Annotated in this window: 39 protein-coding genes and 1 pseudogene; 11 read left to right on the forward strand and 29 right to left on the reverse strand. The window is 74.8% G+C overall.

Going from position 1 to position 48671, the window contains the following annotated elements; all coding sequences use genetic code 11:
• Positions 1-381: 381 nt before the first annotated feature.
• Complete coding sequence (paaK, locus tag ACFW1I_RS19205; protein WP_384671242.1) at positions 382-1671, forward strand: phenylacetate--CoA ligase PaaK; 1290 nt, start codon at positions 382-384, stop codon at positions 1669-1671.
• A 124-nt stretch (positions 1672-1795) separates the two neighbouring features.
• Here the strand turns inward: paaK and ACFW1I_RS19210 are convergent, their stop codons facing one another.
• The gene (locus ACFW1I_RS19210; RefSeq protein WP_384671245.1) at positions 1796-2149 is read right to left on the reverse strand and encodes a winged helix-turn-helix transcriptional regulator; all 354 of its coding nucleotides are present in this window, start codon (positions 2147-2149) and stop codon (positions 1796-1798) included.
• A gap of 86 nt (positions 2150-2235) precedes the next feature.
• Here ACFW1I_RS19210 and ACFW1I_RS19215 point away from each other — a divergent pair, with 86 nt between their 5' ends.
• Entirely contained in the window at positions 2236-3135 is a 900-nt protein-coding gene (locus tag ACFW1I_RS19215) for an NAD(P)-dependent oxidoreductase (RefSeq protein ID WP_384671248.1), read from the forward strand.
• 5 nt (positions 3136-3140) lie between these two features.
• On the opposite strand, the gene ACFW1I_RS19220 is transcribed toward ACFW1I_RS19215, so the two are convergent.
• Complete coding sequence (locus ACFW1I_RS19220) at positions 3141-4643, reverse strand: fatty acyl-CoA synthetase (protein ID WP_384671250.1); 1503 nt, start codon at positions 4641-4643, stop codon at positions 3141-3143.
• Between the two features lie 183 nt (positions 4644-4826).
• Between ACFW1I_RS19220 and ACFW1I_RS19225 the strand changes: the two genes are divergently transcribed.
• Positions 4827-7223, forward strand: a complete 2397-nt coding sequence (locus ACFW1I_RS19225; protein WP_384671326.1) for a penicillin acylase family protein — start codon at positions 4827-4829, stop codon at positions 7221-7223.
• Here ACFW1I_RS19225 and ACFW1I_RS19230 read toward each other — a convergent pair.
• Together ACFW1I_RS19230 and ACFW1I_RS19235 are read right to left on the reverse strand one after the other, a co-directional pair.
• Entirely contained in the window at positions 7213-8313 is a 1101-nt protein-coding gene (locus tag ACFW1I_RS19230; protein ID WP_384671252.1) for a calcium:proton antiporter, read from the reverse strand. The two genes, ACFW1I_RS19225 and ACFW1I_RS19230, sit on opposite strands and share 11 nt — an antisense overlap.
• Positions 8314-8371: 58 nt before the next feature.
• Entirely contained in the window at positions 8372-8776 is a 405-nt protein-coding gene (locus ACFW1I_RS19235) for a MarR family winged helix-turn-helix transcriptional regulator (RefSeq protein ID WP_384671328.1), read from the reverse strand.
• A 150-nt stretch (positions 8777-8926) separates the two neighbouring features.
• On the opposite strand from ACFW1I_RS19235, the gene ACFW1I_RS19240 reads away from it, so the two are divergent.
• Positions 8927-9778, forward strand: a complete 852-nt coding sequence (locus tag ACFW1I_RS19240; protein WP_384671254.1) for a nitroreductase/quinone reductase family protein — start codon at positions 8927-8929, stop codon at positions 9776-9778.
• 36 nt (positions 9779-9814) lie between these two features.
• On the opposite strand, the gene ACFW1I_RS19245 is transcribed toward ACFW1I_RS19240, so the two are convergent.
• The 4 genes from ACFW1I_RS19245 to ACFW1I_RS19260 form a co-directional block, all read right to left on the reverse strand.
• Complete coding sequence (locus ACFW1I_RS19245; RefSeq protein ID WP_384671256.1) at positions 9815-10324, reverse strand: DUF5709 domain-containing protein; 510 nt, start codon at positions 10322-10324, stop codon at positions 9815-9817.
• A gap of 16 nt (positions 10325-10340) precedes the next feature.
• A complete protein-coding gene (locus ACFW1I_RS19250; RefSeq protein ID WP_384671257.1) occupies positions 10341-10604 on the reverse strand; it encodes a DUF6480 family protein in 264 nt (87 codons plus the stop codon).
• Between the two features lie 196 nt (positions 10605-10800).
• Entirely contained in the window at positions 10801-12354 is a 1554-nt protein-coding gene (locus tag ACFW1I_RS19255; protein ID WP_384671260.1) for an acyl-CoA synthetase, read from the reverse strand.
• Entirely contained in the window at positions 12354-13460 is a 1107-nt protein-coding gene (locus ACFW1I_RS19260) for an NAD(P)H-dependent flavin oxidoreductase (RefSeq protein ID WP_384671262.1), read from the reverse strand. Before ACFW1I_RS19260 ends, ACFW1I_RS19255 begins: the two co-directional genes overlap by 1 nt.
• Positions 13461-13710: 250 nt before the next feature.
• Here ACFW1I_RS19260 and ACFW1I_RS19265 point away from each other — a divergent pair, with 250 nt between their 5' ends.
• On the forward strand, positions 13711-15399 hold the full coding sequence (locus ACFW1I_RS19265) for a serine hydrolase (RefSeq protein WP_384671264.1): 1689 nt from the start codon (positions 13711-13713) through the stop codon (positions 15397-15399).
• A 16-nt stretch (positions 15400-15415) separates the two neighbouring features.
• Here the strand turns inward: ACFW1I_RS19265 and ACFW1I_RS19270 are convergent, their stop codons facing one another.
• The 10 genes from ACFW1I_RS19270 to ACFW1I_RS19315 form a co-directional block, all read right to left on the reverse strand.
• Positions 15416-16135: a VOC family protein gene (locus ACFW1I_RS19270; protein ID WP_384671266.1), complete on the reverse strand. Its 720-nt coding sequence runs from the start codon at positions 16133-16135 to the stop codon at positions 15416-15418.
• Between the two features lie 64 nt (positions 16136-16199).
• Positions 16200-17117, reverse strand: a complete 918-nt coding sequence (locus tag ACFW1I_RS19275; protein WP_384671269.1) for a LysR family transcriptional regulator — start codon at positions 17115-17117, stop codon at positions 16200-16202.
• A gap of 176 nt (positions 17118-17293) precedes the next feature.
• Positions 17294-18493: a glycine C-acetyltransferase gene (locus ACFW1I_RS19280; protein ID WP_384671270.1), complete on the reverse strand. Its 1200-nt coding sequence runs from the start codon at positions 18491-18493 to the stop codon at positions 17294-17296.
• A 3-nt stretch (positions 18494-18496) separates the two neighbouring features.
• Positions 18497-19531 (reverse strand): L-threonine 3-dehydrogenase, encoded by a 1035-nt coding sequence (gene tdh / locus ACFW1I_RS19285; RefSeq protein ID WP_384671330.1) that lies wholly within the window; start codon positions 19529-19531, stop codon positions 18497-18499.
• Positions 19532-19693: 162 nt separating this feature from the next.
• Positions 19694-20476, reverse strand: coding sequence for a 4'-phosphopantetheinyl transferase family protein (locus ACFW1I_RS19290; RefSeq protein WP_384671273.1), 783 nt, complete (start codon positions 20474-20476; stop codon positions 19694-19696).
• A 24-nt stretch (positions 20477-20500) separates the two neighbouring features.
• Positions 20501-22786 (reverse strand): tetratricopeptide repeat protein, encoded by a 2286-nt coding sequence (locus ACFW1I_RS19295; protein ID WP_384671276.1) that lies wholly within the window; start codon positions 22784-22786, stop codon positions 20501-20503.
• Positions 22768-23664 (reverse strand): oxygenase MpaB family protein, encoded by an 897-nt coding sequence (locus ACFW1I_RS19300; RefSeq protein WP_384671278.1) that lies wholly within the window; start codon positions 23662-23664, stop codon positions 22768-22770. Before ACFW1I_RS19300 ends, ACFW1I_RS19295 begins: the two co-directional genes overlap by 19 nt.
• Before the next feature lie 46 nt (positions 23665-23710).
• On the reverse strand, positions 23711-24991 hold the full coding sequence (locus ACFW1I_RS19305; RefSeq protein ID WP_384671280.1) for a VWA-like domain-containing protein: 1281 nt from the start codon (positions 24989-24991) through the stop codon (positions 23711-23713).
• A complete protein-coding gene (locus ACFW1I_RS19310; protein WP_384671282.1) occupies positions 24988-26208 on the reverse strand; it encodes an AAA family ATPase in 1221 nt (406 codons plus the stop codon). Before ACFW1I_RS19310 ends, ACFW1I_RS19305 begins: the two co-directional genes overlap by 4 nt.
• A gap of 186 nt (positions 26209-26394) precedes the next feature.
• On the reverse strand, positions 26395-27897 hold the full coding sequence (locus ACFW1I_RS19315) for a hypothetical protein (RefSeq protein WP_384671333.1): 1503 nt from the start codon (positions 27895-27897) through the stop codon (positions 26395-26397).
• 210 nt (positions 27898-28107) lie between these two features.
• On the opposite strand from ACFW1I_RS19315, the gene ACFW1I_RS19320 reads away from it, so the two are divergent.
• The 3 genes from ACFW1I_RS19320 (at position 28108) to ACFW1I_RS19330 (ending at position 30842) form a co-directional block, all read left to right on the forward strand.
• Complete coding sequence (locus ACFW1I_RS19320) at positions 28108-28584, forward strand: GreA/GreB family elongation factor (RefSeq protein ID WP_384671284.1); 477 nt, start codon at positions 28108-28110, stop codon at positions 28582-28584.
• Positions 28581-29420, forward strand: coding sequence for a hypothetical protein (locus tag ACFW1I_RS19325; protein WP_384671335.1), 840 nt, complete (start codon positions 28581-28583; stop codon positions 29418-29420). The genes ACFW1I_RS19320 and ACFW1I_RS19325 overlap by 4 nt, the downstream gene beginning before the upstream one ends.
• 273 nt (positions 29421-29693) lie before the next feature.
• Positions 29694-30842 (forward strand): DNA gyrase subunit B, encoded by a 1149-nt coding sequence (locus ACFW1I_RS19330; RefSeq protein WP_384671287.1) that lies wholly within the window; start codon positions 29694-29696, stop codon positions 30840-30842.
• 4 nt (positions 30843-30846) lie between these two features.
• Here the strand turns inward: ACFW1I_RS19330 and ACFW1I_RS19335 are convergent, their stop codons facing one another.
• From ACFW1I_RS19335 to ACFW1I_RS19350, 4 genes are all read right to left on the reverse strand, one after another.
• Positions 30847-32319 carry a phytoene desaturase family protein gene (locus ACFW1I_RS19335; RefSeq protein WP_384671290.1) on the reverse strand — a complete coding sequence of 491 codons (1473 nt, stop codon included), beginning with the start codon at positions 32317-32319 and terminating at the stop codon, positions 30847-30849.
• A gap of 85 nt (positions 32320-32404) precedes the next feature.
• Positions 32405-33037: a DUF1345 domain-containing protein gene (locus ACFW1I_RS19340; protein WP_384671293.1), complete on the reverse strand. Its 633-nt coding sequence runs from the start codon at positions 33035-33037 to the stop codon at positions 32405-32407.
• Between the two features lie 4 nt (positions 33038-33041).
• Positions 33042-33869, reverse strand: coding sequence for a family 1 encapsulin nanocompartment shell protein (locus ACFW1I_RS19345; protein WP_384671296.1), 828 nt, complete (start codon positions 33867-33869; stop codon positions 33042-33044).
• On the reverse strand, positions 33866-34909 hold the full coding sequence (locus ACFW1I_RS19350; RefSeq protein WP_384671298.1) for a Dyp-type peroxidase: 1044 nt from the start codon (positions 34907-34909) through the stop codon (positions 33866-33868). The genes ACFW1I_RS19345 and ACFW1I_RS19350 overlap by 4 nt, the downstream gene beginning before the upstream one ends.
• 252 nt (positions 34910-35161) lie before the next feature.
• Between ACFW1I_RS19350 and ACFW1I_RS19355 the strand changes: the two genes are divergently transcribed.
• Positions 35162-37480, forward strand: coding sequence for an FdhF/YdeP family oxidoreductase (locus ACFW1I_RS19355; RefSeq protein WP_384671302.1), 2319 nt, complete (start codon positions 35162-35164; stop codon positions 37478-37480).
• 315 nt (positions 37481-37795) lie between these two features.
• On the opposite strand, the gene ACFW1I_RS19360 is transcribed toward ACFW1I_RS19355, so the two are convergent.
• Positions 37796-40309 carry an ATP-dependent Clp protease ATP-binding subunit gene (locus ACFW1I_RS19360; RefSeq protein WP_384671304.1) on the reverse strand — a complete coding sequence of 838 codons (2514 nt, stop codon included), beginning with the start codon at positions 40307-40309 and terminating at the stop codon, positions 37796-37798.
• A 136-nt stretch (positions 40310-40445) separates the two neighbouring features.
• Complete coding sequence (locus tag ACFW1I_RS19365; RefSeq protein ID WP_384671307.1) at positions 40446-41033, reverse strand: thioredoxin domain-containing protein; 588 nt, start codon at positions 41031-41033, stop codon at positions 40446-40448.
• An 86-nt stretch (positions 41034-41119) separates the two neighbouring features.
• Between ACFW1I_RS19365 and ACFW1I_RS19370 the strand changes: the two genes are divergently transcribed.
• Positions 41120-41659: a GNAT family N-acetyltransferase gene (locus ACFW1I_RS19370; RefSeq protein WP_384671310.1), complete on the forward strand. Its 540-nt coding sequence runs from the start codon at positions 41120-41122 to the stop codon at positions 41657-41659.
• Between the two features lie 106 nt (positions 41660-41765).
• Entirely contained in the window at positions 41766-42047 is a 282-nt protein-coding gene (locus ACFW1I_RS19375; RefSeq protein WP_384671312.1) for a pyrimidine/purine nucleoside phosphorylase, read from the forward strand.
• 111 nt (positions 42048-42158) lie between these two features.
• Here the strand turns inward: ACFW1I_RS19375 and ACFW1I_RS19380 are convergent, their stop codons facing one another.
• From ACFW1I_RS19380 to ACFW1I_RS19400, 5 genes and pseudogenes are all read right to left on the reverse strand, one after another.
• Complete coding sequence (locus ACFW1I_RS19380) at positions 42159-44084, reverse strand: ABC transporter permease (RefSeq protein ID WP_384671315.1); 1926 nt, start codon at positions 44082-44084, stop codon at positions 42159-42161.
• Complete coding sequence (gene modA, locus ACFW1I_RS19385; RefSeq protein ID WP_384671317.1) at positions 44081-44875, reverse strand: molybdate ABC transporter substrate-binding protein; 795 nt, start codon at positions 44873-44875, stop codon at positions 44081-44083. The genes ACFW1I_RS19380 and modA overlap by 4 nt, the downstream gene beginning before the upstream one ends.
• A 20-nt stretch (positions 44876-44895) precedes the next feature.
• Positions 44896-45291, reverse strand: a complete 396-nt coding sequence (locus ACFW1I_RS19390; protein ID WP_384671319.1) for a molybdopterin-binding protein — start codon at positions 45289-45291, stop codon at positions 44896-44898.
• Between the two features lie 141 nt (positions 45292-45432).
• A complete protein-coding gene (locus ACFW1I_RS19395) occupies positions 45433-46611 on the reverse strand; it encodes an acyl-CoA dehydrogenase family protein (protein ID WP_384671321.1) in 1179 nt (392 codons plus the stop codon).
• Between the two features lie 153 nt (positions 46612-46764).
• Positions 46765-48671 (reverse strand): annotated as a pseudogene (locus tag ACFW1I_RS19400) (hypothetical protein); the annotation flags it as partial.

Below are 48671 nucleotides of genomic sequence, written 5' to 3' on the forward strand. Positions count from 1 at the left end.
CGGGGGGGGCGCCCCCCGCCCCCCCCCGGGGGGGGGGGGGGGGGCGCGCCCGGGGGGGGGGGGGGCGGGGGGGGGGGGGCGGGGGGCGCCCCCCCCCCCCCGGTGCCGGGCGGCGGGGTGTACGGGGCCGCGGGGGCCCCGGACGGTCGGACGGGTCCCCCGGACCGGCCGCCGGTATGCGTGCGCCGCCGGGAACCCACTCCATGGTGTGACGGCGGCACACCCACCCGCCGGGGTCCGGCCGGCCGGAAAAGGTGGCGCCGGGCCCTTGCCAAGACCCCGTCCGGGAACGTTTTACTGGCCCCCACACGTATCTACCGAATGATCGGTCGTCCGTTTTCCGGAGCCGGCGGCCGGGCGAGTGGCGAGGAGTGGCGGCGCATGAAGGAACTGCTGGACGGCGGCGAACGGCTCGGGCGCGAGGAGCTGGCGGCGCTCCAGCTGGAGCGGCTGCGGAGCACGCTGCGGCACGCGTACGCGCACGTGGAGTTCCACCGGCGCGCCTTCGACGCGGCCGGGGTGCACCCGGACGACTGCCGCTCCCTCGCCGACCTGGCCCGCTTCCCCTTCACCACCAAGGCGGACCTGCGCGACCACTACCCGTTCGGGATGTTCGCCGTCGACCGGTCGCGGATCCGCCGCGTCCACGCCTCCAGCGGCACCACCGGACTGCCGACCGTCGTCGGCTACACGGAGGGCGACCTGGAGGTGTGGGCCGACGTGGTGGCCCGCTCGCTGCGCGCGGCCGGCGCCCGGCCCGGCGACCGGGTGCACGTGGCGTACGGCTACGGCCTGTTCACCGGCGGACTCGGGGCGCACTACGGCGCCGAGCGGCTCGGCTGCACGGTGATCCCGGCCTCCGGCGGGATGACCGCCCGTCAGGTGCGCCTGATCCAGGACTTCGAGCCCGAAATCATCATGGTGACGCCCAGTTACATGCTCACGCTGCTCGACGAGTTCGAGCGGCAGGGCGTGGACCCGCGCTCGACCTCGCTCAAGGTGGGCGTCTTCGGCGCGGAGCCGTGGACGGAGGCGATGCGCGCGGAGATCGAGGAGCGGTTCGCGATCGACGCGGTCGACATCTACGGCCTGTCGGAGGTGATGGGGCCCGGAGTGGCGCAGGAGTGCGTGGAGACCAAGGACGGGCTGCACATCTGGGAGGACCACTTCTATCCGGAGATCGTCGACCCGATCACGGGCGAGGTGCTGCCGGACGGCGAGGAGGGCGAGCTGGTCTTCACCTCGCTGACCAAGGAGGCCATGCCGGTGGTCCGCTACCGCACCCGGGACCTGACGCGGCTGCTCCCCGGCACCGCGCGGCCCGCGTTCCGGCGGATGGAGAAGGTCACGGGCCGCAGCGACGACATGATCATCCTGCGCGGGGTGAATCTCTTCCCCACCCAGATCGAGGAGATCGTGCTGCGGACGCCGGCGGTGGCCCCGCACTTCCAGCTGCGACTGACCCGGGAGGGCCGGCTCGACGCGCTGACGGTCCGGGCGGAGGCGCGGGCCGACGCCACGCCCGGGGACCGCGCGGAGGCGGCGCGGGCGATCGAGCGGGCGGTCAAGGACGGCATCGGCGTCTCGGTCGCGGTCGAGGTGGTGGACCCGGAGACGCTGGAGCGGTCGGTGGGCAAGATCAAGCGGATCGTGGACCTGCGCGAGGAGTAGCGGGGCCTGCCGGACCCGGCCGGCGGAGTACCCACTTTTTTGTGGGTACTTGTCGCCGTCCGCGGCCCGGGAGAGGGTGAGGACGTCGACAGGGACGGCGCCTCACGGATCCGAAGGGAGTGAGTCAGGAGGCGACGGCACGCGCCTCGGCCAGCCGGTCGAGGTGGTCGTGGCCCCAGTCGGAGAGCGGGGCGAGCACGAGCGAGAGCGCGAGACCCCGCTCGGTCAGCGAGTAGACGGTCTTGGGCGGCATCACGTCGTGCGTCTCGCGGTGCACGAGTCCGTCCGCCTCCATCTCGCGCAGGGTCTGGGTCAGCACCTTCTCGCTGATCCCCGGCGCCTTCCGGCGCAGTTCGCCGGGGCGGTGCGGCCCCGATTCGAGCAACCACAGCAGCGTGGTCTTCCACTTGCCGTCGATCACCGAGATCGCGGCGGCCACGCCGCAGATCTCGCCCTCGTCGAGGCGGATGCGCGCCATCGTCGTCCCTTCCCCGTCCGTGTGCGGCCGGTCCGCCGCATCTCCATACCCACCCTAATCCGCATTCTCTGCACAGGAGTTCAGGCATGTCCGTCAACCCGGAGTCCACCCCGTCCCAGCCCGCCGTCACCGTGCTCGGGCTCGGCCCGATGGGCCGCGCGCTGGCCGGCGCGTTCCTCGCCGCCGGGGTCCGCACCACGGTGTGGAACCGTACGCCCGGCCGGGAGGGCGACCTCACCGAGCGGGGCGCCGTCACGGCGGCGAGCGCCGCCGAGGCGGTCGCGGCGAGCCCGCTGACCGTGATCTGCATGGTCAACTACGACGCCACCGACGCGGTGCTGCGTCAGGACGCGGTCCAGACCGCGCTCAAGGGCCGTACGCTCGTCAACCTCTCCGCCGACACCCCCGGGCGGGCCCGGGACACCGGCGGCTGGGCCGGGGAGCACGGCATCCACTACCTCGACGGCGCCATCATGACGCCGGCCGGCACGATCGGCACGCCGCACGCGGTGTTCCTGTTCAGCGGCCCGTCGGAGACGTACGAGGAGCACCGGGCGGTGCTCGACGGGCTCGGCGGCACCCACACCCACCTCGGCGAGGAGGTCTCCCGGGCGGCGGCCTTCGACATCGCGCTGCTCGACATCTTCTGGACGTCGATGGCCGGCTACGTGCACGCGCTGGCGCTCGCGGACGCGGAGGGCATCACCCCGCGTGAACTCGCGCCGTTCGCGGCCGGGATCGCGCAGATCCTGCCGCCGCTGTTCGACGAGTTCGCCGGGGACGTCGAGGACGGCACCTACTCCGGGGCGATCAACCCGCTGACGTCGGGGGTGTCGACGATGGCGCACGTCGTGCACGCCGCGGAGGAGCACGCCATCGACTCGGGCGTGATGCGCGCCGTGGAGGGCCTGGCCCGCCGCACCGTGGCGCTCGGCCACGGCGCGGACGGGTTCTCCCGGATCGCCGAGGTGCTGCGCCGGCGCTGAGCGGGTCAGGCGTCGGCGTACCGGTCCCGCAACTCCCGCTTGAGGATCTTGCCGCTGGCGTTGCGGGGCAGGGCGTCGGCGAAGACGATCCGCTTCGGGGCCTTGAAGGACGACAGGGTCTGCCGGGCGTGGGCAAGGAGTTCGTCCTCGGTGACCTCGCCGCGCGGGACGACGACGGCGGTGACCGCCTCGATCCAGCGGTCGTCGGGCAGGCCGATCACGGCCGTCTCGGCGACCGCCGGGTGGGTGTAGAGGGCGTCCTCGACCTGGCGGGAGGCGACGAGCACGCCGCCGGAGTTGATGACGTCCTTCACCCGGTCGACGATCGTCAGGTATCCGTCGGGGTCGCGGACGGCCAGGTCGCCGGAGCGGAACCAGCCGTCGCGGAAGGCGGCCGCGGTCTCCTCGGGCTTGGCCCAGTACCCCTCGCAGAGCTGCGGGGACCGGTAGACGATCTCGCCGAGGGTGCCGTCGGGGACGTCCTTGCCGTCCTCGTCGACGACCCGGGCCTCGACGTGCCGGACGGGCCGGCCGCAGGAGTCCATGCGGCCCTCGTGCTCGGCGGGGCCGAGGACGGTGGCGAGCGGGCCGATCTCGGACTGGCCGAAGCAGTTGTAGAAGGCGAGGCCGGGCAGGTGGGCGCGCAGCCGCTCCAGGACGGGCACCGGCATGATCGAGGCCCCGTAGTACGCCTTGCGCAGCGCGGACAGGTCCCGCTCCGCGAAGCCGGGGTGGTTGGCGAGGGCGATCCACACGGTCGGCGGCGCGAAGAGACTGTCCGCGCGCCCCTGCTCGACCAGCCCGAACAGGGCCTCCGGGTCGGGCGCTTCGAGGAGGGTGCTCTCCGCGCCGACCGCCAGGTACGGCAGCAGGAAGACGTGCGTCTGGGCCGAGTGGTACAGCGGCAGGGCGTGCACCGGCCGGTCGTCCTCGGCGAGGTCGAGCGCCTCGATCGCGCTCGCGTACTCGTGGACGAGCGCCCGGTGGGTCATCATCGCGCCCTTGGGCAGGGCGGTGGTGCCGGAGGTGTAGAGCAGCTGCACGAGATCGCGGGGATCGCTGTCGGAGTCGTACGGCTCCGAGTCGGCGAGCGCGTCGAGGAGCGAGCCCGGTGCGTCCCGCAGGGCCCGGACCCGTACGCCGGCGGGGATCCGGTCGGCGAGGCCGGGGTCGGTGAGGACGAGGGAACTCCCGGACTGGTCCAGGAGATAGGCGAGGTCGTCGCCGGTCAGGTGGTGGTTCACAGGGACGTGGACGAGGCCCGCGCGGGCGCAGGCCAGGAAGGCGATCAGATACGCGTCGGAGTTGTGCCCGTAGGTGGCGACCCGGGCGCCCGGCACGAGTCCCGGCTCGCGGCGCAGCACGGCCGCGGCGGTGGAGACGGCGGCGTCCAGCTCGGCGTAGGTCCAGGCGCGGTCCGCGTACCGCAGGGCGGTCCGGGCGGGGACGCGCTCGGCGCTCGCGCGCAGCACGCCGTCGACGGTGCGGGTGAGGAGTCCTCGTTCCATGGCTGGATCCTCGGCGCGCCGGTGCGGCGGGTCAAGTACCGGGACCGGACGGCGAGCTGGCCGCATCCCGCCCCGCCTCGGATACCGAACGGCATGTTGACAGAGCGGTCGCGTGCTGAGTGGATGTCCCAACCGGCTCCGCCCGCAGTCCCGTTGGGAGGCACCTTGCACATCCGCACCCTCATCCCCCGCCGTTCCCGGGGACGTCTGGCGCTGGTGGGCGCCGCGCTCGCCGCCCTCACCGCGGGCCTGCTGCCCGGCGCGGCGTCGGCCGACCCGGGCGACCGGGGCCGGGAGCACCGGCCGTCCGACCGGGACCTGAGCGCCGTCATCCGGTACACCGAGTACGGCGTGCCGCACATCCTCGCCGGGAGCTACGCGGATCTGGGCTTCGGCACGGGCTGGGCGCAGGCCGCGGACCAGGTGTGCGTGCTCGCCGACGGCTTCGTGACCGTGAACGGCGAGCGCTCGCGCCACTTCGGGGCCGCCGGCGCCCCGGACGGCTCGCTCTCCTCCGCGACCTCGAACCTCTCCAGCGACCTGTACTTCCGGGGCGTCAAGGAGGCGGGGACGGTCGAGGCGCTGCTGCGCACCCCGGCGCCGGCCGGGCCGAGCGGCGACCTGAAGGAGCTGATGCGGGGCTGGGCCGCCGGATACAACGCCTGGCTGCGGAAGAACCGGATCACCGACCCGACCTGCGCGGGCGCCGGCTGGGTCCGGCCGGTGACGGCGCTGGACGTCGCCCGGCGCGGCTTCGCCGTGTCGGTGCTCGGCGGGCAGGGCCGGGCGGTCGACGGCATCACGGCGGCCCGCCCGCCGGCCGCCGCGTCCCCGGCGAGGGCGGCGGACGGTCCGTCCCCGGAGGCCCTCGCCGAGGCGGCCCGCGCGCTGTTCGCGCCGGAGAACGCCACCATGGGCTCCAACGCCGTCGCCTTCTCGGGCGCGACGACGGCGAACGGGCGGGGGCTGCTGCTCGGCAACCCGCACTACCCGTGGCAGGGCGGCCGCCGGTTCTGGCAGTCGCAGCAGACCATCCCCGGCGAGCTGAACGTCTCCGGCGCCTCGCTGCTCGGCACCACCGTCGTCGGCATCGGCTTCAACGACAAGGTCGCCTGGAGCCACACGGTCGCCACCGGGGTGCCGCTCAACCTGCACCAGCTGACCCTGGTGCCGGGCGACCCGACCGCGTACCTGGTGGACGGGAAGCCGGAGCGGATGACGGCCCGCGAGGTCACGGTGGCGGACCGGGACGGCACCCCGGTGAACCGGACCCAGTGGTGGACGCGGTACGGCCCGGTCACCGGCGGGCTCGGCGCGGGCCTGCCGCTGCCGTGGACGACGACCACCGCCTACGCCCTGAACGACCCCAACGCGGCCAACCTGCGCGGCTCCGACACGGCGCTCGGCCTCGCCAAGGCCCGCTCCACCCGGGACGTCGCCGAGGCGCTGCGCCGCACCCAGGGCCTGCCATGGGTGAACACGATCGCCGCGGACTCGGCCGGCCACACCTTCTTCGGCCAGTCGCAGGTGCTGCCCCGGATCACCGACGAGCTGGCGGAGCGCTGCTCCACCCCGCTCGGCCGGGTCGTCTACCCGGCCTCGGGCGTCGCCGTCCTCGACGGCTCGCGGACGGAGTGCGCGCTCGGCTCGGACCCGGACGCGGTGCAGCCGGGGACCTTCGGCCCGGCGCGGATGCCGGTCCTCACGGACGCGCCGTACGCGGCGAACTCCAACGACAGCGCCTGGCTGGCCAACGCGGACCGGCCGCTGAGCGGGTACGAGCGGGTCTTCGGGACCGTCGGGACGCAGCGCTCGATGCGGACCCGGGGCGGGATCGAGGACGTGTCGGCGATGGCCGCGCGCGGCGGGCTGACGGTCGCGGACCTCCAGCGGCAGCAGTTCGCCAACCGGGTGCCGGCCGCCGGGCTCGCCGCGGCGGACCTGGTCGCGGCCTGCCCGGCGGTGCTGCCGGCGGAGCCCGAGGCGTGCCGGGTGCTCGGCGCGTGGGACGGCACGATGGACTCGGACAGCAGGGGCGCGCTGCTCTTCGACCGGTTCTGGCGGAAGTTCACCGCCTCGGTGCCGGCGGCGCAGCAGTGGAAGGTGCCGTTCTCGGCGGCCGACCCGGTCCGGACACCGCGCGGTCTGGACACCGGCTCGGCCGGCTTCGCGAAGGCGCTGGCGGACGCGGTGGCGGAGCTGCGGGCGGCGGGGATCGCGCTGGACGCGCCGCTGCGGGACCACCAGTTCGTGGTGCGGGGCGGGGAGCGGATCCCGGTGAGCGGGGGGACGGAGTCGCTGGGCGTCTGGAACAAGACGGAGCCGGTATGGAACGCGGCGGGCGGCGGCTACGTCGAGGTCGCGCACGGCACGAGCCATGTGCAGGCGGTCGGCTGGGACGGCGGGCGCTGCCCGGTGGCCCGCACCCTGCTCACGTACTCCCAGTCCTCGAACCCGGTCTCGCCGCACCACAGCGACCAGACGAAGCTGTACGCGGACGAGCGCTGGGTCACCTCCCGGTTCTGCGAGAGGGACATCCTGCGCTCGCCCGCGCTGCGGGTCGTGGTCGTCAGGGGCTGAACGAGAGGAAGACGAAGGCGGCGAAGATCGCGAGATGGACGCCGCCCTGGAGGAGCGTGGCCCGTCCGGGCACCACGGTCAGGGCGCTCACCACGCCGGTGAGGGCGAGCAGGACCATGTGGAGGGGGCCCAGGCCGAGCACCAGGGGCCCGGACAGCCAGATGGAGGCGAGCGCGATCGACGGGATGGTCAGGCCGATGCTGGCGATCGCGGAGCCGTAGGCGAGGTTGAGGCTGGTCTGCACCCGGTTGCGGCGGGCGGCGCGCACGGCGGCGAGCGTCTCGGGCAGCAGGACCATCAGTGCGATGACGACACCGACGACGGCCTTGGGCAGGCCGGCGGACTGGACGCCGTCCTCGATGGTCGGCGAGATCACCTTGGCGTTGCCGACGACGGCGACGAGGGCGACGACCAGCAGGCCGAGGCTGGCGAGGGTGGCGGCCTTGGTCGGCGGGTCGGCGTGGTCGTCCTCCGTGCACTCCTGGCCCTCGGGGGTGACGGGGAGGAAGTAGTCGCGGTGGCGGACGGTCTGGACGGCGACGAAGACGCCGTACAGGGCGAGGGAGGCGACGGCGGCGAAGGCGAGCTGGGCGCCGGAGAACTCGGGTCCGGGCTGGCTGGTGGTGAAGGTGGGCAGCACCAGGGTCATGGTGGCGAGGGTGCAGACGGTGGCGAGCGCGCCGCCGGAGCCCTCGGCGTTGAAGACGGCGACCCGGTTGCGGAGCGCGGCGACCAGGAGCGCGAGGCCGACGATGCCGTTGCAGGTGATCATGACGGCGGCGAAGACGGTGTCCCGCGCGTAGGTCGCGGTCTTCTCGCCGCCTCCCGCCATGAGGCTGACGATCAGTCCGACCTCGATGACGGTGACGGCGACGGCGAGGACGAGCGAGCCGAAGGGCTCGCCGACCCGGTGGGCGATGACCTCGGCGTGGTGGACGGCGGCGAGGACGGCGGCGGCGAGGCAGAGCGCGACGGCCGCCACGGCGAGGGCCGGCAGGTCGCGCCCCCAGGCGAGCACCAGCGCAAGCAGGGCCACCACCGGCCCCCACGTGGTCCACTCCCGGGTCAGCGCCTTGGTGCTCGAACTCATCCGTCCTCTTCCTGCTCGTGGGCCGGGCTCCCGCCGCCGGGGAGCCGGCCCGTTTCCGTCATTGTTCTGCGTCGGCCAGACCGTGCTCGTACGCCGCGAGGGTGTCGATGAACATCCGCCGTTCGGCCGGTCCCAGCGGGGCGAGGGCCGCCCGCCAGGCGCCGGCGCTGCGGCCGAGCCAGCCGTCGATGGCGCTCCTGCGCGCCTCCGCGATCGACACGATCTTGCGTCTGCGGTCGGCGGGGTCCTCGTGCCGCTCCAGGACCCCCTTCTTCGCGAGGTCCCCCACCATCAGGCTGACGGTGGTGGGCGCGACCCCCAGCCGCGCGGCCAGTTCGTTGACGCTCTGGGGGCCGTCGAAGAGGAGGTAGGCGAGCAGGGAGAGGTGACGGGGCGCCAGCGTCAGCGACGCCAGCTCCTCCGGCACCTTGATGCGCTTGACCCGCCCCACCATGCGGGGCATGAGCAGCAGCAGCGTTCGGACGGCGTCGTCGAGGTCCGGTCCGGCCGCGCCACTCCCCTCGCGCTCGGTTGACACCCTGAACCCTCCGATTTAGCTTTGCTTTCAAAGCAAATAGATCTGGCGTGATCGATGCTACCGGAGGGCACAGCCATGTCCGCGTTCAACCGACAGGTCATCGAGGAGTTCCGGGGCAACGGCGGCCGGGTGGGCGGCGTGTTCGAGGGGGCGGACCTCCTCCTGCTGACCACCCGGGGCGCCCGCAGCGGACGGCACCACACGACCCCCGTGGTGTACGTACGGGACGGGGCGCGGCTGCTGGTGTTCGCGTCCAACGGCGGCGCGGACCGCCACCCCGCCTGGTACCACAACGTGCGCGCCACGCCGCGCGTGTCGGTCGAGATCGGCACGCCGGAAGGGACGCTCGACCGCTTCGAGGCGGAGGCGGTGCCGGCCGCGGACGCCGAACGCGACCGGCTCTACGCCGAACAGGCCCGCCGGGACCCTGCGTTCGCCGCCTACCAGGCGGGCACCGGGCGGACGATCCCGGTCGTCGTCCTGCGCCGGGTCTCCGGGCTCACGGACCCCGCCCGGCGGGCCGCGATCGCCGCGCACCTGGTGAGGGTGCACGAGGAGCTGCGGGCCGAACTGGCGGCGCTGCGGAGCGACCCGGCCGCGCCCGGGCGACGCCTGCCCGACGGGCTCGCCCGCCACTGCCTCGCCTTCTGCGGGGCCCTGCGCACCCATCACACGAGCGAGGACGGCGTCTTCGACCTCCTCCAGGAACAGTTCCCCGAACTCGGCGGGGCCCTGGACCGGATGCGGGCGGAGCACCGGAAGGTCGTCGCCGTGCTCACCGAGCTGGAGGCCCTGCTGGCCTCCGGCCGGCCGCCCGAGGTCCTGCGCGCGGAACTCGACCGGCTCGCCGCCGACCTGGAGGAGCACTTCGCCTACGAGGAGGCCCGGTTGCTGCCGGCCCTGACGGGCGGGTCGCCGGGCGCGTGACGGTGGCCGGCTCCCGTCGCGGGGCGGGGCCGCGGGTCAGGTCTCCTCCTGGCCCTCGGCTCCGTCCACCGCCGTGTCCACGTGCATCGCCGCCTCCTCGGCCGGGGCCGTGCCGTCGTCGCGCCCGACGTCCCGGGCGACCGCCCGGTCCATGTGGCCGGGCCGCGCGGCGTACGGGGCCAGCCGGCCCGCCCGGCCGGCCCCGGCCTCCTCGTCGACGGGCTCGCCGGCGCCCTCCGGCAGGTCCCCGATGCCGTCGCCCGTCACGGGCCCCACCTCCGGCTCCTCCCGGCGGAGCCGGTCGTCGAGCGACTCGCCCTCCCGCTGCTCGCGCAGGGTGGTGCCGTGGCCGGTGACGCCCCGGGGGCGTTCGGGCGGGGAGTAGCCGGGGACGCTCATGTCGTCGACGGGGTCGGTCGCGAGCGCGTTGTCCGGATCGAGGGCGCCGGAGGGGCGGTTGCCGACGTCGGAGTGGGTGGGCTGGTAGACGTCGTCGGCGCGGCCTTCGCCGTCGCCGGGCGTGGCCGGCCGGTCGGCGCGGGGCATGGCGGGGCTCCCTTCGTCAGTCGGTCGCCAGCAGGATGGCGTACACGAGGAAGAACAGGGCGACCAGGACGACGACCACCCACAGCGCCACCAGGGGCCCCTTCGTCCAGCCGCGGGTGAGCGGCCGGTACGGCCCGGTCGCCGGGCCCGTGCCGGACTCGGCCTCCGGCGTCTCGCCGGGGCTGACGCCTCCGGCGGCGCCGTCACCGGGGGCGTCGCGGGGGCCGTCCCTGGGGGTCTGCCAGGGGGTGGGGTCGGGGTTGCTCGGGGTGGTGGTCATGGTTTCCGTCTCCCTGGGACGCGGAGGTACGGGGATGGCCGCCCGGGGGCCTCCGTCCCCGGGCGCACCACCGCCGTCGCTCGTCATGTCCCGCGACTTACCGCCACCGGCGCCTCCGAAACGGGTCCCGGGCACCGGTCGCGCTCCGTGCCGTTCCGGCTACGGCCGCCGCGCCTCCGCTCCCCCGGGCGGGTCCTCAGAGCGGGCGCTCGTGCCCCTCCCAGTAGGGGTCGCGCAGCCGCCGCTTGTAGAGCTTGCCGTTGGGGTCGCGGGGCATGACGGCGATGAAGTCGAGGGACTTCGGGCGCTTGAATCCGGCCAGCCGGTCGGCGCAGTGGGCCAGGATCTCCTCGGCGAGGGCCGGCCCGTCCTGGTACCCCTCGGCGGTCTCGACGACCGCCTTCACCTCCTCGCCCCAGTCGGCGTGCGGCACGCCGAAGGCGGCGGCGTCGGCGACGGCGGGGTGGGCCAGGAGCGCGGCCTCGATCTCGGCGGGGTAGATGTTGACGCCGCCGGAGATGATCATGTCGATCTTGCGGTCGCGGAGGAAGAGGTAGCCGTCCTCGTCGAGGTAGCCGAGGTCGCCGACGGTGAAGAAGTCGCCGACGCGGCTCTTCGCCGTCTTGGCCTCGTCCTTGTGGTACTGGAAGCCGCCGGTGTTCATCTTCAGGTAGACCGTGCCGAGTTCGCCGGGCGGCAGCGCGTTTCCGTCGTCGTCGAGGATCGCGAGCTCGCTGATCGGCCACGCCCTGCCGACCGTGCCGGGCCGCTTCAGCCACTCCTCGGCGGTGGCGAACGCGCCGCCGCCCTCGCTGGCCGCGTAGTACTCCTCCACGCACCCGCCCCACCAGGCGATCATCGCCCGCTTGACGTGCTCGGGGCAGGGCGCGGCGCCGTGGATGGCGTGCCGCATCGAGGTCACGTCGTACCGCTCGCGGGTCTCCTCGGGGAGGGCGAGGAGCCGGTGGAACTGGGTGGGGACCATGTGGGTGTGGGTGCAGGCGTACCTGTCGATCAGTCGCAGCATCTCCTCCGGAGCCCACTTGTCCATGAGGACCAGCGGATGCCCGATGTGCAGCGCCGCGGCGGCGAACTGGAGGACGGCCGTGTGGTAGAGCGGCGAACAGACCAGGTGCACGTTGGCGTCGAAGGGCCGGATGCCGAAGATGCCGAGGAAGCCGCCGAGATGGGACTCCTCCGGGAGGCGGCCGGAGAGCGGGCGGCGGATCCCCCGGGGGCGTCCGGTGGTGCCCGAGGTGTAGTTCATGACCCAGCCGAGGGTCCGGTCGGCGGGCGCCGACTCCGGCTGCCCGTCGAGGAGTTCGGCGTACGGGCGGAAGCCGGGCACCGCGCCGACCGCGTACCGCCGGCTCGCCGCGAGGCCTGCCCCGTCGGCGGCCACGGCGGCCGCCTCGGCGAACCGCTCGTGCGCGATCAGCACCTTGGCGCCCGAGTCGGCGACGATCCAGGCGATCTCCGCGCCCACGAAGTGGTGGTTGACCGGGACGAGGTAGAAACCGGCCTGGGTGGCGGCGAGATGGGCGGTGAAGAACTCGACGCCGTTCGGCAGCACGACGGCGAAGGCGTCGCCGCGCTCCAGACCAGCCGCGCGCAGCCCGTGCACCAGCCGGTTGGCGGCGGCGAGCAGCCGGCCGGCCGACCACTCCTCGCCGTCGGGCGCGACCAGCGCCGTGCGGTCCGGGGCGGCGGCGGCCTGGGCCCAGAAGCCGTTCGGGGTCGTGTCGCCCATCACAGGCCCCTTCCGGCGATCCGATGGATCCGGTCGACGGCCTTCTCGAAGCCCCGGGTCAGCTCGTCGACGACCTGCTGGACGCTCCGCTCGGAGTTCATCCGCCCGACGATCTGTCCGACGGGGGTGCCGAGCAGCGGGTCGACCTCGTACTTCTGGATCCGCGACACGGCCTCCGCGACCAGCAGCCCCTGGAGCGGCATGGGCAGCGGGCCGGGTCCGGCCGGGTCCTCCCAGGCGTCGGTCCACTCGGTGCGCAGCTGGCGGGCCGGCTTGCCGGTCAGCGCGCGGGACCGGACGGTGTCGCCGGACCCGGCGGCGAGGAGCTTCGCGGTCAGGGCCCGCGAGTGGAGTTCGGCCTCGGTGGTGGTGAGCCAGATCGAGCCGAGCCACACGCCCTGGGCGCCGAGCGCGAGCCCGGCGGCGATCTGCTCGCCGCTGCCGATGCCGCCGGCGGCGAGCACCGGGAGCGGGGAGACCGCGTCCACGACCTCGGGGGTGAGCACCATGGAGGCGATCTCGCCGGTGTGGCCGCCGGCCTCGTACCCCTGGGCGACGACGATGTCGATGCCGGCCTCGGCGTGGCGGCGGGCGTGCCGGGCGCTGCCGGCGAGCGCGGCGACGAGCACGCCGTGCTCGTGGGCGCGGGCGACGACGTCCGGTGGCGGCGAGCCGAGGGCGTTGGCCAGCAGCTTGATGGGGTAGTCGAAGGCCACGTCGAGCTGACTGCGGGCGACCTCCTCCATCCAGCCGGTGATCCGCCAGCCGGACGCCTCGCCCTCGGCGAGTTCCGGCACGCCGTGCTTGGCGAGGACCGACCGGACGTACTCCCGGTGTCCGGCGGGGATCATGGCCTCGACGTCGGCCTCGGTGACGCCCTCGACCTTCTTGGCGGGCATCACGACGTCGAGCCCGTAGGGCCGTCCGTCGGTGTGTTCCTGCATCCAGTCGAGGTCGCGGGCGAGGTCGTCCGGGGCGGTGTAGCGGACCGCGCCCAGGACGCCGAAGCAGCCGGCCCGGCTGAGGGCGGCGGCGACCGCGGGGAAGGGCGTGAAGCCGAAGATGGCGTGCTCGATCCCCAGTGTGCGACTCAGCTCCGTCTCCATGGGCGGCAGGATGCCGCAGCGGGGCGGTGGAGGGAAGAGGTTTTCTGATGCGTCGTCAGATTCTTTGAGGGCGGGGCGGCGGGGGTTCGGTGCGCGCGGTGAGGGGGCGGATCGGGGAGGGTGGGGGCGTACGGGCCGGAGTCGGGTGTGCGGGTGCGGGCCGGAGTCGGACGGTCGGGTTGGACGTGCGGGTCGGGCGTGCGGGTCGGGTGTACGGGTCGGGTGTGCGTCGGATGTACGGAGGTGGCGGATGGGTGAGGCGGGGCACGGCGGGCCGGGCGGTGGGGTCCTGCGGTGGGGGACGCCGGAGGAGGCCGGGCTGCTGGGGCGGGAACTGGAGGGGATGGTCGAGGACGTACGCGGCTTCCTCGGGCCCTCGCCGGTGCGGCCGTGGTGCGCGGGGGCCGTGCTGCTCGCCGGGCGGGGCCGGACGGTGGCGCTGCACCGGGCGGTCGGCTGGGCGGCGCGCTGGGCCGCGTACGACGAGGAGAGCGACACGGGCGTCGGGCTCCCGCCGGAGGAGCGGGTGCCGATGACCCCGGACACGGTCTTCGACGTGGCGTCGCTCACCAAGCTCTTCACCTCCCTGCTGGCGGTGCGGCAGCTGGAGCGGGGCACGCTGGAGCTCGGGGAGCGGGTCGCCGCGTACCTGCCGGAGTTCGGCCGGGCGGGGAAGGAGGGCATCACGGTCCGGCAGCTGCTCGGCCACACGTCGGGGCTGCGGGCGGAGCTGCCGCTGTACGCGGCGCCGGACCGGGAGGGGCGGCTGCGGATGCTGTGGGAGGAGGCGCCGCTGGACCCGCCGGGCACGGTCTACCGCTACTCGGACCTCAATCTGATCGCGCTGCACCTGCTCCTGGAACGGATCACCGGTCACGGTCTGGAAAGGCTGCTCCACGACGAGATCACCGCTCCGCTCGGGATGCACCGCACGCGTTTCGTCCCCCCGCTCTCGTGGCGGGCGGAGACGGCGGCCACCGAGGACGCCCGCCGACCCTGGGCACGGCTCGACCGGGGCATGGTCCGGGGCGAGGTCCACGACGAGAACGCGTACGCGATGGGCGGCGTGGCGGGCCACGCCGGCGTCTTCTCCCGCGCCCGCGACCTCGCCGTCCTCGCCCGCACGCTCCTCGACGGCGGCGCGTACGGCCCCACCCGGATCCTCTCCCCCGCCTCCGTGGAGCTCCTGCTCACCGACGTCAACCAGGACTTCCCCGGCCACGCGCACGGCCTCGGCTTCGAACTGGACCAACGCTGGTACATGGGGGCCCTGTCCGGTCCCCGCACCGCCGGGCACACCGGCTTCACCGGCACCAGCCTGGTCCTCGCCCCGGATACGGACACCTTCCTGATCCTGCTCGCCAACGCGGTGCACCCGGTCCGCACCTGGCGCTCGGGCTCGGCCCCGCGCGTGGCGGCCGCCGACCGCCTCGCCCGCGCGGTCCCGGTCCGCCCGCCGGCCGGCAGCGGCCCCACGGCCTGGTTCTCCGGCATGAGGGTCCCCGACGGCGCCACGCTCGCCCTCCCGCCGACGGGGCCGGCCGCGGCGCGCCTCACCTGCCTCCTCTGGTGGGACACCGCGCCGGACACCGACCGGCTCACCCTGGAGGCGGCGGTCGGCGGCACGGCGGCGGAGTGGCGGCCGCTCGCCTTCGACACCGCCCCCGTCGAGGGGCCGGCGGACGCACTTCGGCACCCGGACGGCACGGCCACCGGCTGGTCCGGCCGGCGCTGGCACCACCTCGCCGCCGCGCTCCCGCCCGCCCCCGGACTCCGCCTCCGCTTCCGGTACGCCACCTCCTCCCCTGCCGTCGGGCGCGGGGTGTACGTGGCCGGTCTGCGGGTCCTGGACCGCGCGGGCCGTCCGCTCTTCGACGAGGCCCGGCCGGCGGACGGGTCCCGCGTCGAGGCGGTGGGCTGGCACCGCTCGGCGGACTGAGGGGGCGGGGCCGCCGCTACTCCGGCGGTCCGGCGACCCCGACGCACGCCTCGTTGCCCTCGGGGTCGGCGAGGACCACGTTCGACGGCGCGTCGGCGTCGTTCACGATCCGGCCGCCGGCGGCGAGGGCGGCCGCGATCCGGGCCTCCGCCTCGTCGTACGGCACCCAGACGTCGACGTGGATCCGGTTGCGCCCGCCCCGGGGCTCGTCCATGCGCTGGAAGTAGAAGGGGGCGCCGCGGCGCCGCGGGTCGATCAGGTCCTCGTCGCTGCCCGCGCGGTTCTCGTAGCCGAGCAGCGCCCGCCAGAACGGCAGCACGTCCGCCACCACGAGCGCGTCCAGGGTCACCTGGACGGTGCCGACGGCGGACGGGTCGGCGGTCAGGCCACGGGCGCGGGCCAGCTCCGAGATCCGCCGGGCCGGCTCCAGGTGCCGCTCGGTCAGGCCGTAGTAGGCGTCGGTGACGGTGATCAGCCGGACGAGGACCCCGTCGGGCCGGAGATCGACGTCGGGCCCTTCGCCGTCCACGAGGTGCGCCAGTTCCGCCAGTTCCGCGACGAACGCGGCCCCGGCCGCGAAGCTCCCCGTCCGGAAATGGGCACAGGCGCCCTCCCCGACGACCCGCCAGTCCTCCAGGCCGGGGGTCTCGTGGAACCGCCGCGGCCGGATCCGCTCCGCCGTCTCGTCCGGCTGCTCGTACGTCTTCTCGTACGTCTTCTCGTCCGTCTCCGTCATGCGGACAACGTAGCGGACGGGTACGGCAGTTGGCGGAGGGGTGGGCGGCGCCCGCGCCGAGGGGTCAGGGGGCTCCCGGGCCGGGGGCGGCGGCGGTGCGGAGGGCGGCCAGGACGGGGGCGATGAGGGGGTGGTCCTCGGCGCCGCGGCGGACGGCCGCGAAGACGCGGCGGGTGGGCGCGACGCCGTCGACGGCGCGGACCGCGACGTCCGTGAGGTCCATGCCGCGCAGCGCCGAGCGGGGCACGAGGGCCGCTCCGGCGCCGGCGGCGGCGAGCGCGACGACGGCCCTGAAGTCGTCCGAGACGTGCTCGAAGCGGGGCGCGAAGCCGGCGTACTCGCAGGCCAGGACGGTCACGTCGTGGCACGGGTTGCCCGCGGACTGGCCGACCCAGGCGTCCTTGGCCAGGTCGGCGAGGGCGATGCGGTCGCTGCCGCCGAGGGGGTGGCCGGGCGGGAGCACCACGTCGAAGGGTTCCGCGTAGAGCGGCACCCGGGTGAGCCGGTCGTCGTCCTCGCCCGGGGCTCCCCGGTACTCGACGGCCACGGCCACGTCGACCTGCCGGTCCAGCACCATCAGCAGGCTCTCGTCCCCCTCGGCGTCCCGCACCCTGACCCGGATGCCCGGCGCCGTGGCGGCGAGGTCCGCGATGGCGGGGGCCACGACGAGGCCGATGCCGGTGGCGAACGCGGCGACCGTGACGGTGCCCGCCTCGCCGGAGCCGTAGGCGGCGAGCGCCGCCTCCGCCCGCTCCAGCTGGGCCAGGACGGCGTTGGCGTGGCTCAGCAGGATCTCGCCGGCGGGGGTGAGCCTCGCCCCTCGGGCGCTGCGGTCGACGAGCCGGTGGCCGGTCTCCTGCTCCAGCGCGGCGAGCTGCTGGGAGACGGCGGAGGGGGTGAGGTAGAGCGCGGCGGCCGCCGCCGTGACCGTGCGGTGGTCGGCCACCGCGCGGAGGATGTGCAACCGCCGTGCTTCGATCATGCGTCTAGTCTCCCAGGCCGCGGGCGAGGCTCACGCCCACGGCCTGGGGTCTGGATCCGATATCCAATATCAAGGATCTTGGATATCGGATCCGGGATCCGGGATCCAGGAGCCCGGATCCCGGCTCCCGGATCTTGAATGTTGGATCTTGGATCTTGGATCATGGATCCGAGGGCTCAGCCGCGGAGTTCGGCGCGCGCCGCCACGAAGGCGTCCACCGCGCGGTTCACGTCCTCCGTGGAGTGGGCGGCCGAGAGCTGGACGCGGATGCGGGCCTGGCCCTGCGGGACGACCGGGTACGAGAAGCCGATCACGTACACGCCGCGCTCCAGCAGCAGCTCGGCCATCTTCCCGGCCTCCGCCGCATCGCCGATCATGACGGGCGCGATGGCGTGGTCGCCGGGGAGGATGTCGAAGCCCGCCTCGGTCATGCGGCTGCGGAACAGCGCCGTGTTGGCGTTGAGCTTGTCGCGCAGGTCGCCGGCGGACTCCAGGAGGTCGAGGACCTTGAGGGAGGCGGCGGCGATGACCGGGGCGAGGGTGTTGGAGAAGAGGTACGGGCGGGACCGCTGGCGCAGCAGGGCGACGATCTCGGCGCGGGCCGCGACGTAGCCTCCGGAGGCGCCGCCGAGGGCCTTGCCGAGGGTGCCGGTGATGATGTCGACGCGGTCCATGACGCCGTGCAGCTCGGGGGTGCCGCGGCCGCCGGGGCCGACGAAGCCGACGGCGTGCGAGTCGTCGACCATGACCATGGCGTCGTAGCGCTCGGCCAGGTCGCAGATGTCGGCGAGCGGGGCGACGTACCCGTCCATGGAGAAGACGCCGTCGGTGACGATCAGCTTGCGCCGGGCGCCGCCCTCGGTGGCCTCCTTGAGCTGCTGCTCCAGGTCGGCCATGTCGCGGTTGGCGTAGCGGAAGCGGCGGGCCTTGGAGAGGCGGATGCCGTCGATGATGGAGGCGTGGTTGAGGGCGTCGGAGATGACCGCGTCCTCGGCGCCGAGGAGGGTCTCGAAGACGCCGCCGTTGGCGTCGAAGCACGAGGAGTAGAGGATCGTGTCCTCCTGGCCGAGGAAGGCCGAGAGGCGGGCCTCCAGCTCCTTGTGCACCTCCTGCGTGCCGCAGATGAAGCGGACCGAGGCCATGCCGTAGCCCCAGCGGTCGAGGGCCTCGTGGGCCGCGGCGACGACGTCGGGGTGGTCGGCGAGGCCGAGGTAGTTGTTGGCGCAGAAGTTCAGCACCTCGCCGGGGCGGCCTCCGGCCGTGACCTCGACGGTCGCGGACTGGGGGGTGCCGATGACGCGCTCGGGCTTGAAGAGGCCGTCCGCCCGGATCTCGTCGAGGGTGGCGCGGATGTCGTCGCGTACGGAATCGAACATGGGTCAGGCTCCCGCAGTCCAGTCGAGGATGATCTTGCCGCTCTTGCCGGAGGCCGCGTCGTCGAAGGCGGCCTCGTAGTCGGTGTAGTCGTACCGGCCCGTGATGACCGGGGACAGGTCGAGCCCGCCCTCCAGGAGGACCGACATGGCGTACCAGGTCTCGAACATCTCGCGGCCGTAGATGCCCTTGATGGTGATCATCGAGGTGACGATCTTCGCCCAGTCGACGGCGAAGTCCTCGCTCGGCAGGCCGAGCATGGCGATCTTTCCGCCGTGGGTCATGTTGGCGATCATGTCGCGCATGGCGTGCGGGTTGCCCGACATCTCCAGGCCGACGTCGAAGCCCTCCTTCAGCCCGAGGGTGCGCTGGCCGTCGGCGATGGTCTTCTCGGCCACGTTGAGGGCGAGCGAGACGCCGGTCTTGCGGGCCAGGTCGAGGCGCTCCTCGCTGACGTCGGTGATGACGACGTTGCGGGCGCCGGCGTGCTTGGCGACGGCGGCGGCCATGATGCCGATCGGGCCGGCGCCGGTGACGAGGACGTCCTCGCCGACGAGCGGGAAGGAGAGGGCGGTGTGGACGGCGTTGCCGAACGGGTCGAAGATCGCGGCGACGTCGAGGTCGACGGGGACGCGGTGCACCCACACGTTGGAGGCGGGCAGCGCCACGTACTCGGCGAAGGCGCCGTCGCGGCCGACGCCCAGGCCGACGGTGGCGCGGCAGAGGTGGCGGCGGCCGGCGAGACAGTTGCGGCACTTGCCGCAGACGAGGTGGCCCTCGCCGCTGACCAGGTCGCCGACGGAGATGTCGGAGACGTCACGCCCGACGGAGACGACCTCGCCGACGAACTCGTGGCCGATGGTCATCGGGGTGGCGATGGTCTTCTGCGCCCAGCCGTCCCAGGAGCGGATGTGCAGGTCGGTGCCGCAGATGCCGGTCCGCTTGACCTTGATCAGTACGTCCCCGGGGCCGGTCTCCGGCTCGGGCACGTCCGTGAGCCAGAGTCCCGGCTCCGCCTTCAGCTTGACCAATGCCTTCAATGCCACGGCTCCCGACGTGCGTGTCCTGTGATGTACGGGTCAAGGCACGCGCGCGTGCCCAAGATCCTCGGAGACGAATCTTCCGTACCGAGGGCTCCCGGTCCATCGAGGTTTTCTTAAACGCGCTCGCAGTTCAGCTTCACGCCGGGGCGTCGCCGCTGCTCAGGCGGGTCCGTCGGCGCTCGCGGCGGTGACGAAGGAGGCGGGAAGCCAACTCGTACGGACGCGTCCCATGGGGCCCTCGACGGCGACGGCCGCCGCGTGTCCGTCGGCGGTGGGCACGCCCCGCACCGCCCAGCCCTCGGGGAGGGCGGAGGGGTCGCGCTCGCCGAGGTAGTCCTTGTCGAGGGAGCGGGCCACGCCGATGCCGATGCCCTTGAGGTACGCCTCCTTGCGGCACCAGATGCGGGCGAACGCCTCGGGCGCGTGCCCGGCGTCGGCGATCTCGGCCCGCTCCACCGGGTGGAGGGCCGAGGTCACGTCATGGACGGTGGTGGCCATGGGGAAGGTCTCGACGTCGACGCCGACGGCGCGGGCCGCGATGCCGATGAGGACGACGTCGCCGCTGTGCGACAGGGAGAAGTGCGGTGCGCCGGGCGGCCCGTCGACGGCCGGGCGGCCGTGGAGGGCTCCGCAGCCGGGGCAGGGCTCCCTGCGGTACGCGACCTCGGCCGGCGCAACGCCGAGGCGCGGGGCGAGGAGGCGACGCAGGGCGATGTGGCCGATGCCGTAGCGGAGCCGGTCCGCGACCCGGAGGGGCCGGGCGAGCCGGGCGCGCTCCTCCGCGTCGAGTTCGGACGGGTCGAGGTCGTCCTCGGCGAGGTGGTCCACCCGGAGCTGCCACAGGTCGACGTCGGTCCCGGCGGGGCCGGGGTCCCCGTCGACGGCGGGTATGCGGGGTTCGGGGTCTGGGTCGCCGAGGCGGTCGATGATCACATGGGTCATTAAATCAGCGCGGTCCTGGCCGACTCAGGGGGCGCCGGGGGCAGTTGGCCCGGCGGAGCCGCGTCCGTCGGGAGCCGCCGCCGTGCCGCGGCGGACGGCGTCGGCCTCGGTGTGGCGGCCGAGCCGGTCGAGGCAGTGGGTGAGGTCGGCGAGGGCGGCGAGGGTGTCCGGGTGCAGGGGCCCGAGGGTCCGGCCGCGGGCCTCGGCGAGGGACCGCAGCGGGGCGAGGGCCTCCTCCCAGCGGCCGAGCCGGCCGAGGAAGACGGCGGCCTCGCGGCGGCTGCGCAGGGTGTCGGGGTGGTCGGCGCCGAGGACCCGCCGGCGGGCGGCGTGCACGGACTGGGCGGCGTCCAGGGCCTCCTGCCAGCGGCCGAGCCGGGCGAGGTGGACGGCGAGGGCGTGCCGGACGCGCAGGGTCTCCGGGGCGTCGGCGCCCTGGGTGCGGGTCCGGACCGCGACCAGGTCGCGGCAGACGGCGAGGGCGTCGGCGTCCCGGCCGAGCCGGCCCAGACAGGCGCTGGTCTCGTAGCGGGCGGCGAGGGTGTCCGGATGGTCCGGGCCGAGCGAGGCGGCGCGGCCCTCGGCCACCGCGCGGTACTGGTCGAGGGCCTCCTCGGCACGACCCAGGCGGCCCAGGGTGTGGGCGAGTTCGTGGCGCGTGACCAGGGTGTCGGGGTGGTCCGCGCCGAGCAGCCTGGTGCGGGTGTCGGCGACGGCGAGGGCGGTGCGGTACGACTCCTCCAGGCGGCCGAGCCGGGCGAGGGTGTACGCGAGGTTGTGGCGGCAGCGCAGGGTGTCGGGGTGGTCGGCGCCGGCGGTGCGCTCGCGGACCGCGAGGACGTCGGCGTAGACCGTGTGCGCCTCCGCATGCCGGCCGAGCCTGCCGAGGGTGTAGGCCCGCTCCTGGCGGGCGGCCAGGGTGTCGGGGTGGTCGGGGCCCAGGACCCGGGCCCGGGCGTCGGCGACGCGCTCGAACGCCTCCAGGGCCTCGTCCGTGCGGCCGAGGCGGCCCAGCGCGAAGGCGAGTTCGTAGGCGCTCACCAGGGTGTCGGGGTGGTCCGGGCCGAGCACCCGGGTCCGGTCCCCGGCGACGGAGCGGTGCAGCTCCTCCGCCTCGGACCAGCGGCCCAGCCGGCCGAGGCCGAGGCCGGCCCGGTGGCGGGCGGCGAGGACGGCGAGCAGTTCGGGCGTGGCGTCCGTGGTGGGACGCGCGGGGTGGTCGATCCCGGCGGCGCCCGGGCGGGCGGTGGTCCACTCGGTGGTGAGGACGGCGGCGGACGGGTCGTGGCCGGAGACGCGGGGCGCGCCGGGTGCGGCGGGGCGGGGCCCGCCGGTGACGGCCCGGGCCCACGCGGGCGTGCCGCCGGGCTCCGGTACGGGGACGGTGCCGGCGCCGGCTCCGTCGGTGGGGTGCGGCGGCCGGGGCGGCAGCAGCGGTACGAGGGGTCCCCCGCCGCCGACCGTGCGGCCGTCGACGATCCGGCGGCGCAGGTCGGAGGCGTCGCGCGGGCGCTGGTCGGGCACCTTGGCGAGCAGGTCGACGACGAGCCGGTCGAAGTAGTCGGGCAGCTCGGAGCGGAGGGCGCGCGGCGGGCTCGGCACGGTGTCCCGGTGGCCGACGAGCACGGCCCAGGAGTCGTCGAGGTCGAACGGCGGTGCTCCGGTGGCGAGTTCGTACAGCACACAGCCCAGCGAGTACAGGTCGCTGCGGTGGTCGATGTCGCCGCCGCCGATCTGCTCCGGGGACATGTAGTGGGGGGTGCCCATGGCGATGCCGGTGCCGGTGAGGCGGGAGGTGAAGCCCATGTCGGCGCCGAGGCGCGCTATGCCGAAGTCGCAGATCTTCACCGTGCCGTCGCGCAGCCGCATGATGTTGGCGGGCTTGAGGTCGCGGTGCACGATGCCCATGCGGTGGGTGTACTCGAGCGCGTCGGCGACCTGGTCGGCGATGTCGACGACCTCGTGGACCGGCAGCGGGCTGCGCGCGTTGGAGGCGAGGAGCTGGCTGAGGTTCTGGCCCTCCAGGAGCTCCATGACGAGGAAGAGCACGCCCTCGTACTCGCCGAAGTCGTGGACGACGGTGATGCCCCGGTGCTGGAGCGCCGCGGCGACCCGCGCCTCGCGGCGGAACCGCTCGCGCACCACGGTCTGCACGCCCGCGTCCTGGTGCGGGCCCAGCGGTTTGAGGCACTTGACCGCGACGCCGCGGCCCAGTGCCTCGTCGGTGGACCGCCATACCTCGCCCATGCCACCGCGGCCGATGACCTCGTGCAGGCGGTAGCGCCCCTGGATCAGTCTGATGTCCCCCATCGTGTGCCGTCGCCCCCGTCGATTCCGTGCACGCTCTCCGGCCCGTCCAGTATGGCCGGAGCCTCGGACAGTGTGTACGGGTCGGGTCGGGTGTCGGGTCCGAGACGGTCCATGGCGCGCAGGATGTGGCGGGGCGGAAGGCGCCAGCGGAGCTTCGCGGGGACGCGGCGCAGCAGGCCGGCGGTGGAGGTGAGGCGCCGGGTGACGGTGGCGGCGGGCGGCACGGGACGGCCGTAGAGCTCGTGGGCCCAGTCCGGCAGCGTGTCGTACGCCAGCGAGCTGATCCGCCGCCACACCAGCGCCCGCCCCGCGACCAGCGCGGGCGGTACGGGGGGCTTGCGCAGGAAGTCGAGCACGGCGAACGCGTCCTCGCCCGCCGCGAGTTCACCCCGGACCGACGCGAAGTACGCGGCCAGCGCGGCCTCGCCGGCCGGCACGGTCGCCGGGTCGAGGCCCACGAGCCGCGCGGAGGTGCGCTGCTCGTCGACGTACCGGTCGGCCGGTTCCCCGGTCAGCGGCAGCCCGGAGCGGCGGGCGACGGAGACGTACGAGTCGATCTCGGCGCAGTGCACCCAGAGCAGCAGGTCCGGGTCGTCCACCTTGAGGAGCCGGTGGATCCGCCGGACCCGCGCGCCCGCCTCCTCGGCGGCCTCCCGCGTCCCGTAGCTGAGCGTCCCGACGAAGCTCGCCGTCCGCATCAGCCGGCCCCAGGGGTCCTCCCGGAAGCTGCTGTTGATCATGACTCCCCGGACGGCGACGGGGTGCAGGGCCTGGAGGTACAGGGCCCGCACCCCGGCGATCCACATCACCGGATCGCCGTGCAGCTGCCAGGTCACGGAGCGGGGCCCGAAGAGCCCGGGATCGGCGTCCTGCCTCATGGGTTCAGGCTACGCGCGGCGGCGGGCGGACGGACCCCCTCCGTCGTCACCCGATCTCCACCACGCGCGCCCAGCCCGGCGGCCGCCGCAGGCGGTCGTCGTCCTCGTCGTCCTCGTCCGTGCCGGGCGGGCGGGGGAAGAGGCCGACGACGGTGCGGCAGGAGGGGGCGTGCTCGGGCCAGGGGGTCTGGCCGTCGGTGAAGACGACGAGGGCGTCGGGGCGGGGGGTGAGGCGCAGGGCGCGGGCGAAGCCGGCGCGGAGGTCGGTGCCGCCGCCTCCGACGAGAGGGATCTCGGCGTCGGCGCAGAGGCGGCGGGCGGTGTGCGCGGTGGCGTCGCAGGCGACGACGGTGACGAGGTCGCGGCGGCCGCCGAGGGCGTCGGTGAGGGCGGTGACCTCCAGGAGGGCGCTGCCGAGTTCGGTGTCGGAGACGGAGCCGGAGGTGTCGATGACGACGGCGACGTGGGGCGGGGTGCGGCGGAGGCTGGGGAGGACGACGCCGGGGAGGGAGGCGGCCCGGCGCGCGGGGCGGCGGTAGGTGTAGTCGCCGCCGGCGCCGGACGAGGAGACGGCGGCGCGGAGGGCCGCGCCGAGGAGTTCCCGCCAGGGCTGGGGCGGGTGGCAGACCTGTTCGGCCCAGCGCTTCCAGCCTTCGGGGGCGGTGCCGGGGCGGCCCTTGATGCCCTGGGCGACGCGGAAGACGACGGCTTCGCGTTCCTGCGGGGTGAGCCCGTCGGCACCGTCCGGGCCGAGTTCCCACGGGCGTTCGTGGCCGTCGGCGCCGCTGCCGCAGTCGAGCCAGGCCATCTCGGCGGTGCGGGGCGTGATGCGGACCGCGCGGAGGTAGTCCTCCATCAGCAGCCCGGGGGCCAGTTCGAGCATCTCGGGGCGGAGCGCGCCGGCCGGGCGCGGGAGCCCGTCGTCGTGGTCGTCGGCGTGGTCGTCGTAGATGTCGTCGTTGATCTCGAAGTCGCCGGCGATGTTCACCCGGAGCCGTTCGGCCGCGCCGTCGCCTCCGGGGCCGAGGTCGCGGGCGACGCGGTCGCCGCGGCCGTGGTGGTCGCGCAGGAGGTGGGCGACCTCGTGGACCCAGACGGCGGCGAGTTCCCGCATCGGGGTCCGGTCGACGAAGGCCGGGGAGACGTACATCCGCCAGTGGCGGTCGACGCCCATGGTGGGGACGCTCCGGGTGGGCACGACCCGGAGCGCGAAGAGGGCGGTGGCGAGGTAGGGGCGGACCCGGACGGCGTAGAGGCGGGCGGTGTACAGCTTGTCGTGGTCGAGGGCCCGCTCGGCCGGGACCACGCGCGCGGCGGGGGTGTTCATCGGCGTCCCCGGGCCGCCGCGACGGGCCGGGCCGCCCGCTGGGAGAGAGCGACCGCCCCGGCGAGGCGTTCGATGTCGTGGGGCACGTCCCAGTCGTCGCGGCGCAGGGCGGCGAGGGTGGTGGCGGGGACGACGACGAGGTCCGGCGGGCCGGTCTCGGCGGCGCGGGCGAGCAGGGCCCAGGCGGCGTCCCAGCGGTCGCGGGCGGGGCGTTCGCGGACGGCGGCGACGACGCCTTCGAGGGCGGCCTGGCGGCGGTCGCCGCGCTCGGGGAGCACGGCTGCGGCCGGGTCGGCGAGGAGTTCCTCGGGGTCGGGGAGGTCCATCCGGTCGAGCCAGGCGAGGAGTTCGAAGCCCGGTCCGTCGCCGACGGTGCCCCGGACCAGCGAGGAGAGGACCTCGCGGGAGGAGCCGGCGACGGTCGCGAAGGCGATCAGACGCAGGGTCATGTCCCAGCTGCGGGGCGAGGGCCAGGGTCCGCCCCGCCGGGTCTCGTCCCCCGGCAGCCGGTGGACGAGCGTGGGCCGCGCGCCGAGCAGCCCGCACACCGCCCGGCGGGCGCGGTCGACGGCCTCGGGGAGCCGCAGCGGGTCGAGGCGGGGCAGGGTGACCCGGGGCCAGGTGCCGCTGAGGCCCCGGACGACGACGTCGTGCTCGTGGGTCCAGCGCAGGTGGACGAAGCGGTTGGCGAGCGGGGCGCTCAGCTCCCAGCCGTCGGCGGCGGAGGCGCGCGGGTTGGCGGCGGCCACGATCCGTACCCCGGGCGGGAGGGTGAGGGCGCCGACCCGGCGCTCCAGGACGAGCCGGAGGAGGGCGGCCTGGACGGCGGGCGGGGCGGTCGACAGCTCGTCGAGGAAGAGCAGCCCGCGGCCCTCGCGGACGAGCCGGACGGCCCAGTCGGGCGGCGCCATCGCCACCCCGCGGACGGCCGGGTCGTCGCCGAGGACGGGCAGCCCGGAGAAGTCGGTCGGTTCGTGGACGCTGGCGATGACGGTGGTGAGCGGCAGGTCGAGTTCCTCGGCGAGCCGGGTGAGGGCGGCGGTCTTGCCGATGCCGGGCTCGCCCCAGAGGAGGACGGGCAGGTCGGCGGCGACGGCGAGGGTCAGTGCCTCCAGCTGGTCGTCGGCGCGGGGTTCGGTGCGGGTGTCGCCGAGGAGGGCGAGGAGGTCGGCGGCGACGTCGAGCGCGGCGGGGTTCGGGGCGGTCCGGGAAGGCATGGGTGGCATCACCTGGGAAGGGTGCTGGCGTGCCGGAGCACGGAGACGGACGGGAAGAGGCCGGGCGGCCTCACCGGAGGCGGTACGGGGCGCACGCGCATGGCGCACGGGCACGCATGCGGGCACGGGCACGCATGCGGGCACGGGCACGCGTACGGGCACGGGTGCACCCGCGCGCGTGCCGGGTCAGCGGGCGAGGGCGTGGCGCGGGTGGTCGCGGCGGTCGAGCGGGCGGGGCGCGGGGCCGGTGGTCCGCAGGCGGCGGGTGCGCCGGGGGCGGCCGTGGTCCGGGTCGGGGGCGGCGGCGGGCGGGGGTTCGGGGACGGCGCCGGGGCCGGTGGCGCGCAGGCCGGCCCGGTAGAGCCCGTGCAGGACCTTCCGTTCGGCGGCGCGTTCGAGGGCCCGGCGGAGGGGGCCGTCCCGCAGGGTGGCGTCGGGGCCGAGGAGGGTCTCGACGACGGCGAGCGCGCCGGCCGTGTCGCCGTGGGCGAGCCGTTCGCGGACGCCGCTGAGGCCCTCGGGCACGCGGTGGGCCTCGTCGATCGCCCGCAGGCACGGCAGGGGCGTCCCGGAGAGGGCGACGAGCAGTGCCTCGCGGCGGAGTTCGGCCGGGTCGTGGTCGAGCGGCGTGAGGACGCCGTCGACGAGGCCGATGCGGTGCCGGCGGCCCTGGCACTCCACGAACCGCGGCCCGGACTCCGACGGTTCCCGGCCCGTGCCGAGGGCGCCCCGGTGGCCGGGGACCAGCGCCTCGGCGACGAGCGGGTGCAGGTCGTCGGGGGTGACCAGGCCGGCGCGGAGCAGTTCGAGGTCGGGCGGGGTCCAGACCGCCGCGTCGGGGAGCACGGCCGGCCGCCGGTCGCCCCGGTCCCCGCGGACGGCTCCGGGCCGTCCTCGGCCCGTCGGCGCGGGCTCGGTCCGGACTCCCCCGTCCGGCTGCGGCGTGACCAGCAGCCGGTGCCGGGCCGCGAGGCGTACGAGGACGGGTCCTGCGGCCGTCCCGTCGGCGGCGAGCAGCAGCCGGGCCTCGGCCGCCCAGCGGTCCACGGCCCAGCCGGGCCCCGGCGGTGCGTCGGGCGCCGCCGGGAGGGCCGGCCGCCGGTCGGCGCCGGACCGCGCGCGGAGCTCCGCGGCGCGGGTGGCGTCCCACAGGTGCCGGTGCAGGTCGAGCCGGAAGCGGGTGCTGGGGTGCGGGTGGGGATGGGCGGCGGCGGGGTCGTCCGTGCGCCACCGGCGCGGGGGCGTCCCGGCGGGCGGGCCGTCCCAGAGGGCGAGCGAGATCCGCTGTCCGGCGTCGGCCCAGGCGGGCGCGGTGCGGGCCACCAGGTGGACCGGTCGCGCCTCCCGGCCGCCGGGGCCCTGGTGGCCGTCGTAGACGGCCAGGGTGAGGGTGAGCCCGGGGCGGAGCAGGCCGTCCGGGGCGGTCCTCGGCAGGTGCCAGCGGAGCAGGTCGGGGGCGAGTCGTCGGAGGTCGGCACGCACGCGTGCGGCGAGTTCGGTGCCGTGGGTCCGGGCCAGGGTCCGGGGTGTCAGGTCGAGGTCCACGCCGGCGGCGGCGCAGGCGCCGGCCCAGTCGCCGGCCAGTCGGCGGGCGGTGGCGGTCTCGATCATGGTGGGCGGTACGGCGTAGGCACGCACGCGCCGCCAGAGGGAAAGGCGGGTGTCCTCCCGCACGGGTGTCGTCATCAGGACGCACCGTGCGTGGTGAGGGCCCCCCATCGGTGTGAGGAGTGAGTGATCATCGCGTGCACGGTAACGCCCCCGGTCGCGGCGGCGCCACAGGTTTTCCGCCGCCCTCGGCGGCCGCGGAGCCGTTTCGTGCGATTTGACGGGATTTCACAGGGATGTCGGAATGGAAGCGTCGTAATTCGTCCCCGCCACCGCACGACGGGAGCCGTCATGACCGCTGGACCCGAGCCCATGAGCGAGGCCGCCCGCTCGGCGCTGAACCGCGAACTGTCCGCGCTGCGCACCGAACGGGCGAACGTCGCCGCCACGCTCGGCGACGCCGACGAGCCGGGCGACCGGGCCGATCAGGCCGACGAGCTGACCCGGGCCACCGAGGCGGAGCGGCTGGACGCGCGGATCGAGGAGATCGAGGGCCGGCTGCGGGAGGCCTCGGCGGCCGGGCCGCCGTCCACCGGGACGGTCGGCGTCGGCAGCACGGTGAGCGTGCGGTTCGGCGACGGCACCGAGTCGACCGTGCACATCGGCGAGCTCGCGGACGCGGACGACCCGACCCTGGTCACCGCCGCGAGTCCGCTCGGCCGGGCGCTGCTCGGGCACGCGGCCGGGGACAGCGTGGCGTACGCGACCCCGCTGGGCCGGACCACCGCGGTCGTCCTCTCGGTCGGGTCGCCGGGCGGCGGCTCCTGACCGGGGCCGCCGACACCGACACCGGCGCCGACCGGGATCTGGAGGAGGAGCGCCGGGCCGACCGGAAGGGCGGCCCGGGGCACACCGTGCTCCTCGCGCTGGCCCTCGCGGTGCCGGTGGCCAAGGTCGCGTACACGGTGGGCGGCGGGAACGCGGTGCGGGACGTGTTCGTCGGCATGGAGCCGGCGAACTGGCCCGATGTGCTGCTCGGCATGGTGATCACCGATCCGCTGCTCGGTTCGGTCCTCGCCGTGGTGATCTCCCGGGTCGTCTTCGCCGTCTTCGCGGCGCGTGGCGTCGTCCCCTCCGGCCGGGGGCGGGCCGCCCGGCTGCGCCGGGCCGGGATGACCGTCCTGAACCCGCTGGCCGTCGGCGTCATCGACGCCTGCCTGTTCGGGCCCTGGTGGGGACTCGGCACCGCGCTCGCGGCGTACGCGCTCCGCAAGGGCGTGGTGGTGGAGTACCGGACCGGGCGGCGGCGTCCGCACCACGCGCACGGGGACCGCTCGCACGGCGCCTCGCACGACCCCGGCTACCGTCCGCCGCCGTGGCTGCGCCGGGCCGCGGCGGCGGAACAGCTGGTGGCCCTGCTGCTGACCGCCGTCGCGCTGCCCGTGCTGACCTTCGTCTCGGCGCTGAACGGGCAGGCGTGGACCTCGATCGTGGCCTGCCGGGTCACGGACGGCACCCGCACCTCGGACGCGCGGCTGATCGAGCTGAGCCGCAAGGGCGACGGCGTGGTGGGCTGGAACCTCGACGCGGAGGAGATCTCCAACGGCCTCGGCTGTACCGGTACAGAGAGCCGTTACGTACGGGAACCCTGGTGGCGGTCCTGACCACGCGCGCCGGGCGTTCGGCGTGCCCGGCACGCTCTGGAGGAACCCGCCGAAACGGTGGCCCGGGCGTCGCCGCCGAAGGGCCCGTGACGGGCCGCGGCGGGGGCGCGTGCGCAGGCCCGGCCGCCGCCCGGTCAGGGGCGCCGGGCGCTCCGCGGGAGGCCCGGGCGCGGACGCACAGGACCGCGGCACACCTGCTCCGACCTGGTGTTTTCCCTCAAATCCCCTAGCGTGGGCGGTCGTTGTCCGACCACGACAGGGAGGGGCTGCGCCATGGGCGAGCAGGGACCGTACGACGCCGCGCACATCACGGTGCTCGAAGGTCTTGAAGCCGTACGGAGGCGGCCTGGGATGTACGTCGGGTCGACGGGCGTCCGCGGGCTCCACCAGATGGTCCTCGGCGTCGCCGAGCAGGCCGTGAACGGGACCGTCGGCAGGCGTCGCCGCACCGTCGAGGTCACGCTCCTCGCCGACGGAGGCGTACGGATCGCCGACGACGGGCCGGGAATCCCGTTCGACGCGCCCGCCGACGACGGGGGTCCGTCCCTGGAGGAACGGCTCGGCCATGTGTTCGCGGGGAGACCGGTCGTCGACCGGGCCAGGGTCTGTGCCTGGTTCGGCGGCATCGGACCCGCCGTCGTCAACGCCCTGTCCCGGCACACGACGGCCGAGGTGTTCCGGGACGGCCGCCACCTGGTCCAGGAGTTCGCGCGCGGCACCGCCCTCGCGCCGCCGGCCGTCGCCGGGGCGACCGACCGGACCGGCACCACACTCACCTTCCACCCCGACCCGGAGATCTTCCGGACGGTGGACGTCTCGGCCGCCGCCCTCGGCGAACGGTTCCGGCAACTGGCCTTCCTGTACCCCGGGCTGGACCTCACCCTGACCGACGAACGACCGGCCGGCGGACCGGGGACACAGCGGCACCGGGCGCCCGGCGGCGTCACGGACTACGTCACGGCCCTGTGCACCGCCCGGCGCGCCTTCCCGCCGGAGCACCTCCTCGCCTTCTCCCTGGAGGACCCGCGCATGGCCGGGGTCCTCGACGTCGCGCTCGCCTGGACGCACGGGGACCCGGGTCAGGTCCTCGGGTACGCCAACGGGCGGGCCACCCCGCACGGCGGGACGCACCTGGAGGGCTTCCACCACGGTCTGGCCGACGCCGTCACCTCGTACGCGCGCGCGTGCGGGCTGCTTTCCGGGACGGCTCCGGCGCTCGGCCCCGACGTGGTGCGATCCGGGGTCACGGCGGTGGTGTCGGTGCGGCTGGACGAGCCCGAGTTCGTGGGCAGCACGGGCACGACGCTGGGCGGCGACGCCGTCCGCGCCGGCGTGGAGGAGGCGGTGCGGGAGCGCGTACGCGGCTGGCTGGAGGCCGATCCGGAGCGGGCGGCGCGGGTCGTCGGGCCCTGGACGGGGTGACGTCCTATCGCCAGGACGGGCGGATGCCCAGGTGGCGGAGGGCTGTCGCGGCGGCGCCCGCGCCGGACATGCCGTGGGCGCCGGGGCCGGGCGGGGTGGCGGCCGAGCAGAGGTAGACGCCGGGGAGGCCGGTGGCGTACGGGTCGAGGGCGGGGCGGGCGCCGAGGACGAGCTGGGGGACGGTCTTGGCGCCGGTGAGGATGTCGCCGCCGGCGAAGTTCGGGTTGCCGGCGGCGAAGTCGGCGGGGCGGGTGACCCGCATGCCGACGATCCGGTCGCGGACGCCGGGGGCGAACTGTTCCAGGCGGGCCAGGACGGCGTCGGTCGCGTCGCCGTCGTAACCGTGCGGCACGTGCGCGTACGTCCAGACGGGGTGGACGTCGCCGACCGAGCGGGACGGGTCGGCGAGGTACTGCTGGCCGACCAGGACGAACGGCCGCTCCGGCATCCGGCCGTCCGTCACGTCCCGCTCGGCGCGGACGACCTCGGCGAGCGGGCCGCCGAGGTGGACGGTGCCTGCGCGGCGGGCCGGCTCCGCGCGCCAGGGGACGCCGCCCTCGACGGCGAGGTCCACCTTGAAGGCGCCGGGGCCGCGCCGGAAGCGGCGGTACGCGGCGGCCGTGCGGGCCGGCAGCAGATCGCCGTACACCCCGGCCACCTGCGCCGGGTCGAGGTCCAGGAGGGTGACGTCGGCGGGCGGCAGCTGAGCGCGGTCGGTGACCCGGACGCCGGTCTCGATCCGGCCGCCGTGGGCGCGGAGCGCGGCCGCCAGGGCGTCGGTGATGGCCCGGGAGCCGCCCTCGGCGACGGCCCAGCCGGCCGCGTGCCCCGCGGTGAGGATGCCGAGCCCGATGGCGGAGCTGAACGGTTCGGTCAGCGGGCGGTACGCGTGGGCCGCGACGCCCGCCCACAGCGCGCGGGCGCCGGGGGTGCGGAAGAGCCGGGCGAGGACCGCCGCGGGCAGCACCGTGGGCAGGCCGAAGCGGGCGAGCAGCAGCGGGTGGTCGGGGACGCGCAGCAGCGGGCCCATGACGTCCCCGGAGAGCGCCTCCCAGCGGCGTACGGAGGGGGCGAGCAGGGCCAGATAGCGGTCGGCGTCGGCGCCGAGGCCCGCGGCGGTCTCGGCGACCGAGCGGTGGAGGACGGCGGCGGTGCCGTCGTCCAGCGGGTGGGCGCAGTCGAACTCGGGGAGCCGCCAGTTCAGCCCGTGCCGGTCCAGCCGGAGGTGGCGGAGGGCGGGCGAGGCGACGGCGAGGGGGTGGACGGCCGAGCAGTGGTCGTGGAGCAGCCCGGGCAGGATCGCCTCGTCGGTGCGGGTGCCGCCGCCGATCTCGTCGGCGGCCTCCAGGACGGTGACCTCGACGCCGGCCTCGGCGAGCAGGGCGGCGGCGGCCAGCCCGTTGGGGCCCGCGCCGACGACGACGGCGGTCGGGGTGGTCCCGGCGGGGCGGGCGGGGCGCGGGCGCGTGCTGCTCATGGGGCGAGTCTGCCGGGACGGGCGACGCGCCCGCACACCGGGGCCCGCGACGGCGCGCCGGTCAGCCGGTCAGCCGGTCAGCCGGTCAGCCGGTGACGATGCCGGCCACCAGGTTGATCGCGGTGGCGAGGATGCTGGCGCCGAAGACGTACGACAGCAGGCAGTGGCGGAGGACGACGGCCCTGATGCCGGGGTCGGAGACGTTGGTGTCGGAGACCTGGTAGGTCATGCCGAGGTTGTAGGAGAAGTACAGGAAGTCGGTGTACCGGGGGCGGTCGTCGGAGTTGAAGTCGATGCCGCCCTCGGGCGGGCGGTAGTACAGGTAGGCGTACCGGGTCGCGTACATGAGGTGGAGCGCCGCCCAGGCCATGAAGACGCCCCACAGGGCGGTCGCGGCGGCGGCGCGGCTGTAGCCGGAGTCGACGAGGAGCAGGGCGACGATGGCGACGAGTCCGCACAGGGCCGCGGCGACGACGGCCAGTTCCTCGACGACCGGCCGGAACTCCTCGCGCCGCAGGTTGCGGTGGGTGGTGGGCGCGTCCATCGGCCACAGCACGATCCAGCCGGTGACGACGAAGACGGTCTCGGCGACGGCGATGCCGGAGAGGATGCCGAGGGCCGTGTCGGCGAGGGCGCCGGTCACGGCCCCGGCGGCGGTGCCGAGCGCGGCGGCGCCGGCCAGCCGGGGGACCGCGTACCGCCAGGACCAGGTGGTCATGGCCTCATGCCTCCAGCACGACCACGGCCTCGTCGGTGTACGCGAAGAACGTCAGGGTCTCCTGGAGGTACAGCTCGACGGTGTCGGCGTCGTGCCGGGTGTAGCCGATGGACACGTCCTGGCCGAGGTGGAGCGCGAAGTCGCCGCCACGGGTGGAGAGGACGAAGCCGCCCTTGACGGCGGGCGCCCAGATCGGGGGGCCGTCGAGCATGCGGCCGAGGTGGGCGGCGATCGGATAGCCGTGGTCGGAGGTCTCGCTGACGGCCCGGTACTCGTCGGCGCCGAGGAGGAGCGCGTACGGGCCGTCCACGCCCGCCAGGCGCAGGGCGGTGAGGGCGCGGCTGACGGCGTCGGGGTAGTCGCGGGGTTCGGCGGGGAGCGCGACGGCCGGGTTGGAGGAGGCGGCGCGCAGGCCGCGGACGCCGGCGGCGTCGTAGCCGTCGAAGACGGTGCGGTCCTCGGCCAGGGCGAGGGTGCGGGCGGCGTCCTTGACGGGCTGCCAGTCGGAGTCCTGGGCGCCGCGTTCGACGTCGTCGACGGCGGAGCGGTCGACGGTGAAGGGGACGCGGAGCTCGACCAGCGGGCGGGCCTCGCGGAGCCGGGCGCGGACGCCGGCGGCGGGTGCGGCGAGGTCGGTGAGGTGGCCGGTGCCGACGGCGGCGAGTCCGGCGCCGCCGGGGTCGGGCATGTCCACGACGCGGCGGCCGGCGACGTTGCGGCGGAAGGTGCGGCGGGCCTCCTCCTCGATCTCGGCCCAGGCGGCGGGGGTGATGGGGGCCAGTTCGCGGTGGAGGTTGCCGGTGGTGGGGGGCGTGCCGGGGAGGCTGGTCATGACGCCGGTGCTCCTTTCAGGCTGCCGATGCCCAGGGAGATCCCGGGGCGGACGGCGTCGGCGGTGAGGAGGGCTTCGGAGGGCGCCGGTTCGGCCAGGGGTTCCGCCGCGGGTCCCGGGGCGGGGAGGTCGTCGAGCAGTTCGGCGCTCGGGACGAAGAAGAGGCCGCCGGTGACGGCGGTGGAGAAGTCGAGGATGCGGTCGGTGTTGCCCGGCGGGTCGCCGAGGAACATGTTGCGGAGCATCCGCTCGGTGACGGCGGGGGTGCGGGCGTATCCGATGAAGTAGGTGCCGAACTCGCCGGTGCCGAGGCGCCCGAAGGGCATGTTCTGGCGGACGATCTGCCGTTCCTCGCCGTCCTCGTCCTCGACGGTGGTGAGGGCGACGTGCGAGTCGGACGGTTTGACGTCGTCGGGGAGTTCGACGTTGTCCGCCTTGGAGCGGCCGATGACGCGCTCCTGCTCCTCGGTGGGGAGGGCGTTCCAGGCGGTCAGGTCGTGCAGGTACTTCTGCACGACGACGTAGCTGCCGCCGCGGAAGTCCGGGTCCTCGTCGGCGACGAGGACGGCGGCGGGGGCGGCCGGGCCGGTGGGGTTCTCGCTGCCGTCGACGAAGCCGAGGAGGTCGCGGTCGTCGAAGTAGGTGAACCCGTGCGTCTCGTCGACGACGGTGACGGCGTCCGCGAAGCGGTCCAGGACGACCCGGGCCAGTTCGAAGCAGAGGTCGGCGCGCCGGGCCCGCAGGTGGAGCAGCAGGTCGCCGGGGGTGGCGGGGGCCAGGTGCCGGGGGCCCTGGAGGGGGGTGAAGGGGTGCAGCTCGCGGGGGCGGGGACCGCCGACGAGCCGGTCCCAGGCGTCGGAGGCGAGGCCGGCGACGCAGGCGAGGGCGTCGTCACGGGCGCGGAAGGCGACGGACCGGGTCAGTCCGGAGAGCTCCTGGAGTCCTTCGCGCACGTCGGTCTCCCGGCCGGGCGTGACGGTGAGGGTGAGGAAGAGGGCGGCCTTGGTGGGCGGGCCGAGGACGGGCTGGGGGAAGGCCATGCGACTCCCGTCGAGAGCGGATACCGACAAAGGGCGTTTCTCGCTTGAATAAGACACTTCTCGTGTGAAGAAGTACATCTCACACGAATCCATGACCGAATCGGCGCCAGCGTATCCAGGGGAGGTCGGGCCCGCAGCCCGTCGCCGGGCCCCCGCCCGCCGGAATGGCGGCCGTCCCGGGCCCGGCTTAGCCTGCCGGGAGGGGCGGTACGTGTTCCCTCGCGCCCCGTGCGCCGGAAGGGTGGCAGGCCCATGACCCTCGAACGAGACGAGCAGCGGGACGCCCCGGAGCCGCGGGTGGGCCCCGTCCCCGACGGCGAGCCGGAGGTCCGGCCCTACCACCACCCGGCGGCCGGCTGGGGCGCCGCCAAGAGCGTGACGCGGTTCATGGCCAGGGAGGGCGCGCTGCCCGTCGACGGCCCCCGGGCGATCATGAAGATGAACCACGAGCGCTCCGGCTTCGACTGCCCCGGCTGCGCGTGGCCCGACGACACCAAGGGCCTCCACCTCGACATCTGCGAGAACGGGATCAAGCACGTCACCTGGGAGATGACCCGCAAGCGGGTCGGCCGCGACTTCTTCGCCGCGCACTCGGTGACCGAGCTGGCCGGGTGGACGGACTACGCCCTGGAGAACGAGGGCCGGCTGACCGAGCCGATGGCGTACGACCCCGACAGCGACCACTACGTGCCGATCAGCTGGAAGGACGCCTTCGACCTGGTCGGCCGCGCCCTCCGCGAGCTGGACGACCCGAACCAGGCGTCCTTCTACACCTCGGGCCGCCTCGGCAACGAGGCCACGTTCCTCTACCAGCTCCTCGCCCGGGAACTGGGCACCAACAACCTGCCCGACTGCTCCAACATGTGCCACGAGGCCAGCGGCCGGGCCCTGACGGCCTCGCTGGGGACCGGCAAGGGCACCGTCGACCTCGCCGACTGGGAGACCGCCGACGCGCTGTTCATCCTCGGCGTCAACGCTGCGTCCAACGCTCCCCGCATGCTGACCGCGCTCGCCGAGGCGTACCACCGGGGGGCGCGGATCGTGCACGTCAACCCGCTGGTGGAGGCCGCCGCGACCCGCACGATCATCCCGCACGACTTCAAGGACATGGCGACCTTCCGCGCCACGCCGACGTCCACGCTGAACCTCCAGCCGCGGATCGGCGGCGACATGGCGTTCCTGCGCGGAATGGCCAAGGCCGTCCTCGAACAGGCGGTGTCCGATCCCAAGGCGCTCGACCGGGAGTTCGTGGAGCGCCACACGGCCGGGTTCGAGGAGTACCGGGCGGTCTGCGCGGCCACGCCGTGGGACGAGATCGAGCACCAGTCCGGGCTCGCCCGCGAGGACATCCTGGAGGCCGCCCGGGTGTACCGGGAGGCGGACCGGTCGATCATCAGCTGGTGCCTCGGCGTGACCCAGCACGAGCACGGCGTCGACACGGTCCGGGAGATCGTCAACCTCCTGCTGCTGCGCGGCAACCTGGGCCGCGAGGGCGCCGGCCCCTCCCCCGTGCGCGGCCACAGCAACGTCCAGGGCAACCGCACCTGCGGCATCGACCACCGCCCGGCCGACGCGTTCCTGGACCGGCTCGCCGAGGTCTGCGGGATCGACCCGCCGCGCGCCCACGGCCTCGACACCGTGCGGACCATCGAGGCGATGCACCGCGGGGACGTGAAGGTCTTCGTCGGCATGGGCGGCAACTTCGCGCTGGCCGCGCCCGACACCCCGGTGACGTACGAGGCGCTGCGGAACTGCGAACTGACCGTCCAGGTCAGCACCAAGCTCAACCGCAGCCATGTGGTGCACGGGCGGCGGGCGCTGATCCTGCCGTGCCTCGGCCGCACCGAGAGGGACCACCAGCGCAAGGGCGAGCAGGCCACCTCCGTCGAGGACTCGATGAGCATGGTCCACCTGTCGCGCGGGATGAAGAAGCCCGCGTCGCCGCACCTGCTGTCCGAGCCGGCGATCGTCGCGGGCATGGCGCGGGCGGCGCTCCCCGACAGCACGACGCCGTGGGCCTGGTACGTGGAGGACTACGACCGGATCCGGGACACCATGGCCCGGGTGCTGGACGGCTTCGAGGACTTCAACCGGCGGGTACGGCTGCCGCTGGGCTTCCGCATCAAGCAGCCGGCCCGCGAGCTGGTCTTCCTGACGCCCTCGGGGAAGGCCGAGTTCTCCTCGGCGCCGCTGCCGGACGTCGTCCCGGAGCCGGGCACGCTCGCCCTGGGCACGATGCGCTCGCACGACCAGTGGAACACCACGATCTACTCCGACGACGACCGCTACCGGGGCGTGAAGAGCCTGCGCACGCTGGTCTTCATGAACCGCGCCGACATGCGCGAGCGCGGCATCACGGAGCTCTCCCCCGTCGACGTCACGGCCACCGCGCGGGACGGCAGCCGGCGGTCCCTGCACGGCTATCTGGCGGTCCCGTACGACATCCCGCGCGGCTGCGCGGCCGGGTACATGCCGGAGATGAACGTGCTGGTCGCCCTGGGCGACTACAGCACCCAGAGCGACCAGCCGATCATGAAGCACCTGAAGGTCGTGATCGAGCCCTCCGGCTGAGCCCGGCCGTCACCCCGGGCCCGGTCCCGGGGTCGTACGGACCTCCCGGCCGGCGACCGCCAGCAGGCCCAGGAGGCGGCCGCCCGGCATGCGCGCGGTCCCGCTGACCGAGCCGGAGCGGACGGTCCTGGTGGGGCTCGTGGCACCGGGGCCCGCGAGCCGGCCCCGGTGCAGGCCCGCGCGCTCACCGTGCTGGCGGCCGGGACCGACGTCGCGGGGGCGCTGGAGCACCCACCCGGGGAGGCGTGCCGGGGCACCCGTGCCCGCCTGCCGGAGCGGGCGTGCGCGGGTGCCTCCGTACGGTGGGGCGGTGCGTCAGGCCGCGGCCGTGGCCTCCTCGGGCGCGCCCTTGCGGACGGTGCAGTGCAGGGAGTCGTCGACGACGTCCGCGACGATCGTGTCGCCCGGGTCCGCCTCGCCGCTCAGGAGGAGGGCGGCGACGCGGTTGTCGAGCTCGGTCTGGATGGTGCGGCGCAGCGGGCGGGCGCCGAACTCGGGCTGGTATCCGTGGGCGACGAGGAGCTTCGTCGCGGCCTCGGTGACCTCCAGGGTCATGCCCTGGGCGTGGACGCGGTGCTTGCTGCGGTCGAGGAGGTGCCCGACGATCTCGGTGAGGTCCTTCTCGGTGAGGCTGTGGAAGACGATGATGTCGTCGATGCGGTTGAGGAACTCGGGCAGGAACCGGCCCCGCAGGTCCTCCATCAGCTCGTCCTTCAGCTCGGCCGCGTCGCCCTCGTGGGCGAGGATCCGGTGGGCGCCGATGTTGGACGTCATGATGACGACGCAGTGGCGGAAGTCGACGGTGCGGCCCTGGCCGTCCGTCAGGCGCCCGTCGTCGAGGACCTGGAGGAGGGTGCTGAAGACGTCCTGGTGGGCCTTCTCGATCTCGTCGAAGAGGACGACGCTGTACGGCTGGCGGCGGACCTTCTCGGTGAGCTGGCCGGCCTCCTCGTAACCGACGTATCCGGGCGGGGCGCCGACGAGGCGGGCGACGGTGTGCTTCTCCTGGAACTCGCTCATGTCGAACCGGATCATCCGGTCCTCGTCGCCGAAGAGCAGCTCGGCGAGGGTCTTGGCGAGTTCGGTCTTGCCGACGCCGGTGGGGCCGAGGAAGAGGAAGGAGCCGACGGGCCGGTCGGGGTCGCCCATGCCGGCGCGGTTGCGGCGGACGGCCTCGGAGACGGCGGTGACGGCCTCGTCCTGGCCGACGATCCGGGCGTGCATCTCCTCCTCCAGCTTGAGGAGCTTCTCCTTCTCGCTGGTGGTGAGCTGGGCGACGGGGATCCCGGTGCGGCGGGAGACGATGTCGGCGATGTCGGCGGCGGTGACGGAGACGACGCCCTCGCGGCGCTCCTCGATGCCGGCCAGTTCGCCCTCGACCCCGGCGATCTCCTCCTTGAGCTGCTTGGCCTTCTCGAACTCCTCGGCGGCGACGGCCTGGTCCTTCTCGCGGCGCAGCTTGGCGAGCCGGTCCTCGCGGCTGATCACCTCGGTGGAGCGGCCGGCGCTGCGCAGCCGGACCCGGGCTCCGGCCTGGTCCATGAGGTCGATGGCCTTGTCGGGGAGGAAGCGGTCGCTGATGTACCGGTCGGAGAGTTCGGCGGCGGCGGCGAGGGCGCCGTCGGCGAACCGGACCTGGTGGTGGGCCTCGTACGCGTCGCGGAGTCCTTCGAGGATCTGGACGGTCTCCTCGACGGTCGGCTCGGGGATGAGGACGGGCTGGAAGCGGCGTTCGAGCGCGGCGTCCTTCTCGATGTACCTGCGGTACTCGTCGATGGTGGTGGCGCCGACGACGTGCAGTTCGCCGCGGGCGAGGGCGGGTTTGAGCATGTTGCCGGCGTCCATGGAGCCCTCGCCGGTGGCGCCCGCGCCGACGACGGTGTGCAGCTCGTCGATGAAGAGGATGATCGCGCCCTCGGACTTCTGGACGTCCTCGATGACCTTCTTGAGGCGTTCCTCGAACTGGCCGCGGTACTGGGCCCCGGCGACCATGCCGGAGAGGTCGAGGGAGACGACCCGCTTGTCCTTGAGGGTGTCCGGCACTTCGCCGGCGACGATCCGCTGGGCGAGGCCCTCGACGATGGCGGTCTTGCCGACGCCGGGCTCGCCGATGAGCACGGGGTTGTTCTTGGAGCGCCGGGAGAGGATCTCGACGGTCTGCTCGATCTCCTCGGCCCGGCCGACGACCGGGTCGAGCTTGCCCGCCCTGGCCTCTTCGGTGAGGTCGCGGCCGAACTCGTCGAGGGTGGTGGCGGGCTCCTTGGGCGCGGCCGGGGCCGTGGTGTCGCCGCCGCGCGCGGCCTGGTCGGTCACGCCGCGCAGCTTGGAGACGTCGAGGTCCTCGGCGCGCAGGTAGCGGGAGGCGCCGGAGTCGGCGTCGCCGAGGAGGGCGCTGAGGATGTGCTCGGGGCCGATGTACGAGACGCCGGCGGCCTGCGAGGTGGCGTGGGCGAGCGCGAGGGTCCGCTTGGCGGCCGGGGTGAGGCCCGGTTCGGCGGAGGGCTCTGCGGCCACGTGGGGCAGCACCTTGGCGATCTTGTCGGCGAGCGCGTCCGGGTCGACTCCGGAGCGGGCGAGCAGGCGGCGGGTGGGCTCGACCTGGGTGGCGGCCCAGAGCAGGTGCTCGGTGTCGAGGTCGGTGGTGCCGTCCTCGACGGCCTTGCGCGTGGCCGTGTTGAGGAGTTCGTGGGAGGACTCGGTGAGGAGCCGGCCGATGGGGACGCGCTGGACGGCCGGCGGTGACGACGCCGGCGACATTCCGAAGAAGCGGTTCAGCAGGTCGCCGAAGGGGTCGGAGGGACCGAAGGAGGAACCAAACGCCATCGACATGATCAGTGCTCCGGGAAGGGCGTGGGGGTCACCTAGGAGGTCACCCAGGTGGTCACCAAGGGGTCACCCTCACTCAAACCCGGCCGCCACCGGTCCGCAAACGGAACCGGCGGGCCGGCCGGGGCGGGCGCGCCGCTCAGTCGGCGATGCGGCGCAGGAAGTCGGCCGGGGCGATGACCGGGGTGTCGTCGGGGCCGCCGACGGCGAGGTCCTCCTCGTCGTAGCGGACGACGGGCGTGCCGAGGATGCCGAACTCGGCGAAGTTGGCGACCACCTGACCGGCCCACGGGAGATAGGTGCCCTCGGTGACCTTGCGGTCGAAGTCCGGGGAGCGCAGCCCGTCCACCCGGCTCGCGACGTCGAGCAGCGCGGCCGGGTCGGCGAAGCGGTCGTCCGCGCCGGGCGGGAACGGCTGGGCGGCGAAGAGCGCGGCGAGATAGTCCAGGAACGGGCCCTGCCCCGCGTCGCTGGCGGCGCCGAGCGCGGAGACCGCGCGCCGGGAGCCGCTGCCGCCGACGGTGTCGTCGAGGGTGGCCGCGAAGTGGAAGCGGACGACGAGCCGCCCCTCGTCGGCGGCCGCGCGGAAGGTGTCGAGCAGGCTTTCGGCCATCCGGCGGCTGCCCGGGTCGCGCAGCTCCAGGAAGACCCGCAGGACATGCGGCGCGCCGGGGTCCCCGTAGTACACAGCGGCGCCGTGGGCTCCGGTCGTATGCGCGGGATTCATGGGACGAGCTTCGCACGGGAGGACGAACGGCACGACCGCTGACGGCGGTCGCGGGCACGGGCCGGCCCGCCCCTACGATCGGCGGAATGACCACTCCGGACGCCCCCGCCCCGCTGATCCGCGCCGCGACCGAGGCCGACCTCGACGCGGTCGCCGCGATCTACGCGCACTACGTGGACCACACGGTGGTCACCTTCGACGAGACGCCGCCGCCGGTGTCCTCCTGGCGCACCCGCCTGGCCGAGCTGTCCGCCCGCGGCCTGCCGTTCCTGGTGGCGGAGGACGCCGGGCGGATCGCCGGGTACGCGTACGCCTCGCCGTGGCGTCCGAAGCCGGCGTACCGCCACTCCGTCGAGAACTCGGTCTACCTCGCCCCGGAGGAGACGGGCCGGGGTCTGGGCGGTTCCCTGATGGAGGCTCTGGTGGCGGCCTGCACGGCGGCGGGCGCGCACCAGATGATCGCCGTGATCGCGGACTCGGGGACGGCCGCGTCGCTCGCCCTCCACCGGCGTCTCGGCTTCACGGAGGCGGGCCGCCTGAGGTCGGTGGGCCTCAAGCACGGGCGCCGGCTGGACACGATCCTGCTCCAGCGGACCCTGGCGACGGGCGAGGAGTCCGCCCACTGAGAGGACCGTCCACGGGTCGGGCGGGCGCGGCTAGGGTGACCCCGCCCGCCGCCGGCACCCGAGCGGCCGGGCGTCTCCTGCCCTCCGATCTCCCCCGAGGATGCCCATGTTCCCCGTCAACGAGTACTTCGACGGCACGGTCAAGTCGATCGCGTTCACCCAGGAGGAGGGCCGGGCCACCATCGGCGTCATGGCCCCCGGCTCCTACGAGTTCGGCACCGCCGCCCCGGAGACCATGCACGTGGTCAGCGGCGCCCTGACGGTCCTCCTGCCCGGCACGGCCGACTGGCGCACCTACGCGGCCGGCGAGCGGTTCGAGGTCCCCGGCGACAGCGCGTTCCGGCTCCAGGTCGCGGTGGACACGGCGTACCTCTGCGAGTACCGCTGACCTGACACCGACCGACCCCGCACCGCCTGCCGGCGGCACCGGCCGACCTGGCACCGGTCGACTGGCACCACCTGGCCTGGCACCGGCGGCGGGGCGGTGCGGTCGCCGGGCTCAGAGCGGGACGACCGTCGTCTCGGTCGCCTTCACGCTCGTCCACACGGGCACGCCGTCGGCCAGGCCGAGTTCCGCCGCGGCCTGCGGCGTGATCTCGGCGACGAGGTCCGGCGTCCGCCCGGAGGTGATGAGGACCCGCAGCCGGCTGCCGCTGCTGGTGATCTCGCGTACGGTGCCGGGCCAGACGTTGCGGGGGCTGCCCGCGGGTTTCTCGCGGTGGACCGACACCGCCTCGGGCGCGACGACCGCCAGCGCGCGCGTGCCGGGCGGCGGGGGGTCGGCCGCGACCAGGTCACCCCCTGCGTCGAGGGTCAGGCCCTCGGCGGTGGCCGTGCCCGGCCAGGCGTTGCGGCCCAGCATGCGGGCCACCCAGGGCGAGCGCGGATGGCGGGTGACCTCGGCCGGAGGGGCGTCCTGCAGGGCACGGCCCTCGTCGAGGACGAGCACCCGGTCCGCGAGCGAGACCGCCTCGACGGGGTCGTGGGTGACGATCAGGCACACACCGCCGAAGCCCGCCAGGTGGGTGCGGAGCGTGTGCCGCACCTGGGCCCGGGTCGTCTGGTCGAGGGCGGCGAGCGGTTCGTCGAGGACGAGGAGCCGCGGGCGGGCGGCCAGCGCGCGGGCCAGGGCCACCCGCCCGGCCTGCCCGCCGGACAGCTGGGCGGGCCTGCGGTGCGCCAGGTGGCCCACCCCGAGGCGGTCGAGCCAGCCCTGCGCCTCCCGCCGGGCCTCGGCCCGTGCGACGCCCTGCGCGCGCAGCCCGTACGCGGTGTTGGCGAGGGCCGTCAGATGGGGGAAGAGGGCGCCGTCCTGCGGGACCCACGCGACCCGCCGCCGGTGCGGGGGCAGGGCGGTGACGTCCTCGTCGCCGAGCCGGAGGTCCGCGTGGGCCCGGGGGGTCAGCCCGAGGAGGGCCCGCAGCAGGGTGGTCTTGCCGGCGCCGTTGGGTCCCACGACGGCGATGGTCGTGCCGGGGTCGGCGTCCAGGGTGAGCCGGGTGAAACCGGTGACCTCGGCGTGCAGTCCCCAGCGGCCCGCCGGGGGGATGGGCGGGCCCGCCGGAGCCGGAGGCTCCGGTGCGGACTCGACGGGTCCTCCGCCGCGGACGCGGCGGTCCGCCGGGGTGCCCGTCCACCGCCCCCGCAGGGCGATCAGGACCGCCATCGCGATGGCCAGCAGGAGCAGGGAGACCGAGGTCGCGGCCTCCGGCTCGTCCTGGAGCAGCAGATAGACCTGGAGCGGCAGGGTCTGGGTGGTGCCGGGCAGGTTGCCGGCGAAGGTGATGGTGGCGCCGAACTCGCCGAGCGCCCGCGCCCAGGTCAGCGCCGCGCCCGCGAGGACGCCCGGCGCGACCATCGGCAGGGTCACGGTGAAGAAGACCCGGAGCGGTGAGGCGCCGAGGGACGCCGCCGTCTCCTCGTACCGGGGCCGCAGTCCGCCGAGCGCGCCCTCCAGGCTGATGACGAGGAAGGGCATGGCGACGAAGGTCGCCGCGAGCACGGCCCCCGAGGTGTGGAAGGGGAGCGTGATGCCGAAGGTGTCCCGCAGCCAGGGGCCGAGGAGCCCGCGGCGGCCGAAGGCGAGGAGCAGCGCCACGCCGCCGACGGTCGGCGGCAGCACCATCGGCAGCAGGACCAGCGAGCGGACGAACGCCTTGCCGGGGAAGGGCACCCGGGCCAGCAGCCAGGCGAGCGGGACGCCGAGCAGCAGCGAGAGGCCGAGCGCCCAGAAGGAGACGAGCAGCGAGAGCTTGAGCGCCTGGACGGTGCCGAGTGCGCTCAGGTGCTCCGCGAGCTCGCCCCACTCGGTCCGGACGAGGATGCCGAGCAGCGGCAGGGCCAGGAAGGCCACCGCCGCCAGCGCGGGCAGCGCCAGGGCGAGCGGCGGCCTGGCGCCGGACGTGCGGACGCGCGCGCGTGTCATGGCTTCTGGAAGCCCGCGTCCTGGAGGATCTTCTGGCCTTCCGGCGAGGACAGCCAGGCGACGAACGCGGCGGCGGCCTCGGCGTGCTCCGAGTCCTTCAGCGTGGCGGCCGGGTACTGGGCGACGGCGTTCTGGTCGTCCGGGATCTCGACGGCGTCGACCTTGTCCCCGGCGCTCTCGGCGTCGGTCCGGTAGACCAGGCCGGCGTCGGCCTCGCCGAGCTCGACCTTGCTGAGCACGGAGCGCACGTTCGGCTCCTGCGAGACCGGCTTCACCGTGATCTTCTGGGCGTCGAGGATCTTCTTGCTGTACTTGCCGGCCGGGACCTCGGGGGCCGCGAGGACGACCTTGAGCTTGGGGTCGGCGAGGTCCTTCAGGGCGTCGACCTTGAAGGGGTTGCCCTCGGCGGTGGCGATGACGAGCCGGTTCCTCGCGATGATCGCCGGGGTGCCGGTCTCGGCCTTCACCTTGTCCATGCTCTTGGTGTCGGCGGTGACCAGGACGTCGGCGGGCGAGCCCTGCGACACCTGGGCGACCAGCTCCTGCGAGCCGGCGAAGGAGAAGGTCAGCTTCGTGCCGGGATGGGACTTCTCGTACGCGGCTCCCGCGGTCCTGAAGACGTCGGTGAGGGACGCGGCGGCGAGGACCGTGAGGTCGGCGCCCTCGGCGCCGGCGTCGTTCTTGGTGTCGTCGCCGGTGCCGCAGGCCGCGAGCGGCACGAGCAGGGCGGCGGTGAACACGGCGGCGACGGCGCGGCGGCCGGCGGAGGTGCGGGCGAGGGTGAGGGACATGAGGGTCGTGGCTCCCGGGGTCAGGCGCGGTCGATGTGCACGCTGGTGGACTTCACGCGGGCGGTGGCCCGCATGCCGACCTCCAGCCCCAGCTCCTCCACGGCCTCCCTGGTCAGCAGGGAGACCAGCCGGTGGGGACCGGCCTGGATGGTGACCTGGGCGGCGACGTCCCCGAGCTTGACCGCCGTGACGATCCCCGGGAACGCGTTGCGGGCCGACGTGTACGACGGGTCGTCGCCCTCGCCCTCGCCCTGCGCGATCTCCACGGCGAACGCGGCGAGCGATCGGCCGTCGATCACGCGCCGCCCGCTGTCGTCGCGGTGGGTGGCGACCCTGCCCGCGTCCGCCCAGCGGCGCGCCGTGTCGGGGCTGACGCCGAGGAGACGTGCGGCCTGTCCGATGGTGTAGGACTGCATGTGCGACACCGTAGGCCGTTCGAGATCTCATCTGCAACAAGATCATGCGACCCTCCATCGCTGATGCGAGGAGGGTCGTAGAAAACGACGAGAGGGGGCACCCGGCCCCCTCTCCGCCACGGTCGGCACACGCCGCGGGGGTCAGCGGCGGACGCGGGGCATGCCCAGGCCGATCCAGGAGATGATCTCGCGCTGGATCTCGTTGTTGCCGCCGCCGAAGGTGAAGATCACGGCGGAGCGGTAGCCGCGTTCGAGTTCGCCGTGCAGGACGGCGCCGGGGGAGCCCTCCTTGAGGGCGCCGGCGGCTCCGACGACCTCCATGAGGGCGGCGTAGGCGTCGCGGCGGGCCTCGGAGCCGTAGACCTTGACGGCGGAGGCGTCCTGGGGGGTGAGGGTGCCGTGGTGGACGGCGTTGACCATCTGCCAGTTGAGGAGCTTCATCGCGTCGAGGCGGGTGTGGGTGCGGGCGAGGGTGCGGCGGACCCAGGGCAGGTCGATGACCCGGCGGCCGTCGGAGAGGAGGGTGTCGGCGGCCCAGCGGCGCACGTCGTGGAGGGCGCGGATCGCCATGGTGCCGTGGGCGGCAAGGGTGACGCGCTCATGGTTGAGCTGGTTGGTGATGAGCCGCCACCCCTTGTTCTCCTCGCCGACCCGGCGCGAGACGGGGACGCGGACGTCGTCGTAGTAGCTGGCGGTGGTGTCGTGCGAGGCCAGGGTGTTGATCACCGTGCACGAGTAGCCGGGGTCGGTGGTCGGCACCAGGAGCATGGTGATGCCCTTGTGGGGGGCGGCGTCCGGGTCGGTGCGGACCGCGAGCCAGACCCAGTCGGCGGTGTCGCCGTTGGTCGTCCAGATCTTCTGCCCGTTGACGACGTAGGTGTCCCCCTCGCGCACCGCGCGGGTCTTCAGGGCCGCGAGGTCGGTGCCGGCGTCGGGTTCGCTGTAGCCGATGGCGAAGTCGATCTCGCCGGAGAGGACGCGGGGCAGGAAGTACGCCTTCTGCTCGTCGGTGCCGAACTGCATGATCGTCGGGCCGACCGTGTTCAGGGCCATGAGCGGCAGCGGGACGCCCGCCTGCGCGGCCTCGTCGAAGAAGATGAACTGCTCCATCGGCGTGAGGCCGCGCCCGCCGTACTCGGTGGGCCAGCCGACGCCGAGCCAGCCGTCCGCGCCGAGGCGGCGGATCGTCTCCCGGTAGAAGCGCTTCTGGGCGGCCGGGTCCCCGTACCGGCTGTGCACGTCCTCGGGGACGAGTTCCGCGAAGTAGGCCCGCAGCTCGGCGCGCAGGCGGTTCTGTTCCGGCGTGTACTGCAGGTGCATCCCGGCCTCCCGTGGCGGCTCCGTCGTCCCTCGGCACGACGGCCGTCACGGTAGAACGTGTTTCACAAATGTGGAAGGCCCGGGGCGCGGCACATGCCGGCCCGGGCCCCGGGTACGCGCGCGTGCCCGGACCGGGGGCGCGCGGGTCGGACCTTACGGAAGGAGTTCGTCCAGGGATGCGCGGCCCTTCTCCGCCATCCGGCGCTCGGCCCAGGCCAGGGTCTCCGGCGTCACGTCCCGGCCGGAGGCGAGCACCAGGTCCTCCGCCGTGAACTCGCCCTCCGAACCGGAGTGCAGCAGCCGGTCGGGCGTCGGTACGTCCCCCCGGGACATCTCGTCGGGCTCAGCGTTCATGCCGTCTCCTCCATGCTTCTGCGGGTGGGTCCCGGCACTCGCCATTCTCGTGTCCGCTCCCCCGCCCCGCATCCGGGCGCCCCGCGCGGCCCCGGGCACCGCCGTCCGCCGCAGCAGACCGGCCCCCTCCCCCACCGGGAGCGCCGCGCCCGCCGCGTACTCCGCGTCGTACGCCTCCGGGGCGAGGGCGGCCCGCAGCACGGCCTCCGCGCGGCGCCGGATCAGGGTGTCCGTCTGCGGGGTGTACGGGCGGAAGCCGCCGCCCCGGCCCCCGCCGGCGTGGGCGTCGTACGCGCCGAGGAGCCGGGCCCCGGCACGGGCGTCACCGCTCCGGCCGCGCCCGCCGAGCGCCCACGCGCCGGTCGCGAACTGGGCGACCAGCAGGTACGGCGCCACCAGATGCGCCAGGGTCTCCAGGTCGTCGACCGCGCGGGCGAGCCGGTCCAGGGCCCGGTCGTACGAGCCGTCCAGGCAGTCCGCCCAGGCCCGCATGCCGCCGACGAGCCCCCAGAACATGGCCGGGGTGTGGTCGCCGAACTCCTGCTCCGCCCGGCCCAGCTGCTCCTGCGCCAGACCGGTGCGGCCGGTGTGCGCGTAGTGCTGGGCGAGCAGCAGCCGGCCGCTGCCCGCCGCCTCGGCGCCCCACTGGGCGGCCTCCTCGGCGGCGTGCGCGAGCAGCCGCTCCGCCTCCGTGTCGCCGGGCCGCAGCCGGAGCCGTACGGCCGCGAGGCGGGCGGTGAAGACGGGCACCTGGGAGCGGGCCCCGGCGTCCCCGGCCGCGGCGGCGGCCCGGCCGAAGTCCGCGGCGGCCTCGGCGAGCCGTCCGGCGCGCTCGTACGCCTCGCCGCGCGCCGCGAGGGACTCGGCGATGCCCCAGGCGTCGCGGGCCTCCTCGAAGAGGGCCAGGGCCTCGGCGGCCTCCTCCGGTCCGTCGCCGGCCAGCCGGGCCCGCATGAGCAGCGCGAAGGCCAGGTCCCAGGGGTCGCCGTCGGCACGGCAGGCGGCCACCAGGAGCGCCAGGGTCTCGTCGAGGCCGGTGAGCGCGCCGGTCATCAGCCGCGCGAAGAACCAGACGGTGCCGGGCTGGCGGCAGGTCTGCGGCAGGCCGGGCCGGTAGGCGGCGACGATGCCGCCGAGCCGGGCGCGGACCTCGGCCTCCCGTTCGAGGGCGGTGGCGCCCGATCCGCCCTGGGCGGCGAGCGCGTACAGCCGGACGCCGCGCCGGGCCTCGCGCAGCCGCTCCCCGGTCCACGGCGGCGGCACGTCGTGGCAGCGGCCGGGGAAGGGCTCGGCGGGCGGTGCGTCCGGGCCGAACGGATCGGGGCCGAAGGCGCTCGCGGCGGCGGACCAGGCGCGGGAGTCCTGCTGGTGGTTGCGGAGCTGCCAGAACCAGGACAGCGAGTGGACCAGGCACAGGACCTCCTGTTCCGCCCCGGCCGCGAGCGCGGTCCGCAGGGCGGCGCGCAGGTTGTCGTGCTCGCGCTCGAAGAGGGCGAGGGTGAGGGTCTGGCGGGGGCCGCGGAGCGCGGGGTCGGTGGTGCGGGCGAGTTCGCGGTAGTACGTGAGGTGGGCCCGCTCGACGGCCGCCCGCTCACCCGCCTCGTCCAGCCTCTCCCCCGCGTACTCCGCCACCGTCTCCAGGAGCCGGAACCGCATCCCCGACTCCTCCGGCGCCGACACCACCAGCGACTTGTCCACCAGCGCAC

Source organism: Streptomyces sp. NPDC058955 (genome assembly GCF_042741435.1).
Taxonomy (GTDB): domain Bacteria; phylum Actinomycetota; class Actinomycetes; order Streptomycetales; family Streptomycetaceae; genus Streptomyces.

What these genes read in the sequence shown, in the direction of transcription:
- ACFW1I_RS19350 (WP_384671298.1), bottom strand. Translation starts at nt 34,909, where the DNA reads ATGGCCTTCCCCCAGCCCGTCCTCGGCCCGCCCACCAAGGCCGCCCTC.
- ACFW1I_RS19340 (WP_384671293.1), bottom strand. Translation starts at nt 33,037, where the DNA reads ATGACCACCTGGTCCTGGCGGTACGCGGTCCCCCGGCTGGCCGGCGCC.
- ACFW1I_RS19395 (WP_384671321.1), bottom strand. Translation starts at nt 46,611, where the DNA reads ATGCACCTGCAGTACACGCCGGAACAGAACCGCCTGCGCGCCGAGCTG.
- ACFW1I_RS19355 (WP_384671302.1), top strand. Translation starts at nt 35,162, where the DNA reads ATGACCCTCGAACGAGACGAGCAGCGGGACGCCCCGGAGCCGCGGGTG.
- ACFW1I_RS19260 (WP_384671262.1), bottom strand. Translation starts at nt 13,460, where the DNA reads ATGGAGACGGAGCTGAGTCGCACACTGGGGATCGAGCACGCCATCTTC.
- ACFW1I_RS19250 (WP_384671257.1), bottom strand. Translation starts at nt 10,604, where the DNA reads ATGACCACCACCCCGAGCAACCCCGACCCCACCCCCTGGCAGACCCCC.
- ACFW1I_RS19360 (WP_384671304.1), bottom strand. Translation starts at nt 40,309, where the DNA reads ATGTCGATGGCGTTTGGTTCCTCCTTCGGTCCCTCCGACCCCTTCGGC.
- ACFW1I_RS19310 (WP_384671282.1), bottom strand. Translation starts at nt 26,208, where the DNA reads ATGCCTTCCCGGACCGCCCCGAACCCCGCCGCGCTCGACGTCGCCGCC.
- ACFW1I_RS19380 (WP_384671315.1), bottom strand. Translation starts at nt 44,084, where the DNA reads ATGACACGCGCGCGCGTCCGCACGTCCGGCGCCAGGCCGCCGCTCGCC.
- paaK (WP_384671242.1), top strand. Translation starts at nt 382, where the DNA reads ATGAAGGAACTGCTGGACGGCGGCGAACGGCTCGGGCGCGAGGAGCTG.
- ACFW1I_RS19370 (WP_384671310.1), top strand. Translation starts at nt 41,120, where the DNA reads ATGACCACTCCGGACGCCCCCGCCCCGCTGATCCGCGCCGCGACCGAG.
- ACFW1I_RS19275 (WP_384671269.1), bottom strand. Translation starts at nt 17,117, where the DNA reads ATGATCGAAGCACGGCGGTTGCACATCCTCCGCGCGGTGGCCGACCAC.
- ACFW1I_RS19330 (WP_384671287.1), top strand. Translation starts at nt 29,694, where the DNA reads ATGGGCGAGCAGGGACCGTACGACGCCGCGCACATCACGGTGCTCGAA.
- ACFW1I_RS19305 (WP_384671280.1), bottom strand. Translation starts at nt 24,991, where the DNA reads ATGAACACCCCCGCCGCGCGCGTGGTCCCGGCCGAGCGGGCCCTCGAC.
- ACFW1I_RS19255 (WP_384671260.1), bottom strand. Translation starts at nt 12,354, where the DNA reads ATGGGCGACACGACCCCGAACGGCTTCTGGGCCCAGGCCGCCGCCGCC.
- ACFW1I_RS19335 (WP_384671290.1), bottom strand. Translation starts at nt 32,319, where the DNA reads ATGAGCAGCACGCGCCCGCGCCCCGCCCGCCCCGCCGGGACCACCCCG.
- ACFW1I_RS19295 (WP_384671276.1), bottom strand. Translation starts at nt 22,786, where the DNA reads ATGGGGGACATCAGACTGATCCAGGGGCGCTACCGCCTGCACGAGGTC.
- modA (WP_384671317.1), bottom strand. Translation starts at nt 44,875, where the DNA reads ATGTCCCTCACCCTCGCCCGCACCTCCGCCGGCCGCCGCGCCGTCGCC.
- ACFW1I_RS19320 (WP_384671284.1), top strand. Translation starts at nt 28,108, where the DNA reads ATGACCGCTGGACCCGAGCCCATGAGCGAGGCCGCCCGCTCGGCGCTG.
- ACFW1I_RS19265 (WP_384671264.1), top strand. Translation starts at nt 13,711, where the DNA reads ATGGGTGAGGCGGGGCACGGCGGGCCGGGCGGTGGGGTCCTGCGGTGG.
- ACFW1I_RS19245 (WP_384671256.1), bottom strand. Translation starts at nt 10,324, where the DNA reads ATGCCCCGCGCCGACCGGCCGGCCACGCCCGGCGACGGCGAAGGCCGC.
- ACFW1I_RS19300 (WP_384671278.1), bottom strand. Translation starts at nt 23,664, where the DNA reads ATGAGGCAGGACGCCGATCCCGGGCTCTTCGGGCCCCGCTCCGTGACC.
- ACFW1I_RS19210 (WP_384671245.1), bottom strand. Translation starts at nt 2,149, where the DNA reads ATGGCGCGCATCCGCCTCGACGAGGGCGAGATCTGCGGCGTGGCCGCC.
- ACFW1I_RS19290 (WP_384671273.1), bottom strand. Translation starts at nt 20,476, where the DNA reads ATGACCCATGTGATCATCGACCGCCTCGGCGACCCAGACCCCGAACCC.
- ACFW1I_RS19365 (WP_384671307.1), bottom strand. Translation starts at nt 41,033, where the DNA reads ATGAATCCCGCGCATACGACCGGAGCCCACGGCGCCGCTGTGTACTAC.
- ACFW1I_RS19235 (WP_384671328.1), bottom strand. Translation starts at nt 8,776, where the DNA reads ATGCCCCGCATGGTGGGGCGGGTCAAGCGCATCAAGGTGCCGGAGGAG.
- ACFW1I_RS19375 (WP_384671312.1), top strand. Translation starts at nt 41,766, where the DNA reads ATGTTCCCCGTCAACGAGTACTTCGACGGCACGGTCAAGTCGATCGCG.
- ACFW1I_RS19270 (WP_384671266.1), bottom strand. Translation starts at nt 16,135, where the DNA reads ATGACGGAGACGGACGAGAAGACGTACGAGAAGACGTACGAGCAGCCG.
- ACFW1I_RS19230 (WP_384671252.1), bottom strand. Translation starts at nt 8,313, where the DNA reads ATGAGTTCGAGCACCAAGGCGCTGACCCGGGAGTGGACCACGTGGGGG.
- ACFW1I_RS19220 (WP_384671250.1), bottom strand. Translation starts at nt 4,643, where the DNA reads ATGGAACGAGGACTCCTCACCCGCACCGTCGACGGCGTGCTGCGCGCG.
- ACFW1I_RS19345 (WP_384671296.1), bottom strand. Translation starts at nt 33,869, where the DNA reads ATGACCAGCCTCCCCGGCACGCCCCCCACCACCGGCAACCTCCACCGC.
- ACFW1I_RS19215 (WP_384671248.1), top strand. Translation starts at nt 2,236, where the DNA reads ATGTCCGTCAACCCGGAGTCCACCCCGTCCCAGCCCGCCGTCACCGTG.
- ACFW1I_RS19390 (WP_384671319.1), bottom strand. Translation starts at nt 45,291, where the DNA reads ATGCAGTCCTACACCATCGGACAGGCCGCACGTCTCCTCGGCGTCAGC.
- ACFW1I_RS19240 (WP_384671254.1), top strand. Translation starts at nt 8,927, where the DNA reads ATGTCCGCGTTCAACCGACAGGTCATCGAGGAGTTCCGGGGCAACGGC.
- ACFW1I_RS19280 (WP_384671270.1), bottom strand. Translation starts at nt 18,493, where the DNA reads ATGTTCGATTCCGTACGCGACGACATCCGCGCCACCCTCGACGAGATC.